Source organism: Streptomyces sp. NPDC048483 (assembly GCF_040651455.1).
GTDB lineage: Bacteria > Actinomycetota > Actinomycetes > Streptomycetales > Streptomycetaceae > Streptomyces.
The window spans coordinates 1-52,885 of sequence record NZ_JBEZJZ010000056.1 but is presented as its reverse complement, the minus strand read 5'-3'; the positions used below and the strand labels follow the sequence as shown (position 1 = coordinate 52,885).

Below are 52,885 nucleotides of genomic sequence, written 5' to 3'. Positions count from 1 at the left end.
TGGTGTTGTTGGGTGCGGTGACGGCCCTGCACGGCTTCGCCGCTACGGTCCGTCCCCTCCCGTGGGTGGGTGGTGGGGCCGGTGGGGGTGGGCGTGGTGTGTCCTGTGCCCCATGACTGGGTCCACTTCCTGCACCCGACCACGCACGTACACCCCCACTGTTCTCCACCACCCCCAACGGGGAGGTGCCGGGCCGCAGGACGGAGTCCGGAGGCTCGGTGCCGCAGCCGAACAGCCCCGCGCAGCGGCACCGCCCGCCGCTGGGGGTACCTCCCACGCCCTTTAGGCAGTGGGGGAGCAACGGCGGGAAAGCCAAACGTCGGCCCAGGCAAAGCGCAGCGAACGGGCAACGGCGAACAACCCCCACGGCGGGAAAGCCGACAACGTGGGGCGCAGGCCAAGCGGCAGCGGTTAGGCCTCGTCCTCCGGAGGCCGCCCGTCCTCCGGCCGGTCCGCGGGGTCGGCGGGGCCCTGGCCCGGAGGATTCGGGCCAGGGCCCGCGTCGTCGGCGGGCCTCGGCTCGCGGGGTTCCTTGGGCATCGGCCGTGGCGGCCGCGTACGCCCGCTGGTGGTGTCGCGCAGATAGGACCCGTCGCGGCCGTCCGCGACCCCGCCCTCGGCGGCCAGGCCCGGTCCGGCATGCGGATCGCGGCGGCGCAGATAGCGTTCGAATTCGCGGGCGATGGCCTCCCCCGACGCCTCCGGCAGCTCGGCGGTGTCCCGGGCCTCCTCCAGCGACTGGACGTACTCGGCGACCTCGCTGTCCTCGGCCGCCAGCTGGTCCACGCCCAGCTGCCAGGCGCGCGCGTCCTCGCTCAGCTCGCCGAGCGGGATGCTGATGCCGAGGAGGTCCTCCAGGCGGTTGAGCAGCGCCAGGCTGGCCTTGGGGTTGGGCGGCTGGGAGACGTAGTGCGGCACCGCCGCCCACAGGCTCACCGCCGGGACGCCGGCGTGGGTGCAGGCCTCCTGGAGGATGCCGACGATGCCGGTGGGGCCCTCGTAGCGGGACTCCTCCAGGTCGAGGCGGGACGCCAGGTCGGCATCGGAGGTGACGCCGCTGACCGGTACCGGCCGGGTGTGCGGGGTGTCGCCGAGCAGCGCGCCCAGCACCACCAGCATCTCCACGCCCAACTCATGGGCGATGCCCAGGATTTCGTTGCAGAACGAGCGCCAGCGCATGCTGGGCTCGATGCCGCGGACCAGGACCAGGTCGCGTTGTCTTCCCTTGCCGCCCGCACCGCCGCCGACGCGGACCACGGAGAGCCGGGTCGTCGGCCAGGTGATCTTGCGCGTGCCGCCGTCCAGGAAGACGGTCGGGCGGTTCACCTGGAAGTCGTAGTAGTCCTCCGCGTCCAGCGCGGCGAAGACCTCGCCCTTCCATTCCCGGTCCAGGTGTGCGACCGCGGCGGAGGCGGCGTCGCCGGCGTCGTTCCAGCCTTCGAACGCGGCCACCATGACCGGGTCGATCAGCTCGGGCACCCCCTCGAGCTCGATCACCCAGCGCCTCCTTCCGACCGGTCCGGCCGCCCTGCGGCGGCCACCGGCAGCAGTTCCATTACGTGCGTTCCCAACACTACGGCGTCCGGGGCACCCGCCCGCAGCCCCTGTGCACGAACGGGTACCGATTCATCCGACGTGTTGCGGGGATGTTCGCCGTTGCCCGCTCAACTTCCGTACGGGGTCTGGACGCGGTCTCGGGCGTAGGTCTATACATCGGATGACCGGGAAAGGTCCGATGTTCCGTCCAATCTTCCTTCCGAGGGTCCGTCCGAGGTCCGGTCCGAGGTCCGGTCCGTTATGACGTCCGACGTTCTTCGGCGGAAACCCGGACTTCCGCGACATCCAGGGGGCGTGCGCATGGCCGCAGTCGACACCGTCACGGGGCTGGAGGTCCACGACGTCCGCTTTCCCACCTCGGAGCAGCTCGACGGCTCGGACGCCATGAACCCCGACCCCGACTACTCCGCCGCCTATGTCGTGCTGCACACCGACGGCGGGCCACCGGGGCACGGCCTCTGCTTCACCATCGGCCGCGGCAACGAGGTCATGGCGGCCGCCATCCGCGCGCTGGCGCCCTATCTCGTCGGCCGCCCGGCGCCCGCCACCGCCGCGGATCTCGCCGCCCTGCACCGCGACGTCACCCACGACTCCCAGCTGCGCTGGCTCGGCCCGGAGAAGGGCGTGATGCAGATGGCGGCGGGCGCGGTGGTCAACGCCGCATGGGATCTGGCGGCCGCCCGCGCGGGCCTGCCGGTCTGGGAGTTCCTCGCCGCGCTCAGCCCCGAGGAACTGGTCTCGCTCGTCGACTTCCGCTATCTGACCGACGCGCTGACGCCCGAGGAGGCGCTGGCCCTCCTGCGCGCCGCCGAGCCCGGCCGCGCCGCGCGCGCCGCCCGCCTCAAGGCCGAGGGCTACCCCGCGTACACCACCTCGCCCGGCTGGCTCGGCTACGACGACGGCAAGCTGGTGCGGCTCGCCAAGGAGGCGGTGGCGGACGGCTTCGGCCAGATCAAGCTCAAGGTGGGCGCCGACCTCGCCGACGACACCCGGCGGATGCGGCTGGCCAGAGAGGCCGTCGGCCCCGGCGTACGGATCGCGGTGGACGCCAACCAGCGCTGGGAGGTGGCCGAGGCGGTCCGCTGGATGACCGCGCTGGCGCCGTTCACCCCGCACTGGATCGAGGAGCCGACCAGCCCGGACGACGTGCTCGGGCATGCCGCGGTGCGCGCCGGGCAGCCCGTGAAGGTCGCCACGGGGGAGCATGTCGCCAACCGGGTCGTCTTCAAGCAGCTGTTGCAGGCCGGCGCCGTGGACTTCGTCCAGATCGACGCGGCCCGGGTGGCCGGGGTCAATGAGAACCTCGCCATCCTGCTGCTGGCCGCGAAGTACGGCGTACCGGTCTGCCCGCACGCCGGCGGCGTGGGGCTGTGCGAGCTGGTGCAGCATCTGGCGATGTTCGACTACGTGGCGGTGTCCGGGAGTTGGGACGACCGGGTCATCGAGTACGTCGACCATCTGCACGGCCACTTCACCGACCCGGCCGTCGTGGAGCACGGCCGCTACCGCGCCCCGTCAGCGCCCGGCTTCTCCGCCCGGATGAAGCCGGAATCCGTCGCCGCCCACCGCTTCCCCGACGGGCCGGTATGGCGCGCCCGTCATCCGCAACAGGAGCCGGAGGTATCCGTATGAGCGCAGGACCGCACCCCGCCGACTTCGCAGGAACGGCCGCCCTCGTCACCGGCGGCGGCTCCGGTATCGGCGCGGCCACCGCCGCCCTGCTCCTGGCGCGCGGCGCCCGGGTCGCCGTACTGGACCGCGACCCGTCCGGTGCGCCCGCCGGGACGGTCCCGGTGAAGGCCGATGTCACCTCCGGTGCCGCCGTACGGGCCGCCGTCGACGACGCCGTACGGGAGCTGGGCGGTGCCCTGCACACCCTCGTCGGCAATGCGGGCATCGGCGCCGTGGGCACCGTCGAGGACAACGACGACGCGGAGTGGGGCCGGGTCCTGGACGTGAACCTCCTGGGAATGGTGCGCACCGCCCGTGCCGCGCTGCCGTATCTGCGCCGCAGTGCCGCCGAGGCGCCGGGCCGGGTCTCCATCACCCACACCTGCTCCATCGCCGCCACCGCCGGCCTGCCGCAGCGCGCGCTCTACAGCGCCAGCAAGGGCGCGGTCCTCTCGCTGACCCTGGCGATGGCCGCCGACCACGTCCGCGAGGGCATCCGGGTCAACTGCGTCAACCCCGGCACCGCCGACACCCCGTGGATCGGCCGCCTCCTCGGCCGGGCGGACGACCCGGCCGCCGAACGCGCCGCCCTGAACGCCCGCCAGCCCATGGGCCGGCTGGTCACCGCCGGCGAAGTGGCCGCCGCCATCGCGTACTTGGCGTCCCCGGCCGCCTCCGCCGTCACCGGCACCGCACTCGCCGTCGACGGCGGCATGCAGGGCCTGCGCCTGCGCCCCGCCACCTGACCCGTACCGGCCCGCCACCTGACCCCGTACCCCCAGCCGCACACCACGCCCAGGGACCACCACACGACCGAGGGACCACCATGAGACTGCGTACGACCGGCGCGGCGGCCACTGCCGTGCTGCTCGCCACCGCCGCGCTCGCCGGCTGCAACCGCGGCAGCGACGCCGCGGGCGGCAAGGTCGGCATCGACATGCCCCGTACGGACACCGACTTCTGGAGCTCCTATCAGCAGTATCTCGAGAAGGGGCTGGAGAACGGCGGCCCGCCCGCCCTGCCGCTGTCCAACTCGCAGAACGACATCGCCAAGGCCGTCTCCCATGTGCAGGCGCTGACCGACCAGGGTGCCAAGGCGATCGTGATGGCCCCGCAGGACACCGGCGCCATCTCCGCCGAGCTGCAGCGCCTGGCGGAGAAGAAGATCCCGGTGGTGAGCGTGGACACCCGCCCCGACGAGGGCGAGGTCTACATGGTCGTACGGGCCGACAACCGCGCGTACGGCGAGAAGTCCTGCGAGTACCTGGGCAGGCAGCTGGGCGGTCGGGGCCGGGTCGCCGAGCTGCAGGGCGACCTCAGTTCCGTCAACGGGCGGGACCGCTCGCAGGCGTTCGCGTCCTGCATGAAGAAGAAGTTCCCGAAGATCACCGTCCATGAGCTGGCCACCGACTGGAAGGGCGAGGTCGCCTCCGCCAAGCTGCAGAGCCTGCTCGCCCAGCACAAGGACATCGACGGGATCTATCTGCAGGCCGGGGGTGCGTTCCTGCAGCCGGTGCTGGCCCTTCTGGAGCAGAAGAAGCTCCTCAGGCCCGCCGGCGGCGACGGCCACATCGCCATCATCTCCAACGACGGCATACCGGACGAGCTCGAAGCGATCCGCGCCGGGAAGATCGATGCCACCCTCTCCCAGCCCGCCGACCTCTACGCCAAGTACGCGCTGTACTACGCCAGGGCGGCCCTGGAGGGGAAGACCTTCAAGCCGGGGCCGACCGGCCACGGTTCCACCATCGTGAAGATCAAGAACGGTCTGGAGGACCAGCTGCCGGCGCCCCTGGTCACCAAGGCCACCGTCGACGACCCGAAGCTGTGGGCCAACCAGCTCGGGAAGAAGAAGTAGCCGTGGCCGCGACGACGACCGGGCAGCCCGCGGTCCGTGCCGAGGGGATCGTCAAGCGCTACGGGCCGACCGTCGCCCTCGACGGGGCCCGGCTGACCGTACGGCCGGGGGAGTCGCACGCCCTCGTCGGCCGCAACGGCGCGGGCAAGTCCACCCTGGTGTCCGTGCTGACCGGGATGACGCGGCCGGACGCCGGCGAGGTCCGCTTCGGCGGCGGGCCCGCGCCCGGCTGGGACGACACCGCCGCCTGGCAGCGCAAGGTCGCCTGCGTCTACCAGAAGTCGATGACGGTGCCGGAGCTGACCGTCGCGGAGAACCTCTACCTCAACCGCTTCACGGGCGGGCGTACCATCCGCTGGCGGGCGCTGCGCGAGCGGGCCCGCGCGCTGCTCGCCGAATACGGCGTCGAGGTCGATCCGGCCGCCCGGATCAGGGAACTGGGCGTGGAGCAGCGGCAGTTCGTCGAAATCGCCCGTGCGCTCTCCTTCGGCGCCCGGCTGATCGTCCTCGACGAGCCCACCGCCCGGCTGGACGCGGCCGGTATCGACCGGCTCTTCACCAAGCTGCGCTCCCTGCGCGCCCAGGGGGTGGCCTTCCTGTTCATCTCGCACCACCTCCAGGAGGTCTACGAGCTGTGCGACACCGTCACCGTGTTCCGGGACGCCCGCCATGTGCTGACCGCCCCGGTCGCCGGGCTGGGCAAGGAGGAGCTGGTCGCGGCGATGACGGGTGAGGAGGCGGGGGCGGCGCGGCGGGTGCGGACGGCGGCGCGTGTGGCGGGGGAGCCGGTGCTGTGCACCGAAAGGCTGGCGCTCAAGGGCGAGTTCGTGCCGCTGGACCTGACCGTCCGGGCCGGTGAGGTGGTGGGCCTGGCGGGCGCCACGGCCAGCGGCAGCGCCGCGATCGGCGCGACGCTGGCGGGGCTGCGGGCCCCGGACGGCGGCCGGATCGCGGTGCGCGGGCGGCCGGTCCGTACGGGCAGCGTGCCGCATGCGATCGCCGCGGGCATCGGCTACGTACCGCAGGACCGGCACCGTGAGGGCCTCGTGATGGGCCGCAGTGTCGCCGAGAACGCCACGCTGACCGTCGCGGACCAGCTGGGGCCGCTGGGGACCGTACTGCCCTCCAGGACCCGCAGGTTCGCCGCCCGCATGATCGCGTCGCTGGACATCAGGACGACCGGACCGGGCCAGCCGGTGTCCGGGCTCTCCGGCGGCAATCAGCAGAAGGTTGTCGTCGCCCGTGCGCTGGCCCGCGAGCCGAGCGTGCTGGTCGCCGTCCGGCCCACCAATGGCGTGGACGTCAGGTCCAAGGACGCGCTGCTCGGCGTCGTACGGGAGGTCGCGGACGGCGGCAGTGGCGCGGTGATCGTCTCCGACGAGCTGGACGATCTCCGCGCCTGCGACCGGGTGCTGGCGGTCTTCCACGGCCGGGTGATCGCCGAATTCGGCAGCGGCTGGAGCGATCACGAGCTGGTGGCGGCGATGGAGGGCATGACGGGCGGCGGAGGCCGGGACGCCTCGCCGGGCGCACGGGACGCCCCGACGGGAACACAGGACGCGGAGCCGTGCACCAAGGACACGGAGCCGGGCACACGGGACACCGAAGGGACCGCGCCATGACCGGGACCGCATCGCCGCCGGCCGCCGACGCGGTGGAGAAGGCATCCGTACGGGGGAGCCGGCCCCGTATCGACGTCGCCCGCCGGCGGGACTTCTCGCTGGTCCCGGTGATCTTCGTCCTGGGCGTCATCGGCTTCATCGTCTCGCCCGCCTTCCTCACCCAGGACAACCTCATCGGCGTCGTCCAGCAGTCCACGGAACTGGGCCTGCTGGTGCTCGGCGAGGCACTCATCCTGATCAGCGGGCGGATGGACCTGTCGCTGGAGTCGACCATCGGCCTGGCGCCGGTGCTCGCCCTGTGGCTGGTGATGCCCGCGCACGGTGCCCGCTTCGCCGGTCTGGAACTCTTCCCCGCCTGGACGGCGGTCCCGCTCTGCCTGGCCGTCGGCGCGGCGGTCGGCGCCACCAACGGCTTCCTCATCCTCAAGCTGCGCGTCAACGGCTTCATCGCCACCCTCGGCATGCTCACCATGCTCCGCGGTCTCCAAGTGGGCATCTCCGAGGGCCGCTCCCTCGGCAACGTCCCCGAGTCCTTCGCCTATCTGGGCAAGGCCGACTGGCTCGGCATCCCGGCCGCCGTCTGGATCTGCCCGGCCCTCTTCGCGCTCGGCGGCGCGGTCCTGGGCTACCTCCGGCACGGCCGGGCGCTGTACGCGATCGGCGGCAACCCGGAGGCGGCCCGCGCGGCCGGCGTACGGGTGGACCGGATCACCTGGACCGTGCTGGCCGTCGGCGGGGTGCTCGCCGCCTTCGCCGGGATCCTCTACACCGGCCACTACGGTGCGGTCTCCGCCTCCCAGGGCAACGGCTGGATCTTCCAGGTCTTCGCCGCCGCGGTGATCGGCGGCATCAGCCTCAAGGGCGGCCGCGGCACCCTCTTCGGCGCGTTCACCGGCGTACTGACCCTCCAGCTCGTCATCAACGTGATGACGCTGGGCGGGGTGCCGCCGCTGTGGACGCAGTTCCTCAACGGCATGATCATCATCATCGCGCTGGTCATCTCCCGCTTCACCAGCGGCGAGAAACAGGACTGAGGGCCCGCCCCATGTCGTATCCCCCTTGCAGGCCGAGGGAGTTGGGGTCCACGGGCGTGAACGTCCCGCCCCTCGGTCTCGGCTGCGCGCCGCTCGGCAACCTCTACCGCGCCGTCCCGGAGGAGTGCGCGCAGGACGTCGTCCGCACCGCCCTCGCCACCGGGGCCGCGTACTTCGACACCGCCCCGCACTACGGCCTCGGTCTGTCGGAGGAACGCCTCGGCCGGGCGCTGCGCGGCCGCGACCGCGCCGGCTACACCCTGTCCACCAAGGTGGGCCGCCGGCTGCGGCCGCTCGCGCCGGGGGAGGAGGCGGCCGGTGAGGGCTTCGTCGAGACCCCCGCACGGGCCCGCGTAAGGGACTTCACCCGCGACGGCATCCGCGCCACCCTCGATGCGTCCTTGGAGCGGCTCGGCGTGGACGCCGTCGACATCGTCTATCTGCACGACGCCGAGGACCATCTGCGCGAGGTGTACGAGACCGGCTTCCCGGCCCTCGCCGAGCTGCGCGACCAGAAGGCCGTCCGCGCCATCGGCTTCGGCATGAACCACAGTGACGTACTGGCCCGTCTGGTGGCCGACCTCGAGGTGGATGTCGTCCTGTGTGCCGGCCGCTGGACGCTCCTGGAGCACACCGCCCTCGGCGACCTGCTGCCGGTGTGCGAGCGCCGCGGCACCTCCGTGGTCGTCGGCGGCGTCTACAACTCCGGGCTGCTGGCCGACCCGTCGCCCGGCGCGCCGTACAACTACGCGCCCGCGCCCGCCGCGCTGCTCGGCCGGGCGCGTCAACTCGCCGCCGTGTGCGACCGGTTCGGGGTTTCCCTCAAGGCCGCCGCGCTGCGCTTCCCCTTCGGGCACCGGGCCGTCGCCTCGGCCGTCGTCGGCGCCGCCACACCGGACGAGATGGCCGAGAACGCCCGGCTGTTCACCCAGGACATCCCGGACGAGCTGTGGCATACGCTCGTCGCCCGCGGCCTGCTCGACCCCGATCTGCCGCTGCCCCTGAACGACTGAGCCCGACCCGGGAGCGCGCCCCTGATGCGTATCGATGCCCATCACCACCTGTGGGACCTGACCCGCCGCCACCAGCCGTGGATGGACGGGCCCTGGGCCGACCCGATCCGCCGCGGCTACGCGCTGCCCGACCTCACGCCGCATCTGGCCGCGCACCGGGTCGACGGCACCGTCCTCGTCCAGTCCTCGTCCTCGTACGAGGAGACCGCCGAACTGCTCGCCGTCGCGGCGGGGGAGGGGCCGGTCGCCGGTGTCGTCGGCTGGGCCGGCCTCACCGACCCGGCGCTCGCCGAGGCCCTCGCGGCGCTGCCCGCCGGCCTGGTCGGCATCCGCCATCAGGTCCAGGACGAGCCGGACCCCGACTGGCTCACCCGCCCGGAGGTCCTGCGCGGCCTGGGCGTGCTCGCCGATGCCGGCCTGGTCTACGACCTCCTGGTCACCCCGCGCGAACTCCCCGCCGCCCGCGCCGCCGTGCGCGCCCTCCCGGGCCTGTCCTTCGTCCTGGACCACGCCGGCAAACCCGCGGTGGCGCGGCGCGACTGGCAGCCCTGGGCGGACGCTCTCACCTCCCTCGCCGAGCTGCCCAACGTCACCTGCAAGCTGTCGGGGCTGGTCACCGAGGCCGACTGGGACGCCTGGCGGCCGCAGCAGATCCTGCCCTATGCCCGGCATGTGCTGGATGCCTTCGGTCCCGACCGGGTGATGTTCGGCTCCGACTGGCCGGTGTGCACCCTCGCCGCCGACTACGACGACGTCCTCGCCCTGGCGGAGTCGGCCACCGGCCGGCTCACGGAGGCCGAGCGGGCGGCGGTGTTCGGGGGGACGGCGGGGCGGGTTTACGGGATCAAGGGCCAGGGGGGCGGAGGCTAGGGGGCCGGGCGTGCAGGGTGGGGCGCTGCTGGGTCCGGGGTCCGGGGGCCGGGGTCCGGGTTCCGGAGGCCGGATGACTGCGGGTCGTGCCGGAGGGGCGGCTTCCCGTCCGGATTCCGCCAGCTTCGGCCGGCGCACCGTCGGACGATGGAGGCGCACCGCTGCCTGCAAGGCGGTGCGGTCCACGGGACGGACCTCCTCCGTGCGGTCCACGGGACGACCTCCTAGGTACGAGGTGATGACGATGGCGACAGCGGTGACGGCTTCCGGTGCGCGGCCGCTCGGCGGCAAGGTGGCACTGGTGACCGGCGGCAGCCGGGGGATCGGGGCGGAGATCGCGGCGCGGCTGGCCGCCGAGGGGGCCGCGGTGGTGCTGACGTACCGCAGCCGCAAGGACCTCGCGGAGCAGGTGGTCGAGCGGATCGCGGAGGCGGGCGGGCGGGCCTGGGGGGTACGGGCGGACAGTGCGGACCCGGAGGCGGTCTGGGCCGCGGTCGCGGGGGTCGCCGACCGGCTGGGCAGGCTCGACATCCTGGTGAACAACGCCGGCATCAATGTGGTCGGGCCGTTCGAGGGGATCTCCGTGGAGGATGTCGACCGGGTGCTGCGGACCAATGTCCGGGGGCCGTTCCTCGTGACGCAGGCCGCGGCCCCGCATCTGAGCGAGGGCGGGCGGATCATCTCCATCGGCAGCTGTCTGGCCGAGCGGGTCGTCCTCCCCGGCAGCACCCTCTACGCCACCAGCAAGGCCGCGCTCATCGGCCTGACCAGGACGCTGGCCAGGGAACTGGGGCCGCGCGGCATCACTGCCAACCTGGTGCAGCCCGGTCCGATCGACACCGACATGAACCCGGCCGACGGCGACGGCGCACCGGCACAGGCCGGACTGACCTCCCTCGGCTCCTACGGGCAGGCCTGCGACGTCGCGGCGACCGTGGCCCACCTGGCCGGGGAGGGCGGACGGTTCATCACCGGCGCCACCATCACGGTGGACGGGGGATTCGCGGCCTGAAGCGGCCGGGCGGCAGGGTGCGGTAGGGCAGCAGGGCAGCAGGGAGGGTACAGGGCCGCGGTCCGGCGTCACAGCGATGCGCGCAGCCACTGCTCCACGCTCGCGATGTGCACCGTCGCCCATGCCCGCGCCGCCTCGGCGTCACGGTCGCGCAGGGCGCCGAGGATCGCGCGGTGCTCGGTGAGGGTACGGGCCACCGCGTCCTTCTGCGTCAGCCCGCGCCAGACCCGGGCCCGGGTGGTCGGCCCGGACAGCCCCTCCAGCAGGGAGCAGAGCACGGAGTTGCCGGAGGCGGCGACGATGTTGCGATGGAACTCCAGGTCGCAGGCGACCAGGTCCTCGACGGACGGCTCCGGGCCCAGCGCATTCAACTGGCCCTCCAGGTCGTCCAGTTCCGCCGCGGTCATCCGGCCGGCCGCCATCGCCGTCGCGGCCGGCTCCAGGATCCGGCGTACGGCCAGGAATTCCAGCACCGTGTCGTCGCGGTGGAAGTCCACCACGAAACTCATGGCCTCCAGCAGGAGTTGCGGATCGAGGCTGGTGACGTAGGTGCCGTCGCCCTGGCGGACGTCCAGGATCCGGATGAGGGAGAGCGCGCGCACCGCCTCGCGCAGCGAGTTGCGGGACAGACCGAGCTCGGCCGCCAGCTCGCTCTCCTTCGGCAGCCGGTCGCCCGGCCGCAGCGCGCCGGAGACGATCATTCCCTTGATCTTCTCGATGGCCTCGTCGGTGACCGCCATGGCCGCCCTCCCCGCAGACATCCGATGTCTGGGCCATTATGACCTGCCGCGGGCTCCCCAGCCGGTCCCGTACGCCGACCAGTCCTCCTCCGTGGCCGCGAAGTCGACATACAGTGCCGTTCCGAACCGCTGCCGGCCCCGGTCCTCGCGGGTCAGCCCCAGTCGTATACCCCGCACCGCGGCCCGTACGGTCTCCGCCGAGGCGTGGTGGCCCATGTCGTCGGTGTGGAAGAACGGCAGCCCCATCAGCAGATCGGTGTCCTTGGGCGTCGCCTCCAGCGCCAGCCGGGTCTGCCGCGCCACGTAGCCGCCGTAGAGGCTCTCGGCCGGCAGCGCGGTGTCGTACGACATCAGCGCGATCTGGTCGACGCGGCGCGCCACCTGGCCGAAGAACCGCTGGGATATCCACTTGCGGTGGCCCGTCAGGGCGTTGCTGACCGTGTGCAGATGGGGCAGCGGGTCTATCTGGTGGACGGCGACGGACAGGACACCGCCCCGCGCGCGCACGGCAGGGCCGAGCCGGTCCAGCAGCCGCAGATAGTCGGGGTTGTCGGAGTGCAGTGGTTCCACGTCCAGATGGACTCCGGCGAAACCGTCTGCGAGCACCTGCCGGGCGCTCGCCACGATCGCCTTACGGGCCGCGGCGTCCGCCAGCCGCAGCCCGCCATGCTCGCCCGGCTCGTACACCAGCCGGTCGCCGAGCCATGCATGCACCCTGACCTTCGGCAGCTCGCGGTGCACCCCGGCGATCAGCCGGCCGGCGCGTGGGTAGGCCCTGCGGGCCGGCGGCAGGGTGCCGTCGTGCTCCAACGGCCCGGCGTGGACGTACAGATCGCGGATGCCGGTGCCCTCGAGGCGGCGCCGCAGTGCCGCCAGGTCGGAGGCGTCCCGCCGCCCGTCCACCCACGCATGCCCGAGCCAGAGCGCATCGCGCCCGCGGGTGGTGGCATCGGGCGCGGCCGTCCCCGCGTACCCGACCCGCAGCGCCGTCGCCCCGACCGTCACCGGCAGGACGACCAGTACGGCCACCAGCCAGGCCGCCCACTTCGCCACCCGCCGAAGCCTTCGCCGATCCATTGCAGACCCCCGTGTCCCCTGTTGTCCCCCGCTGAGGTGTCTCTTCGTCCTCCGCTGAGGCGTCTCGGTGAACATCATCGCAGCCGTCACTGACAGTGACCATCCCGGTCGTCCGGCCTGTGGACAACCGCGAGCGGAGACGACGCGGAGACGACGGGCGGATACGACGGGCGGACACGAGGAGCAGACGCGACGATGGGGCGGCCCCGAGGCCCGCCCCATGCCTGACGCATCGTCAGTCCGTCAGCATGTCCTTCACCTTGGCCCGGACGTCCTCCGTGTCCAGTCCGCGGATCATCAGCGTGGTCCGGCGGCGCAGCACATCGTCGACCGTCTCGGCCCACTCGTGGTCGCGGGCGTAGGCGACCTGCGCCCAGATCTCCGGCGCGTCCGGGTGGATGCGCTCGGCCAGCGCCGGGTTGTCGTTGGCCAGCCGGGCGATGTCGAAGGACAGCGAGCCGTAGTGGGTGGCCAGGTGGCGGGCGGTCTCCGGGGCCATCCGCGGGCCGGGGGTGCCGCCGTCGACCAGCAGCCGGTGGGCGACCGCGTTGGGGTTGGCGATACCGGGCAGCGGGAGCTTCTTCGGCAGCTGGGAGATGGGCTCCATGTCCTCGCCCAGCGGCTGGCCGGGCAGCGCGGCGAGCTTGTTCATCACCGTACGGCCGATGTGGCGGAAGGTCGTCCACTTGCCGCCGGCGACCGACAGCATGCCGCCGCTGCCCTCGGTGACGACCGTCTCGCGCTTGGCCTTGGAGGTGTCGCCGGGGCCGCCGGGCAGCACCCGCAGACCCGCGAAGGAGTACGTGATCAGGTCGCGGGAGAGCTGCTGGTCGCGGATGGAGAAGGCGGCCTCGTCCAGGATCTGGGCGGTGTCCTTCTCGTTGACCGCGACATCCGCCGGGTCGCCCTCGAACTCCTCGTCCGTGGTGCCCAGCAGCAGCATGTCCTCCCAGGGGAGGGCGAAGGTGATGCGGTACTTGTCGATCGGCGTGGCCAGCGCGGCCTTCCAGGGGGCGGTCCGCTTGAGGACCAGGTGGGCGCCCTTGGACAGACGGATGGAGGGGGCCGCCTTCGGGTCCTCCATCTTGCGCAGGTGGTCGACCCAGGGGCCGGTGGCGTTGAGGACCAGGCGGGCGCTGACGCCGAACTCCTGGCCGTCCATACGGTCCTTGAGCTCGGCGCCGGTGACCCGGCCCTGGGTGAAGCGCAGTCCGGTGACCTCGGCGTGGTTGAGGACCGTGGCGCCGGCCGCGACCGCCGCACGGACGGTCATCAGGGCCATCCGGGAGTCGTTCATCTGGTCGTCGCCGTACACGGCCACGGCCTTGAGGTTGTCCGTCCGCAGCTCGGGCACGTCGCGCGCGGCCTTGGACGGGCTTATGACATGGCCGACGCCGTCGCCGAACGCGGACAGCGCGGAGTAGGCGAAGACGCCCGCGCCGAGCTTGGCCGCGCCGTGCGGGCCGCCCTTGTAGACGGGCAGGTAGAAGGTGAGGGGGTTGGCGAGGTGCGGTGCCACCTGGCGCGACACCGCACGTCGCTCGAAGTGGTTCTCCGCCACCAGCTTGACCGCGCCGGTCTGCAGGTAGCGCAGACCGCCGTGCAGCAGCTTGGAGGAGGCGGAGGAGGTGGCGCCGGCGAAGTCACCGGCGTCCACCAGGGCCACCCGCAGTCCGGCCTGCGCGGCGTGCCAGGCGGTGGAGATGCCCAGGATGCCGCCGCCGATCACCAGGAGGTCGTACGTCGCCTTGGAAAGCTGCTCCCGGGTCTCGGCACGGCTCGCGGTGGAACCGCTGGCCGGGTGCGTCCCGAGGGCCGGGACGCTCTGCAGGGTGCTCATGATGTGCTCCTCGTCAGCTCTCGTCGTCGTCGAGCCAGCCCATGGTCCGCTCGACGGCCTTGAGCCAGCTCTTGTATTCGCGGTCACGGGTGGCCGCATCCATCCGGGGGGTCCATTCGGCGGCCCGGCGCCAGTTGGCGCGCAGTTCGTCGGTGCTGGACCAGAAGCCGACGGCCAGTCCGGCCGCATAGGCAGCGCCGAGGCAGGTGGTCTCGGCGACCATCGGGCGCACCACGGGGGCGTCCAGGAAGTCCGAGATGGTCTGCATCAGCAGGTTGTTGGAGGTCATGCCGCCGTCGACCTTGAGTGCGGTCAGCTCGACGCCGGAGTCCTTGGTCATGGCGTCGGTGATCTCACGGGTCTGCCAGGCGGTGGCCTCGAGTACGGCGCGGGCGATGTGCGCCTTGGTGACGTAACGGGTCAGGCCCGCGATCACACCGCGCGCGTCCGAGCGCCAGTACGGGGCGAACAGGCCGGAGAAGGCCGGCACGAAGTAGGCGCCGCCGTTGTCCTCGACCGTGCTGGCCAGGGTCTCGATCTCGGCCGCGGAGTTGATGAGCCCCATCTGGTCGCGCATCCACTGGACGAGCGAGCCGGTGACGGCGATGGAGCCTTCCAGGGCGTAGACCGGCTGCTGGTCGCCGATGCGGTAGCCGACGGTGGTCAGCAGCCCGTTGTAGGAGTTGACCGGCTCATGGCCGGTGTTCATCAGCATGAAGGTGCCGGTGCCGTACGTGGACTTGGCCTCGCCCTGCGCAAAGCAGGTCTGGCCGAAGAGCGCGGCCTGCTGGTCGCCGAGCGCGGAGGCGACCGGGACCCCGGCGAGGACGCCGACGGCGCTGGTGCCGTAGACCTCGGCGGACGACCTGATCTCCGGCAGCACCGCGGCCGGGATGTCCATCGACGTGAGGATCTTGTCGTCCCACTCGAGGTTGTGCAGGTTCATCAGCATGGTGCGCGAGGCGTTGGTGACGTCGGTGACGTGGTGGCCGCCGTCGACGCCGCCGGTGAGGTTCCAGATGACCCAGGAGTCCATCGTGCCGAAGAGGATCTCGCCGCGCTCGGCGCGCTCGCGCAGGCCCTCGACGTTGTCGAGCAGCCAGCGGATCTTCGGGCCCGCGAAGTAGGAGGCCAGCGGCAGGCCCGTCTCGCGGCGGAAGCGGTCCTGGCCGACGTTGCGGCCGAGCTCCTTGCAGAGCGCGTCGGTACGGGTGTCCTGCCAGACGATGGCGTTGTGGACGGGCTCACCGGTGTTCTTGTCCCAGAGCACGGTGGTCTCGCGCTGGTTGGTGATGCCGATGGCCTTGACGTCCTTGGCGGTGATGCCCGCCTTCTCGACGGCGCCGTCGACGACCTGCTGGACGTTGGTCCAGATCTCGGTCGCGTTGTGCTCGACCCAGCCCGGCTTCGGGAAGATCTGCTCGTGCTCCTTCTGGTCGACCGAGACGATCCGGCCGTCCTTGTCGAAGACGATGCAGCGGCTCGAGGTCGTGCCCTGGTCGATGGCCGCGATGAACGGGCCGTGGCCGTGCGAGGAGGTGCTGGGGGTGTCGCTCATGGTGTGCTCCAAGAAGTCTGTGCGGGCTCAGTCGGGGCGGTCAGGCGGCTCAGGCGAATGCCACCTGGTAGATGCCACCGGCGATGGCTCCGCCGATGAGCGGGCCGACGACCGGGATCCATGCGTAGCCCCAGTCTGAACCGCCCTTGTTGGGCAGCGGCAGCAGCGCATGCACAATGCGCGGGCCGAGGTCGCGGACCGGGTTGATGGCGTATCCGGTCGGTCCGCCGAGCGACAGACCGATGCCGACGACCATCAGCGCGACCAGCATCGTGCCGATCGTGCCGACGCCCTTTCCGTTGTCACTCAGGCCGAGGGTGAGGATCCCGAGCACGAGCACGATGGTGGCGATGATCTCGGTGGCCAGGTTCTGCACCGTGTGCCGGATCTCCGGGCCGGTGGAGAAGATGCCGAGCACCGGGCCCGCCTTGGGAGCGGCCTTGGGGTCGACCAGGCCCTCCTCGCTGGTGTGATCGGCCAGCACCTGCTTGTCGGTCAGATGTGCCTGGAACTGTCCGTAGTACGTGATCCAGACCAGCACCGCGCCGATCATGGCGCCGAGCATTTCACCGGCGAAGTACACCGGAACCTGATTCCACTCGATGCCGCCCTTGATGGCGAGACCGATGGTCACAGCGGGGTTGAGGTGCGCGCCGGACTTGGCGGCGATGTAGGCACCTGTGAGGACGGCGAAGCCCCACCCGAAGGCGATGGCGACCCATCCGGCGTTGAATGCCTTGGAGCGCTTGAACGTCACGGCGGCACAGACGCCGCCACCCATCAAGAGCAGTACAGCGGTACCGATGGTTTCGCTGAGGAAGATGTCGGAGCTGGACACCGGCGACTCCTTTGTCCTTCGTCCAGGGGAAGGCGAACCCCGGGTCCCTCCGGTGGTCCGCACCCTCCGAGAGGGCGGTGGTCGGCCGGCGGCAGTGCCCACCATAGCGAATATTGTCGTTAGGTGTTCGACAATGCCGACCGACGAACGGCAGTTTTGTTCACCATAAGAACCTCGTCAAGGGTTCCGTGGCGAAAAACTTAGGTGAACAAATCGGCGAAATACGGTCAGAACCGGCCTGCGCCAAGATCCCTTGACACGGCACGTGCGCAATCCCTCACCGCAGCGATGATTTCCGGCCGCAGTTCACCCTCCCGGCAGACCCGCTCCACGGCTCCTGTGACACCCACCGCACCCACCGGCATCCGCCGCCGGTCATGGATCGGCGCGGCCACCGAGGCGACGCCGTCCCAGGTCTCCTCCACGTCCGCGGCCCAGCCCCGCGCCCGGGCCAGGTCCAGCAGCTTCTCGAAGTCGTCCAGGTCGGTCACGGTGCGCGGCGTGAGCGCCTGCCGCTCCGCCTCGGCCACCTCGCTGTGCGCGACCGGGTCGTAGGCCGAGAGCACCTTGCCCAGCGCCGTGCAGTGCAGCGGCTGCATCGCCCCGACCTCGAGGACCTGGCGGCTGTCGTCGGGCCGGAAGACGTGGTGCACGATCAGGACACCCTGCTGGTGCAGCACGCCCAGATAGACGCTCTCCCCGCTGGAGCGGGCCAGGTCGTCGGTCCATACGAGAGCGCGGGCCCGCAGCTCGTGCACGTCCAGATAGCTGTTGCCCAGGCGCAGCAGCTCCGCGCCCAGCTGGTAGCGGCCGGATGCCAGGTCCTGCTCGACGAAGCCCTCCTGCTGCAGTGTGCGCAGGATCCCGTGGGCGGTGCCCTTGGCCAGCCCCAGGGAGGAGGAGATGTCGGAGAGTCCCAGCCGCCGTTCCCCTCCTGCGAGCAGCCGCAGCATCGCGGCTGCTCGCTCCAGCGACTGGATCGTGCGTGCCATCGGGCAACCTCCGAAGTATGCGGTTCGACAATGCCAAACGATATCGGTCCATGCCGACTCTTGGCAGTCAACAGGGTCTATCAACGATCATGGATAGTCCATGGACCCCCCACCCGGCCCCGCTGTCCACGGCGTGGAATGGGGAACCCCTGTACGGGACCGACAGCTACGCTGGCCGGGTGCGCCCTCTGCCGGAGGGTGCAAAGCCGACAGCCGTCGCAACCAGGGAGCATCTCCATGGCCTCGTACACGCCATCGTCCACCAGCACATCCCGAGTCGAATCACTGCGTGAGGCACTGGCCTCGCGGGTGGTGGTAGCCGACGGTGCGATGGGCACGATGCTGCAGGCGCAGGATCCGACGCTGGAGGACTTCGAGCAGCTCGAGGGCTGCAACGAGATCCTCAACCTCACCCGGCCGGACATCGTCCGCTCGGTCCACGAGGAGTACTTCGCCGTCGGCGTCGACTGCGTCGAGACCAACACCTTCGGCGCGAACTTCGCGGCGCTCGCCGAGTACGACATCCCCGAGCGGGTCTTCGAGCTGTCCGAGTCGGGCGCGCGCATCGCCCGCGAGGTCGCCGACGAGTTCACCGAGAAGACCGGCCAGCAGCGCTACGTCCTCGGCTCCATGGGCCCCGGCACCAAGCTGCCGACCCTGGGCCACGCCCCCTACGTCACCCTGCGCGACGCCTACCAGCAGAACGCCGAGGGCATGATCGCCGGCGGCGCCGACGCGCTGCTGGTGGAGACCACCCAGGACCTGCTGCAGACCAAGGCCTCGATCCTGGGCGCCCGCCGCGCCCTGGAGGCCACCGGCACCAAGCTGCCGATCATCTGCTCCGTCACCGTCGAGACCACCGGCACCATGCTGCTGGGCTCCGAGATCGGCGCCGCCCTCACGGCCCTGGAGCCGCTGGGCATCGACATGATCGGCCTGAACTGCGCCACCGGCCCCGCCGAGATGAGCGAGCACCTGCGCTACCTCGCCCGGCACTCCCGCGTCCCGCTCTCGTGCATGCCGAACGCCGGCCTGCCGGTCCTGGGCAAGAACGGCGCCCACTACCCGCTGTCCGCCACCGAGCTGGCCGACGCCCAGGAGACGTTCGTCGCCGAATACGGGCTGTCCCTGGTCGGCGGCTGCTGCGGTACGACGCCCGAGCACCTGCGGCAGGTCGTCGAGCGGGTCCGTGGCGTGGCCCCCACCGCCCGTGAGCCGCGCCCCGAGCCCGGCGCCGCCTCGCTCTACCAGACCGTGCCCTTCCGCCAGGACACCTCGTACATGGCGATCGGCGAACGCACCAACGCCAACGGCTCGAAGAAGTTCCGCGAGGCCATGCTGGAGGCCCGCTGGGACGACTGTGTGGAGATGGCCCGCGACCAGATCCGCGAGGGCGCCCACATGCTCGACCTGTGCGTCGACTACGTCGGCCGCGACGGCGTCGCCGACATGGAGGAGCTGGCCGGGCGCTTCGCCACCGCCTCCACCCTGCCCATCGTCCTGGACTCCACCGAGGTCCCGGTGATCCAGGCGGGGCTGGAGAAGCTCGGCGGCCGCGCCGTGATCAACTCCGTCAACTACGAGGACGGCGACGGCCCCGAGTCCCGCTTCGCGAAGGTCACCCAGCTCGCCCAGGAGCACGGCGCGGCGCTGATCGCGCTGACCATCGACGAGGAGGGCCAGGCCCGCACCGTCGAGCACAAGGTCGCCATCGCCGAGCGCCTCATCGCCGACCTCACCGGCAACTGGGGCATCCACGAGTCGGACATCCTCATCGACTGCCTGACCTTCACCATCTGTACCGGTCAGGAGGAGTCCCGCAAGGACGGCATCGCCACCATCGAGGCGATCCGCGAGCTGAAGAAGCGGCACCCCGAGGTACAGACCACCCTCGGTCTGTCGAACATCTCCTTCGGCCTCAACCCGGCCGCCCGCGTCGTCCTCAACTCCGTCTTCCTGGACGAGTGCGTCAAGGCCGGCCTGGACTCGGCGATCGTCCACGCGTCCAAGATCCTGCCGATCGCGCGCCTGGAGGAGGAGCAGGTCAAGGCCGCCCTCGACCTGGTCTACGACCGCCGCGCCGAAGGCTATGACCCCCTCCAGAAGCTCATGGAGCTCTTCGAGGGCGTCAACATGAAGTCCATGAAGGCCGGCAAGGCCGAGGAACTGCTCGCCCTGCCGCTGGAGGAGCGCCTCCAGCGCCGCATCATCGACGGCGAGAAGAACGGCCTGGAGCAGGACCTGGACACGGCGCTCGCCCAGCGCCCGGCCCTGGAGATCGTCAACGACATCCTCCTGGAGGGCATGAAGGTCGTCGGCGAGCTCTTCGGCTCCGGCCAGATGCAGCTGCCGTTCGTCCTCCAGTCCGCCGAGGTCATGAAGACCGCGGTGGCCTACCTGGAGCCGCACATGGAGAAGTCGGACGCGGAGGGCAAGGGCACCATCGTGCTCGCCACCGTCCGCGGCGACGTCCACGACATCGGCAAGAACCTCGTCGACATCATCCTGTCCAACAACGGCTACAACGTCGTCAACCTCGGTATCAAGCAGCCGGTCTCGGCGATCCTGGAAGCCGCCGAGGAACACCGCGCCGACGTCATCGGCATGTCCGGGCTCCTGGTCAAGTCCACCGTGATCATGAAGGAGAACCTGGAGGAGCTCAACCAGCGCAAGATGGCCGCGGACTTCCCCGTCATCCTCGGCGGCGCGGCCCTCACCCGCGCCTATGTCGAGCAGGACCTCCACGAGATCTACGAGGGCGAAGTCCGCTACGCCCGCGACGCGTTCGAGGGACTGCGCCTGATGGACGCCCTGATCGCCGTCAAGCGCGGGGTGCCCGGCGCCGTCCTGCCCGAGCTCAAGCAGCGCCGGGTGGCCAAGAAGGACACGGCGGTCCTGGAGGTCGAGGAGCCCGAGGGTTCCGTACGCTCCGACGTCGCCGTCGACAACCCCGTCCCCACCCCGCCGTTCTGGGGCACCCGCGTCGTCAAGGGCATCCAGCTCGCCGACTACGCGTCCTGGCTGGACGAGGGCGCGCTCTTCAAGGGCCAGTGGGGCCTCAAGCAGGCCCGTACGGGCGAGGGCCCCACCTATGAGGAGCTGGTGGAGACCGAGGGCCGCCCGCGGCTGCGCGGCTGGCTGGACAAGCTGCAGACCGAGAACCTCCTCGAAGCCGCCGTCGTCCACGGCTACTTCCCCTGCCACTCCAAGGGCGACGACCTCATCCTCCTGAACGAGGACGGCACCGAGCGCACCCGCTTCACCTTCCCGCGCCAGCGCCGCGGCCGCCGCCTGTGCCTGGCGGACTTCTTCCGCCCGGAGGAGTCCGGCGAGCGCGACGTCGTCGGCCTCCAGGTCGTCACCGTCGGCTCGAAGATCGGCGCCGCCACGGCCGAGCTGTTCGAGGCCAACGCCTACCGCGACTACCTCGAACTGCACGGTCTGTCCGTCCAGTTGGCCGAGGCACTGGCCGAGTACTGGCACGCCCGGGTGCGCGGCGAGCTCGGCTTCGCGGGCGAGGACCCGGCCGACGTCGAGGACATGTTCGCGCTCAAGTACCGCGGCGCGCGCTTCTCGCTCGGCTACGGCGCCTGCCCCGACCTGGAGGACCGCGCCAAGATCGCGGACCTGCTGCAGCCGGAGCGGATCGGCGTCGAGCTCTCCGAGGAGTTCCAGCTGCACCCCGAGCAGTCCACGGACGCCATCGTCATCCACCACCCGGAGGCGAAGTACTTCAACGCGCGGTAGCGGGACAACGCCGGGCAGTGCCGGGTCCCGGACGATTTTCGTCCGCTTGACCGCGCGTATCGGGCCGTACCGTCGTACACTGGTCGGTCCGGTAGTGGCCGGTCGCAACCCCCTCCGGGGGCGGCGACCGGCCCTTTCGTCCCTTCGGGGACATCCCCACGGAGGTGGATGGATGACCAGCAGCATCCCCGCAGTCGGCACCCGCACGGCCGAGCCCGCCACCCTCCAGGCCGTCTTCCTCGACCTGGACGGCACCCTCGTCGACACCGAGGGGTTCTGGTGGGAGGCCGAGGCCGAGGTCTTCGCCGAACTGGGCCACATCCTGGACGACGGCCACCGTGAGGTCGTCGTCGGCGGCCCGATGACCCGCAGCGCCGGCTATCTCATCCAGGCGACCGGCGCCGAGATCGGCCTCGCCGAGCTCAGCGGGCTGCTGAACGCCCGCTTTGCCGCCCGGATCAGCCGCGGGGTGCCGCTGATGCCGGGTGCCCGGCGGCTGCTGGCCGAACTGAGGGCCCACGGGGTGCCGACCGCCCTGGTCACCGCCTCGCACCGCGCCATCATCGACCTGATGCTGCACTGGCTCGGCCGGGAGAACTTCGACCTGACGCTGGCCGGCGACGAGCTGGAGCGCACCAAGCCGCACCCGGACCCCTATCTGACGGCCGCCGCCCGGCTGGGCGTGGACCCGGGGTGCTGTGCCGTCGTCGAGGACACCCTGACGGGGGTGACGGCGGGCGAGGCCGCGGGCTGCCGGGTGGTCGCGGTGCCGTCGGTGATCCCGATCCCGCCATCGAAGGGCCGTACCGTCGTGGGCTCGCTGAAAGAAGTCGATCTCGCTTTTCTCCGCGCGCTCATCACGGAAAGCCGCTGAATCGTGCACCGAGCGTGTCCCCGGCGCGCCCGGGTCCGTCCGCACGGAAAACACCGGGAACTCTGGGGAGCGGGGCGCTCATTTTCCGTAACGAATGCACTGGCGGAATTCCTTTGGTGCGAGCGTTCCTGGAATGCGTGACGTTTCTCACGTGCCGTGCCGTCGACAGAGGGGTCGACAGGTGTTCCAGGGGGTGCCCTTGAGGGTTTCTACGGGGGTAAGTGTCCGGATTGGTGGAGCAACGTGCGAATCGTTCCGCCGTCCGGATATCGGTCACGCCGTTACCGTTATCCCGTCGCCATATTGATTCAACTCCGTTGTGTCCCGGACCGGCTGACCGTTCCTACTAATGTCGACGCGAGCACTTCTCTGCGCTGATAAGGAACCTGCCGACGATGAACCGCAAGACCTTGGTGCTGCCGGTCCTGGCCGGTCTGCTCGCCCCCGTACTCGCTGCCTGCGGCGGCGCGGACGGCGCGGGCGAAGGCGGCGACCCCATCGTCGTCGGGGTCGCCTCGCAGATCGAGGCCACCAAGGCGGCGCCCGCTCCCCTCGACCCGGCACAGGCCTACGACGTCGACGGCTGGAACATCCTGCGCAGCACCCTCCAGACGCTGCTGCGGCAGCCCCGGACGGGCACGGCGCCGGTGCCCGAGGCGGCCGAGTCGTGCGGGTTCCGGGACACGCAGAACGAGCAGTACCGCTGCACCCTGCGCAAGGGGCTGACGTTCTCCAACGGCCACGCCCTGACGTCGCAGGACGTGAAGTTCTCCTTCGACCGGATGCGGAAGATCGACAACACCAGCGGGCCGGTGTCGCTGCTCTACGGCATCGACAAGGTCGAGACGCCCAGCGACAACGAGATCGTCTTCCACCTCAACAAGCCCGACGCAACCTTCCCGCAAAAGCTGGCGACACCCGCCGCGGCGATCGTCGATCCCGACGTGTACTCCGAGAACCACCTCTACAAGGGCTTCGACCTGATCGGCTCCGGCCCGTACACCCTCAAGGCCGAACACACCTCGAACCGCATCACCAAGGCCGTCTTCACCAAGAACCCCGAGTACAAGGGCGGGATCAAGGTCGAGAACGACAAGGTCGAGATGCGCTTCTTCGGCGACTCCGCGGCCATGGAGGCGGCGCTGCGCAAGGGCGATGTCGATGTGATGAACCGCGGCCTGGGACCGGACCAGATCAGGGGCCTGGAGAACGCCCGCGACCAGCACATCGCGCTCGAGCCGATGCCGGGCCAGGAGATCCGCTACCTCGCCTTCAACACCAAGGACCCCAAGGTCTCCGACAAGGCCGTGCGGCAGGCGATGGCGCAGATCGTCAACCGCTCGCAGCTGGTGCGCGAGGTCTACGCCTACACGGGTGACCCGCTCTACTCGCTGGTCCCCACCGGCCTGACCGGCCACACCAACTCGTTCTTCAACAAGTACGGGAACCCCAGCGTCGCCGCCGCCCGCAAGACCTTGCAGCAGGCGAACATCACCACCCCGGTGAAGTTCACCCTCACCTACACCACGCAGCACTACGGCTCCAGCACCGCCAAGGAGTTCCGTACGCTGCAGAAGCAGCTCAACGCCAGCAAGCTCTTCCGCGTCGACATCAAGGGCGTCGACAGCTGGCAGCAGTTCCGCGCCAACGCCCGGGCCGGGAAGTACACCGCCTACGGGATGGGCTGGTTCGCCGACCTCCCGGACGCGGACAACTACATCGCCCCGTTCATCGGCAAGGGCAACTTCCTCAACACCCCCTACCGCAACTCCCGGATCGAGTCGCAGCTGATCCCCACCACCCGCCAGCAGACCGACCGCAACGCCGCCGCGGCCGGCTTCAAGCAGGCGCAGGACATCCTGGCCGACGACGTCCCGATCCTCCCGCTGTGGCAGGGCAAGCAGTACGTCGCCGCCCGCGACGACATCACCGGCCTGGGCTGGGCCCTCAACTCCGCCTCGGCACTGCAGATCTGGGAGCTGGGCCGCGGCGTCGCCGACTGACCCCGGCAGCCGCCCGTACGACCACCTGAGCAGCCACGGCAGGCCCGCGGCTGCCGCACCATGCACCCGCGAACCGCATCACAGCGAACCGCACCACCGCACCACCGCGACACCGAACGTGAGGAACCCCCTAGTGAGGCAGCGTGACCAGAGGCTGGCCGCCCCGATCGGAGCGGGGCTGGCAACAGCCCTTCTCGCGCTCGCGGGATGCAGCTCCGACGACTCGGGCGGGGCGGGCCAGGGCGAGCCAGTCGTCATGGGCATGAACGAAAAGTTCGTCGCCACCGACCCCGCCGCCGGCTACGACCCCGGGTCCTGGCTGCTGTTCAACAACGTCTTCCAGTCCCTGCTGAGCTTCCCCAAGGGCGGCACCACGCCCCAACCGGAAGCCGCCGAGAGCTGCACCTTCACCGACACCCGCAGCAAGGTCTACCGCTGCACCCTCAAGGACGGCCTCACCTTCAGCAACGGCCACGCGCTGACCTCGAAGGACGTCAAGTTCTCCTTTGACCGTGTGCGGCGCATCGACGACAAGAACGGCCCTGCGGTGATGTTCACCGCCCTCGACAAGGTCGACACGCCCGACGACAAAACCGTCGTCTTCCGTCTGAAGACGCCCGACGCCACCTTCCCCATGAAGATCGCCTCGGGCGCCGGCTCCATCGTCGACCACGCCGCCTACCCCGCCGACCGCCTGCGCACCGACAACAAGGCCGTCGGCTCCGGCGTCTACACCCTCGACGAGTACGGGCCCAAGAAGGCCGTCTTCGGAGTCAACCCCGGCTACAAGGGCCCCGCCAAGGTCAACAACTCCGGGATGACCGTGAAGTTCTACGGCACCCCCGAGCGGCTGAAGCAGGCGGTCAGCAGCGGCTCCGTGGATCTGGCCTACCGCGGACTGTCCCTGCAGGACCTCTCCGCCCTCACCAAGGCCTCGCTCCACGAACAGCGCGGCACCAAGGTGATAGAGGGCGACAGCGCCGAGGTCATGCACCTGGTGTTCAACCTCAAGGACCCCGTCGCGGGCAAGCCCGGTGTCCGTAAGGCGATCGCCTACCTCCTGGACCGCTCCACCCTCGTCCGCGACGTCTACCGGCACACCGCCGAACCGCTGTACTCCGTCGTTCCCGCGGGCATCACGGGCCACAACACCGCCTTCTTCAACGCCTACGGCGACCGCCCGCAACCCGACAAGGCGGCCGACGCCCTGCGCGACGCCGGCGTGCGCGGCAAGGTCCCGCTCACCCTGTGGGCCACCCCCGACCGCTTCGGCCCCGGCACCGTCCCCGCCGTCAAGGAAATCGCCCAACAGCTCAACGCCGGCGGCCTGTTCGACGCCAAGGTGCGCAGCGTGCCCACCGAGGAGTACGAGAAGGGCATGGCCTCCGGCCGGTTCGGCGTCTACGTCAAGGGCTGGATCCCCGACTACCCGGACCCGGACAACTTCACCGCGCCGTTCTTCGGCAAGAACAGCGTGCTGTCCAACCACTACGACTCGCCGCAGATCGCCGGCAAGCTGCTGCCCAGGACCGCCGACCAGCCCGACCGCGGCGCCACCAAGGACGACTTCCGCAAGCTGCAGGACATCGTCGCCCGCGATGTGCCGGTCATCCCGCTGTGGCAGGGCAAGCAGTACGCCGTCGCCCGCGACGGCATCTCCGGCCTGGAGTGGACGCTGGACTCCTCGACGGTCTTCCGCTTCTGGGAGATCAGCAAGGCGGCCGACGACTGATCCGGCCCGTGCGCAGACACGGATGAGGGCGGGGCCGGTCCGACCGGCCCCGCCCTCCTCGTCCGTGCCCCGCCCGCTACTGCGCGCCGGGGCGCACCAGCCCGCTCTCGTACGCGTACACCGCCGCCTGCACCCGGTCACGCAGGCGCAGCTTCGTCAGCACATGGCCCACATGCGTCTTGACGGTCGTCTCGCTGACGAACAGGTCCGCGGCGATCTCGGCGTTCGACAGCCCGCGCGCCACCAGCTTCAGCACCTCCACCTCGCGCTCGGTGAGGGTGTGCAGGGTGTCCGGCAGCGGCTCCTCGCCCGACGGCAGATGGCCGGCGTACTTGTCCAGCAGCCGGCGCGTGATGCTGGGCGCCAGCATCGCCTCGCCCGCGGCCACCACCCGGATCGCCTGCACCAGCTCATTGGCCGGCGCGTCCTTGAGCAGAAAGCCACTGGCCCCGGCCCGCAGCGCCTCGACGACATATTCGTCCAGGTCGAAGGTGGTCAGCACCAGCACCTTGGCCGGGCCGTCCTTCGCCGGGCCGGTGATCTGCCGGGTCGCCTCGACGCCGTCCATCCGGGGCATCCGGATGTCCATCAGCACCACATCGGGCTGCAGGGCACGCACCTGGTCCAGCGCCTGCAGACCGTCACCGGCCTCACCGACGACCGCCAGATCCTGCTCGGCCTCCAGGATCATGCGGAATCCCGTGCGCAGCAGGGGCTGGTCGTCGACCAGCAGGACGCGGATGGCCACGAGCTCTCCTTTGTTAGATCTGCTCCATTCTGCCCTGCGGCACCCCGCCGCCGTCCGCCGGGCGCACCTGCAGCGGATACACCGGGGGAGTGCCGCCGAATTCCGGGCAGTGCGCCTGGTGGTCGCACCAGCCGCACAGCTTCGTCGGCCGCGGCCGCCAGTCGCCGGTGTCCGTCGCCAGCTGGATCGCCTCCCACAGCGCCAGCAACTTCCGCTCCACGCCCCGCAGATCGGCCTCGCTCGGGTCGTACGTGACCACATCGCCGCTGCCCAGATACACCAGCTGCAGCCGCCGCGGGACCGTACCGCTGCGCCGCCACATCACCAGCGCATAGAACTTCATCTGGAACAGCGCACCCTCGGCGAACTGCGGCCGCGGCGCCTTGCCCGTCTTGTAGTCGACGATCCGCACCTCGCCCGTCGGCGCGATGTCGACCCGGTCGATGAACCCCCGCAGCTGCAGCCCGGAATCCAGCACCGTCTCCACATACAGCTCGCGCTCGGCCGGCTCCAGCCGCGTCGGGTCCTCCAGCGAGAACCACCGCTCCACCAGGGCCTCGGCATCCGCCAGCCACGCCGCCAGCCGCTCACCGTCCGCATCGTCCGCGAACAGCTCCGCCAGCTCCGGCCGCTTGGCCAGCAGGTTCTCCCACTCGCCCGGCACCATCGCCCGCGCGCCCGGCGCCGTACGCTCCGCTGCCGGCGCGTCGAAGAGCCGCTCCAGCACCGCATGGACCACCGTGCCCCGGGTCGCCGCCGCGCTCGGCTTCTCCGGCAGCTTGTCGATCACCCGGAAGCGGTACAGCAGCGGACACTGCATGAAATCGCTCGCCCGCGACGGCGACAGCGCAACCGGGCGAGCGGCCGCTGCCGCCTGCGGCCCCACCTGCCGGGCTTCTGGCCCGCCCGCGGTCTGCTGCGCGCCCTGCCCGCCCTGCCCGCCCTGCGTGGCCGCCTCGGCCCTCTCGGTGCTCGTTCCCATGCCACAAGACCCTACGGCCCGCCACTGACAACCGCGTACCGCCCGCGGCAGGCAGGGCCCCCGCGGGGGATACGGCCCGAACGCTCCGCATACCATCGACGCCAGACCCCTTTGCCCTGCATGATCGGGAGATCACGCCACGCAGGCGCGAAGGCCGCATTCGACGAGGGGACGCCGTGGACGACAGCGGGAAGCCGCAGGACCCCCAGGAGTCCGTGCAGCACCGGCCGCCCGAGCCGCCCAAGGACACCGAGCCGCCCAGGACCGAGCCGCCCAAGGGCGCCAAGGAGCCCAGGCCCCCGGAGAAGAAAAAAGGCGGCGGCATCCTCATGGGCCGCCCCTTCGGCGTACCGGTCTATGTCGCCCCCAGCTGGTTCGTGGTCGCCGCCCTGATCACCTGGGTCTTCGGCGGCCAGCTCGAGCGCGTACTGCCCGAGCTCGGCACCGCCCGCTACCTCGTCTCCCTCTTCTTCGCCGTGGCCTTCTACGCCTCGGTGCTCGTCCACGAGCTCGCCCACACCGTCGCCGCGCTCCGCTTCAAGCTCCCCGTACGCCGCATCCAGCTCCAGTTCTTCGGCGGTGTCTCGGAGATCGAGAAGGAGAGCGAGACCCCCGGCCGGGAATTCGTCCTCGCCTTCGTCGGGCCGCTGCTCTCCCTCGTCCTGGCCGGCGTCTTCTACGTGGGCATGCAGCTGGTCGCACCCGCCACCGTCCCCGGTGTCCTGCTGGCCGGCCTGATGATCTCCAACCTCATCGTCGCGGTCTTCAACCTGCTGCCCGGCCTCCCCCTGGACGGCGGCCGGATGCTCCGCGCCGTCGTCTGGAAGATCACCGGCAAGCCCATGACCGGCACCATCGCCGCCGCCTGGGTCGGCCGCGCACTCGCCGTCACCGTCCTCATCGGCCTCCCGCTGCTCACCCACACCGGCGCCCTGGGCACCGCCCCCGCCGAGCTCGGCGGCGCCGACTCGCTCACCGACGCCCTGCTTGCCGCGATCCTGGCCGCCATCATCTGGACCGGCGCCGGCAACAGCCTGCGCATGGCCCGGCTGCGCGAACGCCTCCCCGATCTCACCGCCCGCACGCTGACCCGCCGCGCCGTCCCGGTGGAGACCGACACCCCGCTGTCCGAGGCGCTGCGCCGCGCCAACGACGCCGGTGCCCGTGCCCTCGTCGTCGTCGACCGCAAGGGCAGCCCCACCGCCCTGGTCCGCGAGGCCGCCATCGTCGGCGTCCCCGACCACCGCCGCCCCTGGGTCCCCGTGGGCACCCTCGCCCAGGACCTCAAGGACGGCATGCGCGTCTCCGCCGAACTCGCCGGCGAGGACCTCCTGGAATACCTCCGCGCCACCCCCGCCACCGAGTACCTGGTCGTCGAGGAGACCGGCGAGATCTACGGCGTGCTGTCCACGGCCGACGTGGAACGGGCCTTCGTCGCCGCCATGGCCCGACGGTCCTGAGGGCGCGGGCTTCCCCTGGAGGCGGCGGGCGGGCTACCCGCGGGCTTCGCGCCCCGCACCCCTGGGTAGCCCCCAGCCGGGGGGACCGCCGCGTTCGAACGGCCCGTTGGCGCCCGGCCACCCCCGAGCCCGGCCCGCCGTGCCACCCCGCCCCCGCCGCCCACTGGTCCGTCCCGCCCCGTTCGGCCGGTAGGCTGGTCACATGTCCGAACCGACCGGTGCCGCCCGCCGTCGCGGGCCCTTCAAGGTCGGGGACCAGGTCCAGCTCACCGACCCCAAGGGACGCCACTACACCTTCACGCTCGAAGAGGGAAAAAGCTTCCACACCCACAAGGGAGCCTTCCCCCACGACGAGCTGATCGGTGCTCCCGAGGGCAGTGTTGTCCGTACCACCGGGAACGTCGCCTACCTCGCGCTGCGCCCGCTGCTCCCCGACTACGTCCTGTCCATGCCCCGCGGCGCCGCCGTGGTCTACCCCAAGGACGCGGGGCAGATCCTGGCGATGGCCGACATCTTCCCCGGCGCCCGCGTCGTCGAGGCGGGGGTGGGATCCGGCTCGCTCAGCAGCTTCCTGCTGCGCGCCATCGGCGACCACGGCATGCTGCACTCCTACGAGCGCCGCGCCGACTTCGCCGAGATTGCCACGCAGAACGTCGAGCGCTACTTCGGCGGCCCGCACCCCGCCTGGACGCTCACCGTCGGTGACCTCCAGGACAACCTCTCCGACACCGAGGTCGACCGCGTCATCCTCGACATGCTCGCCCCCTGGGAGTGCCTGGAGGCCGTCTCCAAGGCCCTGGTCCCCGGCGGCATCCTCTGCGCCTACGTCGCCACGACCACGCAGCTGGCCCGCACCGTCGAGTCGATCCGCGAACACGGCACCTTCAACGAGCCGTCGGCCTGGGAAACCATGGTCCGCACCTGGCACGTCGAGGGCCTCGCCGTCCGCCCCGACCACCGCATGATCGGCCACACCGGCTTCCTGCTCACCGCCCGCCGCCTCGCCGACGGCGTCGAGCCCCCGCTGCGCCGCCGCCGCCCCGCCAAGGGCGCGTACGGCGAGGACTACACCGGGCCCGGCAAGAAGGCCCAGGGCGCGGCCTCCGACGGCGGCGACGCCACCGAAGGCGCCACGGACCGCTGACCGTCCGGAACCGGCCACCGAACCACCGGGCGCCGCCGACGAGTTCCCCCCAGGGGGACCGCCGGCGGCGCCTTTTCGTACCGCTCGTCCTGATCTTCGCCCGGCACTTCGTTCACGTCTTCGCCCACTGCGTGATCGGAGCGTAAAACTCCGCTCCCGCTGGTTCCGCGCCGCCGCCCGCTGTGGAACGATGCTGGGCACTCCCACCGCCACAGCTCTTCACAGGAGTTACCCCGCGTGCAGCCCTTGGCAGGCCAGGACCTTCTGCATACCCAGCCCCACCCCATGCACTGGCTCGCCACGGCCACCGCAGTCTCGGCGGTCGTCGCGGTCGCGTCCTTCATCCAGCCTCCCGACGCCACGGCCACCTCCGCCCATGACGCGAGGACCGGCCGGCACACCACGGCCGCCCCCGACCCGGCCAAGGCCACCTTTCCCGTCAATTGCGGACCCAACCGCCTCGACGTCGTGAAAAGGACCTCCGGCGACCTCGACGGCGACGGCACCACCGAGACCGTCGCCGTGGTCCGCTGCCACTCCGAGACCGGCACCCCGCCCAGCGGCGTCTTCGTCCTCGCCCAGCCGGCCGACCCCAAGGCCGCGCCGCGCGTCGTGGCGACCCTTCTCGCGCCCTCCCGGAAGCTCAGCGTCCAGGACTTCGCCCTGCAGCGCGGCAAGGTCTCCGCGACGCTCCTGGGCTACTCCACGCTCGACGTCCCGCACTGCTGCCCCGACGTCCACAAGAGCGCCAAGTGGCAATGGCGGGACGGGAAGTTCATCCAGAGCGAATTGCCCGCCGATGCGAGCACCGAGGGTGCCTGATTCGTCACGCGGAGTGCGCGTAAATGGGGCATCTCCTACGCTCCGCCTACGCCCTGTCCGTGCGGTGTCTACGCCGCGTTACGGCTGGTCGGCATCCGGCCCGTACACCTCGACCAGGTCCGCGACCCGGCGTACATGAATGCAGTCCCCCGGGCATTCCTTGGCCGAGTCCCGGACATCGTTGAGCAGCGGCAGCGGGACGGGCGTTGTGGCCCCCTTGTCCTGCAGCAGCTCGTCTTCCGCGCTCTTGACATAGGCCAGGCCGTCGATATCGAGCTCGAAGACCTCCGGGGCGTACTGCACGCAGATCCCGTCGCCGGTGCACAGGTCCTGGTCGATCCAGACTTCAAGCTCTGGAGTGGCTTCTTCCTGCGCGGTCATCTCGCCTGCCGTTCCTGCGTACGTGAACCGTTTTTGTCTAAGTGGCGCCAGCCCTGACGGGTGTTGACCGACTCGACGATACAACCGCTCGCTTTCCGATGTTGTTGGGTGGGTATTCCCTTGGCGTGAGGACGTGCGCAAGGGTGAAGATCGGACACACCCCGACAGTCTTTTCGATCTAGGGGTTTCAACCTGCACCGGCCCAGGTAGGGTCAGGAAGCGTCCAGCTCCTTGGAGGAGGTGAGGACCGTGGCAGCCCACGACGACGACATCAACCGCGGCATCCGGCCGGGGCGAGGGTCTGAAGATCCAGCCGGCCAGGTTGCCTATCTTGAGCAGGAGATCGCCGTCCTGCGACGCAAGCTCGCCGACTCTCCGCGGCACACGAGGATTCTCGAAGAGCGGATCGTCGAGCTGCAGACCAACCTGGCCGGCGTTTCCGCCCAGAACGAGCGACTCGCCAATACTCTCCGCGAGGCCCGCGACCAGATCGTCGCGCTCAAGGAGGAGGTCGACCGGCTTGCACAGCCCCCGGCCGGCTTCGGTGTCTTCCTGCAGACGAACGAGGACGGCACGGCCGACATTTTCACCGGAGGCAGAAAACTCCGGGTCAATGTCAGCCCCAGCGTGGAGCTCGAGGACCTCCGGCGCGGCCAGGAGGTCATGCTCAACGAAGCGCTCAATGTGGTCGAGGCCATGGAGTACGAGAGCGCCGGCGACATCGTCACCCTCAAGGAAATCCTTGAGGACGGCGAGCGTGCGCTGGTCATCGGGCACACCGACGAGGAGCGGGTGGTGCGGCTCGCCGAGCCCCTGCTGGACATCACCATCCGCGCCGGCGACGCCCTGCTGCTCGAACCCCGCTCCGGCTACGTCTACGAAGTCATCCCGAAGAGCGAGGTCGAGGAGCTCGTCCTCGAAGAGGTCCCGGACATCGACTACACCAAGATCGGCGGTCTGGGCGGCCAGATCGAACTGATCCGGGACGCGGTCGAACTTCCGTACCTCTACCCCGACCTCTTCAAGGAGCACGAACTGCGCCCGCCCAAGGGTGTCTTGCTCTACGGCCCGCCCGGCTGCGGCAAGACACTCATCGCCAAGGCGGTCGCGAACTCCCTTGCCAAAAAGGTCGCCGAGGTGACCGGGCAGCCCGCGGGGAAGAGCTTCTTCCTCAACATCAAGGGTCCCGAGCTGCTCAACAAATACGTCGGAGAGACGGAGCGGCACATCCGGCTGGTCTTCCAGCGGGCCAGGGAAAAGGCCAGCGAGGGCACGCCCGTCATCGTCTTCTTCGACGAGATGGACTCCCTCTTCCGTACCCGGGGATCCGGCGTCAGCTCGGACGTGGAGAACACCATCGTCCCGCAGCTGCTCTCCGAGATCGACGGCGTCGAGGGCCTCGAGAACGTCATCGTGATCGGCGCCTCCAACCGCGAGGACATGATCGACCCGGCGATCCTGCGCCCCGGCCGCCTCGATGTGAAGATCAAGATCGAGCGTCCGGACGCGGAGGCCGCCAAGGACATCTTCTCGAAGTACCTCACGGACAGGCTTCCGCTGCACGCCGATGATCTCTCCGAGCACGGCGATTCCCGTAAGGCCGCAGTCAGCGCGATGATCCAGTCGGTCGTCGAGCAGATGTATGCGGAATCCGAGGAAAATCGCTTCCTCGAGGTCACCTATGCCAATGGTGACAAGGAAGTCCTTTACTTCAAGGACTTCAACTCCGGAGCGATGATCGAAAACATCGTCGGACGTGCAAAGAAGATGGCCATCAAGGCCTTCCTCGAGCACAATCAAAAGGGCCTGCGGGTCTCCCATCTCCTCCAGGCCTGCGTGGACGAGTTCAAGGAGAACGAGGACCTGCCCAACACCACCAACCCGGACGACTGGGCCCGGATCTCCGGCAAGAAGGGCGAGCGGATCGTATACATCCGTACGCTGGTCACCGGAAAGCAGGGCGCCGACACCGGCCGCTCCATCGACACGGTGGCGAATACCGGCCAATACCTGTAACACCGCACTCCGGCTGCGGATGTCCTGCACGGGGCGTCCGCAGCCGGACGCTTTTCCGGGGCCGCACGGGCCGGCCCCGTCAAGAGCGCGAGGGACCAGGGAAAACCGGACTGGAGCAATGACTGTAATGATCTCCCCAGCGCCGCAAAGGCGTTCTAGGCTCTTCGGTACCGCCGCGTCACGCTGTGCGGGAGCGGAGAACGCACACGGACCGGAAGCGCAGCGGTACTTGAGCGCCGCCCCCATCCAGGGGTGCCGCCGGGCAAGGAGGGCCGCATGACCGTACGGCGAGTAATGGGGATCGAGACGGAGTACGGGATCTCCGTCCCCGGCCACCCGAATGCCAATGCCATGCTCACCTCGTCCCAGGTGGTCAACGCCTACGCGGCCGCGATGCACCAGGAACGACGTGCCCGCTGGGATTTCGAGGAGGAGAACCCGCTGCGGGACGCCCGCGGCTTCGACCTCGCCCGCGAGGCCGCCGACTCCAGCCAGCTCACCGACGAGGACATCGGCCTGGCCAATGTGATCCTCACCAACGGGGCCCGGCTCTACGTCGACCACGCACACCCCGAATACAGCGCCCCCGAGGTCACCAATCCGCGCGATGCCGTCCTGTGGGACAAGGCCGGCGAACGGATCATGGCCGAGGCCGCCGAGCGGGCCGCCCAGGTCCCCGGCGCCCAGCCCATCCACCTCTACAAGAACAACACCGACAACAAGGGCGCCTCCTACGGCACGCACGAGAACTACCTGATGAAGCGGGAGACCCCCTTCTCGGACATCGTGCGCCATCTGACCCCGTTCTTCGTCTCCCGCCAGGTCGTCACCGGCGCCGGCCGGGTCGGCATCGGGCAGGACGGCCATGAGCACGGCTTCCAGCTCAGCCAGCGCGCCGACTACTTCGAGGTGGAGGTGGGCCTGGAGACGACGCTGAAGCGGCCCATCATCAACACCCGCGACGAGCCGCACGCGGACGCCGAGAAATACCGCCGACTGCACGTGATCATCGGTGACGCGAACCTCTCCGAGATCTCGACGTACCTCAAGCTCGGCACCACCTCGCTGGTCCTGTCCATGATCGAGGACGGCTTCATCGCCGTCGATCTGGCCGTCGACCAGCCCGTACGCACCCTCCATCACGTCTCCCACGACCCCGGCCTGCGGCACCTGATCACGCTCCGCAGCGGCCGCACGCTCACCGCCGTACAGCTCCAGATGGAGTATTTCGAGCTGGCCCGCAAATACGTCGAGGACCGTTACGGCGCCGATGCGGACGAGCAGACCAAGGACGTGCTGACCAGGTGGGAGGACGTGCTCGGGCGGCTGGAGAGCGACCCGATGAGCCTGTCGGGCGAGCTGGACTGGGTCGCCAAGCGCGAGCTGATGGAGGGCTACCGCCGCCGTGACGGCCTCGGCTGGGACGCGGCGCGGCTGCACCTCATCGACCTCCAGTACGCAGACGTACGCGCCGACAAGGGCCTGTACAACCGTCTGGCGGCCCGCGGCAAGATGCAGCGGCTGCTGGACGAGGCCGACGTTCAGCGGGCCCGGCTGAAGCCTCCAGAGGACACCAGGGCCTACTTCCGCGGCCGCTGCCTGGAGCAGTACGCCGACGATGTCGCGGCCGCCTCGTGGGATTCGGTCATCTTCGATCTTCCGGGTCGTGACTCTCTGCAACGGGTCCCCACGCTGGAGCCGCTGCGCGGGACCCGTAAGCACGTCAAGGAACTCCTGGACCGCTGCCGTACGGCGGAGGAGCTGGTGCGGACGCTTTCCGGGCGCTGACGTGCGGCGGTCCTGGGCGGACGGATGGCGGATTCATGGCGATCGGGGCCCGATCCGCGGCTGAAACGGCCGTGGTGCGGGAATGATCCTGGGGACTCCCGGACGTTGCACCAAGTGCAGGGCCGATGTCGGACCCTGCTTGTAGGGTCGGATCTTGAAGGTCACATCGAGCGGGCGAACCGAGCGGGGTGAGGGATATGGCGACCAAGGACAGCGGCGGCGGGCAGCAGAAGGCCACGCGTTCCACCGAAGAGGTCGAGGAGCAGGCGCAGGACGCGCAGGCGTCGGAGGACCTCAAGGAACGCCAGGAGAAATTGTCGGACGACGTGGATTCGGTGCTGGACGAAATCGACGATGTCCTCGAGGAAAACGCGGAGGACTTTGTTCGGTCGTTTGTCCAGAAGGGTGGAGAGTAGTCCGTAAATGTCCGTATTATAGCGAGCGGAGAAATGCTCGCTATGCGGCCGGACATTGATATCGGACCCCTTCGCCGGCGGTAAATCCATGGGCGACGGGTTGCGGGCGTACTGCCGGGAGTGCTCTGCGGAGTGCTCCCGGCGGCGCCGGGCAGAACGGGCGCGGCCCGAATTGCTCGAGCTCCGATCGCCATGCATGTGGATCACGACCACCGGACGGGTAAGGTCCGAGGCGTACTGTGCTTCAACTGCAACTCGGGACTCGGTCTGTTGAGGGATGACCCCCAAGCCGCGCGCCGAGCCATCGCATATCCGGAAGGAAACGTGTGGAAGCCAATAACCGAAGCACCGGGCGACTGCCAGCAGCCTTCCTGACGCCCGGGTCGTCCTCGTTCATGGACTTTCTCGGTGCGCACTCACCGGATCTGCTGCCGGGCAACCGCCCGTTGCCGCCTGTGCAGGGGGCCATCGAGGCGCCGCACGGGACGACCATCGTGGCGGCGTCGTTCCCCGGCGGTGTGGTGCTCGCCGGTGACCGTCGGGCGACGATGGGCAATGTCATCGCGCAGCGCGACATCGAGAAGGTCTTCCCGGCCGACGAGTACTCCGCGGTCGGCATCGCCGGCACGGCGGGGCTCGCCGTCGAGATGGTCAAGCTGTTCCAGCTGGAGCTCGAGCACTTCGAGAAGGTGGAAGGCGCCCAACTCTCCCTGGAGGGCAAGGCGAACCGCCTCTCCACGATGATCCGTGGCAATCTCGGGATGGCCATGCAGGGCCTGGCCATCGTGCCGCTGTTCGCCGGCTGGGACGTGGACCGCCAGAAGGGCCGGATCTTCTCGTACGACGTCACCGGCGGGCGCTCCGAGGAGCACGGCTTCGCGTCGACGGGATCCGGTTCCGTCTTCGCCCGCGGTGCTCTCAAGAAGCTCTACCGCGACGACCTCACGGAGAATCAGGCCGCCACGGCCGTCGTCCAGGCGCTCTACGACGCGGCGGACGACGACTCGGCGACGGGCGGGCCCGATCTGGCCCGGCGGATCTACCCGATCGTGACGGTGATCACCGAGGACGGCTTCCGGAAGCTGACCGAGGCCGAGGTGTCGGAGATCGCCCGTGCCATTCATGAGCGCCGCCTCGAGCAGCCCGACGGCCCGCGTGCCGCGCTGCTCTGACGGGACGGGTGATCCGTAATGCCTTCGCCAGTGAGAGAGCCTTTGACAGAAAGGGACGGATAGCCGGTGTCGACGCCGTTCTATGTCTCACCCCAGCAGGCCATGGCCGATCGCGCCGAGTACGCCCGCAAGGGCATCGCGCGCGGCCGCAGTGTCGTGGTGCTGCAGTACACCGACGGCGTGGTCTTCGTCGCCGAGAATCCTTCCCGCGCCCTGCACAAGGTCAGCGAGATCTATGACCGCATCGCTTTTGCGGCGGTCGGCAAGTACAACGAGTTCGAGAATCTGCGGATCGGCGGTGTGCGCTACGCCGATCTGCGGGGTTACACCTACGACCGCGCGGATGTGACGGCCCGGGGGCTGGCGAACGTCTATGCCCAGACGCTCGGCACGATCTTCTCCAGCGCCGCGGAGAAGCCCTACGAGGTCGAATTGATCGTCGCCGAGGTGGGCAACGCCCCGGAGGACGATCAGATCTACCGGCTGCCGCACGACGGCTCCATCGTGGACGAGCACGGCTCGGTCGCGGTCGGCGGCAATGCGGACCAGATCAGCAACTATCTCGACCAGCGTCACCGCGAGGGGATGACGCTGGGCGAGGCGCTGAAGCTGGCCGTGGAGTCGCTGTCGAGGGACACGAACGGCGGTGAGCGGACGCTGACCGCGGAGCATCTCGAGGTGGCGACGCTGGACCGTACGCGGCCGCAGCAGCGCAAGTTCAAGCGGATCCTGGGGCGTCAGCTGTCCCGGCTGCTGGACGAGCACGGGCCGGGCGACGGCGGCAAGGCCGCGGACGGCGACGCGGATGCGGAGGGCGACACGGCCACGGACGCCGGGGCCACCGAGGCCTCGGGTGCTTCGGATACCAAGTCCGCCAAGTCCGCTAAGAAGGATTCCGGTTCGGGGTCTTCGGGGAGCTCAAAGACCTCGGACGGCTCTGAGGGGTCGTCCGACTCCTAGCAACAGGCAGCGTCCTTGCGCGCCCCGGTGGGTCATCGCCCTCCGGGGCGCGCTGTTGTCAGGGGCGGGCGGCGGGCGGGGCCGTCGAGCCGCGGGTGATCAGTTCCACCGGGAGGGCGGGGGCCGCGGCGTCGCCGCCGTCGAGGACGGCCATCAGGGCCCGCATCCCGGCTTCGCCGAATTCCTCGGCGGGCAGCCGTACGGTCGTCAGCTCCGGTTCGACGGCCACCGCGAGAGCCAGATCGTCGAAGCCGGTGACGGAGATGTCTTCGGGGATCCGCAGGCCCAGGCGCCGTACGGCCTTGCAGGCGCCGGCGGCGATGATGTCGTCGTCGCAGAGCAGGGCGGTGGGGCGGGGGCCGGGGGCGGTGAGTGCGGCGTGCGCGGCGTGCAGGCCGGCGTCGACGGCGAGGGCGGACGGCTCGCGGCGCAGCAGCGTGCCGGGGACGCCGGCCAGCGCTTCGGTGACGGCGCGGGCGCGGAGGGCAAAGGTCCAGGAGTCCACGTCGGCCGCGAGGTGGGTGATGCGGCGGTGGCCGAGCGCGGTCAGATGGGCCGCCAACTGCCGTACGCCGTCGGCGATATCGAGATTGACGGTGGCGGTGGCGCGGTCGTCGCCGGGGTCGCTGTCGAGCATGACGAGCGGCAGGCCGGCGTCCCGTAGGGCGGTCAGCGCTTCGGCGGCCATGGAGGAGGCGATGACGCCGTCCAGGGTGGCCGCGGCGGAGTCGAAGGGGTCGCGGGCCGGGCCGATGCCGTCGGGGGAGGGGTAGAGCACGACGCCGAAGCCGTGGTCGGCGGCGGCGCGGGCGGCTCCGGTGTAGACCCGGGCGAAGAACTCGGTGGTCAGGGCGGGGACGACGAGGAGCGCGGTGCGGGTGCGGCCCATGCGCAGGCTGCGCGCGGCGAGGTTGGGTCGGTAGCCGAGGTCGCGGGCGGCGGTGCGGACCGCTTCGGCCTTGGCGGGGGAGACCCGGCCGCGCCATTTGTCGCCGAGGACCAGGGAGACGGCGGCCTGGGAGACACCGGCGGCCCGTGCGACGTCCCGGCTGGTGGTGCGGGCCGCGGTGGCCGGACGTCCCGGAGGCGTCGTGGTCTCGTGGCTGGTCACCTGGTGTGTCACTCCTTGTGTGCGGCCGCTGCGGGCTGGACCCGCAGCTGCTGCCATGATACGTATAACGGCGCGCGTTATACGTAACACGTCCGGCCGGGGCCGGCCGTGACAACGGAGAAAAGGGGCGGGGATGGCCACCGGATATGCGGAGCTGCTCAGAACCCGGCACGCGGCCCGGCTGCTGATGGGGACGCTGGTCGGCCGGCTGCCGAACGCCACCGCCTCGCTGGCCGTCGTGCTGTTCGTACGGGCCGAGGGCGGCAGCTACGTGCTCGCCGGTGCCCTCGCCGCGGTCTACGCCATCTGCATGGCGATCGGCCAGCCGCTGCTCGGCCGCGCCGTGGACCTCTATGGCCAGCCACGGGTGATGCTGCCCGCCGCGGTGCTCTCCGCCCTCGGGATGGCGCTGCTCGCCGCCGTCGGCCTGGAACCCCTGTGGCTCGCGATTGCCGCCGCGGCGATCGCCGGCTTCTTCACCCCGCCCCTGGAGGGCGGCCTGCGCGCCCTGTGGCCGGGGGTTCTCCAGCGATCGGACCAGGTGCATGCGGCGTATGCGCTCGACGCGGTGGCGCAGGAAGTCATGTTCGCGGTGGGGCCGTTGCTGGTGACGCTGGGCGTGGCGGCCTGGTCGGCGGGGGCCGCGCTGCTGGTCATCAATGCGGTCGGGGTGCTCGGCGCGCTCTCCGTCGTCGTCTCGAAGCCGTCCCGGCAGTGGCGCAGCGGGCCGCGCGAGGCGCACTGGCTGGGCGCGCTGCGCTCGGCCGGGCTGCTCGTACTGATCGGTGCGTTCTTCTTCGTCGGGCTGGCGCTCGGGTCGATCGAGGTTGCGGCGGTGGCGTATGCGGACCAGCGCGGCGGGGGCATGGTCTCCAGCTATCTGCTCTCCGCGCTCGGCTCCGGGGCGTTGGTCGGCGGCCTCGTCTACGGGGCCCGCGAGTGGCCAGGGCGGCCGGAGGGCCGGCTGCGGCTGCTCATCGCGCTGCTGGCGCTGGGGTATCTGCCGCTGGTGCTGGTTCCCGGGGTCGCCGCGATGACGGCGCTGACCGGGGTCGCGGGGTTGTTTCTGGCGCCCGCGCTGGCCTGCGCGTTCGTGGTGGTGGACCGGCATGCGCCCAAGGGCACGGTGACGGAGGCGTTTTCGTGGCTGGTGACGACGTTCGGCGTCGGAGCGGCGGCGGGTGCCTCGGCGGCGGGCCCGGCGGTGGAGGGCGGCGGTGCGGTGGCGGGATTCTCGGTGGCCGCTGCCGCGGGAATCGCGGCGCTGCTGGTCCTTTTGTCGACGAAGCGATTTCTGAGGGATCCGGTGCAGCGTACGGCGGGTGCGGCCCCGGCGGAAAATGATCGGAACGGGGCCGTCGAACCCGGTTTCAGAGCAGGCCATCAGGCGTAATGTTCAGTCATGGACCGCCGCATTTTCGGGCTGGAGAACGAGTACGGCGTCACGTGCACGTTCAGGGGACAGCGCCGACTGTCGCCTGACGAAGTGGCGCGGTACCTCTTCCGCCGTGTTGTGTCATGGGGCCGCAGCAGCAATGTCTTCCTGCGGAACGGCGCCCGCCTGTACCTGGACGTGGGATCGCATCCGGAATACGCAACTCCCGAGTGCGACAACGTGACCGAGCTGGTCACCCACGACAAGGCCGGTGAGCGCATTCTCGAAGGCCTGCTCGTCGATGCCGAACGCCGTCTGCACGAGGAGGGAATCGCAGGCGACGTCTATCTCTTCAAGAACAACACCGATTCGGCGGGAAACTCCTACGGCTGCCACGAGAACTATCTCGTCGCCCGTCATGGTGAGTTCTCCCGGCTCGCGGACATCCTCATTCCGTTCCTCGTCACCCGTCAGCTGCTGTGCGGCGCGGGCAAGGTGCTGCAGACGCCGCGCGGTGCCGTCTACTGCGTCAGCCAGCGCGCGGAGCACATCTGGGAGGGCGTCTCCTCGGCGACGACCCGCTCCCGGCCGATCATCAACACCCGCGACGAGCCGCATGCGGACGCCGAGCGCTACCGCCGGCTGCATGTCATCGTCGGCGACTCCAACATGTCCGAGACGACCATGCTGCTCAAGGTCGGGGCCACCGATCTCGTGCTGCGCATGATCGAGGCGGGCACCGTCATGCGCGATCTGACGCTGGAGAACCCGATCCGCGCCATCCGCGAGGTCAGCCACGACATCACCGGCCAGCGCAAGGTACGGCTCGCCAGCGGCCGGGAGGCCTCGGCTCTCGAGGTGCAGCAGGAGTACTACGAAAAGGCCGTCGACTTCTGCGAGCGCCGCGGAATCCGTACGGGCACCGTCGAGCAGGTTCTGGAGTTGTGGGGCCGTACCCTCGAGTCCATCCGGGACCAGGAACTGGACCGTATTGCGACCGAGATCGACTGGGTGATGAAACATCAGCTCATCGAGCGGTATCGCACAAAGAACAACATCACCATGTCCCACCCGAGGGTGGCGCAGATAGACCTCGCGTATCACGACATCCACCGCCGCCGGGGGCTTTACTACCTCCTGGAGCGAAAGGGACAAGCGGCGCGGATCTGCAACGACTTGAAGATCTTCGAGGGCAAGTCGGTGCCACCGCAGACCACGCGTGCCAGGCTGCGCGGCGATTTCATTCGCCGGGCCCAGGAACAGCGCCGCGATTTCACGGTCGACTGGGTGCATCTCAAACTCAATGACCAGGCGCAGCGCACGGTTCTGTGCAAGGACCCGTTCCGTTCGGTGGACGACAGAGTGGAGAAGCTGATCGCCGGCATGTGAGCGGATTCAGGGGCGCATACCGCTTCCGGTATCGGGGCGGATTCCCTGGGCAACGCACGGAGGGAATCCGGCCCGTACGGGTGGCGGCGTCCCCGGCATGTGGTGCAGGCCGGTTGGAACAGTGGCGGGCTCCGTGTGACACGGACCCCGCCACTGTCGCGTGGCGTGGTTAGAGTGGCTCTGTCCATTCACTTGATCGCAGCCCGTTTTGAGGGATATACGTGCGCCGACGCCGAATCGCAGCCCTGATCGCCGTGCCCCTGCTTCTTGTTTCCGCAGCGGCCTGCGGCGATGAAGACTCCTCCAAGGCCGGCTCCGTGCCGACGGTGAGCGGGAAGGCCGATGCCAAGCCCAAGGTCGACAAGGGTGAGGGCGACCCGCCCAAGAAGCTTCAGGTCAAGGTCCTCAAGAAGGGCGACGGGCCGGCGGTGAAGAAGGGCGAGGCCCTCAACGCCAACTACCTCGGGCAGACCTGGGAGGGCAAGGGCTTCGACAACAGCTGGGACCGCGGCGTGCCGGCCACCTTCGAGATCGGCAGCGGCAAGGTCATCAAGGGCTGGGACGAGGGCCTGGTGGGCCAGAAGCTCGGCAGCCGCGTCGAGTTGGTCATCCCGCCGGACAAGGGCTACGGCGCGCAGGCGAAGGAAGGCATTCCGGCCAACTCCACCCTGGTCTTCGTCGTCGATCTCAAGAAGATCATGCCGACCGAGATCGAGGGCAAGCCGGTCGCGCAGGACAACACCGATCTCCCCAAGGTCGGGACCGATATCGACGGCAAGGCGCCGAAGATCACCCTGCCCAAGGGCAAGGAAGCGCCGAAGGACCTCGAGAGCGCGACGATCATCGAGGGCAAGGGCGCGAAGATCGGTGAGAAGAGCATCGTGCGTGCCAACTTCGAGGCGGTCACCTGGAAGGACGGCAAGGTGATCGCCGACACCTGGGCACCGGGGCAGCAAGGGGCGCAGGATGTGCCGGTCACACAGTTCCCGGGCTGGAAGGACGGCCTCAAGGGCAAGAAGGCCGGCAGCCGGGTGCTGATCGTAGTCCCCAAGGACAAGCTGAACGCTGAGCAGCAGAAGGCCATCGGCTCCGATCTGGTGTTTTCCGTGGACGTCCTCAGCGTCAGCTGACGCCGATCTGCGAGACTGACGCCGTAATCGTAAAGATTCGTAAGTAGGAGCACATTCGTGAGCATCGACAAGCCCGAGATCGACTTTCCGGAGGGTCCGGCTCCCAGCGAGCTCGAGATCGTGGACCTGTGGGAGGGCGATGGGGCGGTCGCCAAGGCCGGGGACTTCGTGAAGGTCCACTACGTCGGCGTCTCCTTCAGCTCCGGCGAGGAGTTCGACGCGAGCTGGAACCGCGGCACCCCGCTGGCGTTCCAGCTGGGCGCCGGCCAGGTCATCGCCGGCTGGGACCAGGGCGTGCAGGGCATGAAGGTCGGCGGCCGCCGTCGGCTGACCATCCCCGCGCACCTCGCGTACGGCGACCGTGGCGCCGGCGGCAAGATCAAGCCGGGCGAGGCGCTGATCTTCGTCTGCGACCTGGTCTCCGTCTGAGACCTTCCTTCCGCGTTGGCGTCGACGCACCCGTAGGGCCCCTGCCGCGACGGCAGGGGCCCTCGGCTTTGCCCGGAGCACCCCGAGCGGTACGGTCAGCGCTCGGGAGTTCCACGAGAAAGGGCGTCGATGGCCATTGCCAAGGCCGAGCGGCTGATGAATCTGGCGCTGTGCCTGCTGGGGACGCGACGCCCGCTGACCAAGCGTGAGCTCAGGTCGTCGATCGAGGCCTATATCGAGGCGGGCAGCGACGACTCCTTCAACCGCATGTTCGAGCGGGACAAGGACGATCTGCGCGAGCTCGGCCTGGTCATCGCGACGGTGGACGCCATCGACGGCGAGGTCGGCTATCTCGCCCGCCGCGACAGCAACCGCCTCCCCCCGATCACCCTGGACGCCGAGGAGGCCGCCGCCCTCGGGCTCGCCGCCAAGATCTGGCAGCAGGCCCGGCTCGCCGGTGCGGCCAGCGGTGCGCTGCAGAAGCTGCGGGCGGCCGGCATGCCGCTGGCCGCGGACGACGAGGACTACGACGAGCGGCAGCCGCACAGCGCCCTCGAGCCCCGTATCCCGGCCCATGAAGCCGCCTTCGAACCGCTGATGCTGGCCTGCCGCGACCGCCGCCCGGTGGTCTTCGACTACCGCAAGGGCAACGCCGCCCGCCCCGAGCGGCGGCAGGTCGAACCCTGGATTCTGGAGTGCTGGCGCGGCCACTGGTACGTCGCCGGCTGGGACCGCGACCGGCAGGCCGAGCGGGTCTTCCGGCTCTCCCGGATCACCGGCAAGGTCCGCTCCCGGCAAGGGGCGTTCACCGCGCCGGTGCCCGACCACGTCACCGTACGGGAGACCGTCGAGAGCTGGGCCGGCGAGACCGCCACCGGCACCGCCCGGATCAAACTCCGCGCCGACCACGGCTATCCGCTGCGCGCCCGCGCGCTCACCGTACGGGACCTGGGCGACGGCTGGGACGAGCTGGAGATCCCCAGCGGGCACGGACTCGACGCCTGGCTGGTGGAGTTCGGGCCCGATGTGGTGGTGCTGGAACCGGCCGAACTGCGCGCCGATGTCATCGACCGGCTGCGCGCCGTGGCCAAGGGCTGAGAGGGATACGTACACCCATGGCGACGAACGCGATCGACCAGACCCGCCGGATGCTGTCCCTGGTGACCTATCTGCGCGAGCGGCCCGGCGCCCGCGTCGGCGATGTCGCCCGCGCCTTCGGCATCTCCGAGGACGAGCTGATCGCCGACCTCGACGTACTGCCGATGTGCGGCACGAGCTTCCGCGGCGGCGACCTCCTGGACATCGACACCGACGGCGACCGCATCTGGTGGCACAACCCCGACGATGTGGCCGAGCCGCTGCGGCTGGCCGCCGACGAGGCGACCGCCCTGCTGGTCGCCGCCCGCGCGGTCGCCACCCTGCCCGGACTGCGCGAGGGCGACCGGCAGGCGCTGCTGCGCGCCACCGCCAAGCTGGAGGCGGCGGCCGGCGAGGCGGCCGGCGCCAGCTCCCGGCTCTCGGTGACCTTCGAGTCCGAGGGCGGGGTCTTCGCCGATGTGGACCGCGCCATCGCCGAGCGGCGCCGGCTGTGGCTGCGCTACTACTCGCCGGCCCGCGACGAGCTGACCGAGCGCGAGGTCGACCCGATCCGGCTCTTCGCCGTCGGCCACACCTATGTAGAGGCATGGTGCCGGCTCTCCGAGGCGCGGCGGACCTTCCGGCTCGACCGGGTCGCCGAGATCAAGCTGCTGGACGCGCCCGCCGACCCGCCGCCCATCGAGCTGCGCGATCTGTCCGAGGGGCTGGTCCAGCCCGCGGCCGAGGACCCCGAGGTGTCCGTCGAGGTCGGGCCCGGCGGCCGCTGGGTCGCCGAGTACTACCCGCACGACAGCGCCGAGGAGCTGCCCGACGGCGGACTGCGCATCACCCTGCGCACCCCCGACCCGGCATCCCTGCGCCGCCTCGCCCTGCGGCTGGGCCGGGACGGGCGGATCGTGGCGCCGCAGGCGCTCGCCGACAGCGCGCAGCGGGCGGCGGCCGCGGCGCTCGCGGCGTACGGCGAGTGAGCGCGCAACCGCGGACACCGTAAAGAGGAGGCAGCGAAGGATGACGACCACGATGGCGGACCCCACCGCTCCGGTGCTCTTCAAGGCGGCCTGCCCGCACTGCCGGGGCCGCTTCGAACTGGCCTCGGACGCCTTCCGGCTGGCCATCGGCGCCAGCCGCCGCACCACCTTCTACTCCTTCACCTGCCCCGAATGCGGCCGCGCGGCGCGCAGGCCGGCCGGCGAGCGGATCGTGGAGCTGCTCACCGGCGGCGGGGTGCGCACCCTGCGGCTGCACACCGGCTGACCGATAGGCTCGCCCCATGCTCTGGCCCATGATCGCTGTTGCCCTCGGCTTCCTCGGGATCGCCGTGCTCGGCGTCCTCGCCATCCGCGTCTTCGTCGAGGTACGGCGGCTGGCCCGGCAGGTCGGCGCGGCCTCGGCGCGGATCCAGCGGGCCGCCGAGGATCTGGAGCGGGCGGCCACGCCGCTTGCCGCATCGCTGGACCTGACGAAGAAGTGACGTCCGGCGCACGGGCCTGACCTGCCCTTCCCCATGGGCGGTACGCTGTTGCGCAGGGCCGATGTTCGAGGCGCGGCCCCGCAACCGGGAGTGCGCACAGGGGTTGCCCCCAATTCACCCGTGAGCGCTACGATCGCTGCAAGAACGGCGGGCGGACGGAGTGTCCGGCCAAGTCAGCTAGTTCCATCCCCAGCCGCCTCGGTGAGAAGGTAAAGACTTATGTTCGGTGGCAAGATCGGCACCATGGAGCTCGTCCTCATCGTTGTCGTCCTTCTTCTTCTGTTCGGTGCGAAGAAGCTGCCCGACATGGCCCGCTCCCTGGGCAAGTCCGCCCGGATCCTCAAGAGCGAGGCCAAGGCGATGAAGTCCGAGGCCACCCAGAAGCAGGAAGCGCCCGCCGACCCGCCGGCGGACGAGCCGCAGGGCGAGCGCAAGACCATCAAGGCCGCTCCGGGGGATGTGACCAGCGCGCGTCCGGTCGCCGATCCCGAGCACACCGCGCAGCGCTGACCCCGAGGGCTTGACCGCGGCGGCGGCCGGGCCGCCGCCTGTGGCATGAGATGAGGACGAGGGTTGCGCAAGTCTGCCCCTGAAAAGCGAGCCAAGGAGAAGGACCCCGAGGGGCGTATGCCGCTCGTGGAGCATCTGCGTGAGCTGCGCAACCGGCTGGCCAAGGGCGTTCTGGCGATCGTCATCGCGACGGTCGTGGCGGCGTTCTTCTACGAAGCGATCATCAACTTCCTGACCAAGCCGGTGCTGGAGTCGGTCGGCTGCCATTCGCTCTTCACCGATGTCGCGAAGCTGGGCAAGGACGACCGGTGCGCCAGCATCGTGATGCTGGATCTGCTCGGGCCGTTCACCCTGGCGCTGAAGGTGTCCCTGATGGCGGGCGTCGTGCTGGCCTCGCCGGTCTGGCTCTACCAGCTGTGGGCCTTCCTCGCGCCCGGTCTGCACCGGCACGAGAAGAAGTACACGATGAGCTTCGTCGCCTCCGGATTCCCGCTGTTCGCGGCCGGCGCCTACTTCGCGTACTGGACGCTGCCGACCACGGCGAAGGTGCTCATCAGCTTCACGCCGGAGAGTGTCGGCAACCTCGTCCCGCTGGACACGCTGCTCGACCTGATCACCCGCATGGTGCTCGTCTTCGGGCTGTCCTTCGAGCTGCCACTGCTGCTGGTCATGCTCAACTTCGCCGGCATCATCACCGGCAAGCGGATGCTGGGCTGGTGGCGCGCGATGGTCATGGCCATCACGGTCTTCTCCGCCATCGCCACACCCAGCACGGACCCGCTCACCATGATCGCGCTGGCCATGCCCATCGCCCTGCTCTACTTCGTCGCGGTCGGCATCGCGCTCTCCAACGACCTGCGCCGCAGGCGCCGGGAAGACTCCGGGCCCGACGACGACGAGGCCTCCGAGCTGGATCTGACGCCCGAGGACATCGGCGAGCTGGAGCCGGTGGCCGCGCCGCCCGCGCTCGGTGACGGTACGGACACCGATCGCGCCGGACGCGGGCGCGGCGGCTACGACGACGTCACCTGAGGACGCCGGACACGCGTACGCGGACGAGAAGAAGGAGGCGGGGAGCCCTGGAGCTCCCCGCCTCCTTCTCGTGGGATCAGCGCTTCGGCTCGCGGCGGCGGCAGGAGCCCGGAGAAAAGATCCGGTCGTTGTCAGAGGCGGCCGGTAGGCTCGTAAGCACGATGACCGAGGACATGTCCCCTGCTGAGCGCTATGCCGCCGCCAAGCTCCGGGCGGCCGAGCAGGCCACCGCACTCGCCCCTTTCCGAGAGATGTACGACTTCGATCTGGACGCCTTCCAGCTCGAGGCGTGCAAGGCCCTGGAGGCCGGCAAGGGAGTGCTGGTCGCGGCCCCCACCGGATCCGGCAAGACGATCGTCGGCGAATTCGCCGTCCACCTGGCCCTGGAGCAGGGCCGTAAATGCTTCTACACCACCCCGATCAAGGCGCTGTCCAACCAGAAGTACCAGGACCTGGTCAAGCGGTACGGGGCCGACAAGGTCGGCCTGCTGACCGGCGACAACAGCGTCAACTCCGAGGCGCCGGTGATCGTGATGACCACCGAAGTGCTGCGGAACATGCTCTATTCCGGCTCGCGGTCCCTGATAGGCCTCGGCTATGTGGTCATGGACGAGGTGCACTATCTCTCCGACCGCTTCAGGGGTGCCGTCTGGGAAGAGGTGATCATCCACCTCCCCGAGTCGGTGACACTGGTGTCACTGTCGGCCACGGTCTCCAATGCCGAGGAGTTCGGAGACTGGCTGGACACCGTCCGTGGCGACACCGCGGTGATCGTCGCCGAGCACCGTCCGGTGCCGCTGTGGCAGCACGTACTGGCGGGCCGGCGGATGTACGACCTGTTCGAGGAGCGGGACGGGCAGGGCGGCGGCCGCCGCGAGGTGAACCCCGACCTGGAGCGGCTGGCGCGGATGGAGAACAGCCGCCCGACGTTCGGCCGGGACAAGCGGCGCGGCCGGAACATGCGCGAGGCGGACCGCGAGCGCGAGCGGCGCCAGCGGGCCCGGATCTGGACGCCCAGCCGGCCCGAGGTGATCGACCGCCTCGACAACGAAGGCCTGCTGCCCGCGATCACCTTCATCTTCAGCCGCGCCGGCTGCGAGGGCGCCGTCCAGCAGTGCCTGGCGTCGGGCCTGCGGCTCAACGACCAGGACGGCCGCGAGCGGGTCCGGCGGATAGTCGAGGCGCGCACGGCCGGCATCCCGGACGACGACCTGCATGTGCTGGGCTACTTCGAGTGGCTGGAAGGCCTGGAGCGGGGCATTGCCGCGCACCACGCCGGCATGCTGCCGACGTTCAAGGAGGTCGTCGAGGAGCTGTTCGTCCAGGGGCTGGTCAAGGCCGTCTTCGCCACCGAGACGCTGGCCCTGGGCATCAACATGCCCGCCCGGTCGGTGGTGTTGGAAAAGCTGGTGAAGTGGAACGGCGAGCAGCACGCCGACATCACTCCCGGCGAGTACACCCAGCTGACGGGGCGGGCCGGACGCCGCGGCATCGACATCGAGGGCCATGCGGTCGTCCTGTGGCAGCGCGGGATGAACCCGGGCGCGCTGGCGGGTCTCGCCGGGACGCGGACGTATCCGCTGCGGTCCTCCTTCAAGCCGTCGTACAACATGGCGGTCAACCTCGTCTCGCAGTTCGGCCGGCACCGTTCGCGGGAGCTGCTGGAGATGTCCTTCGCGCAGTTCCAGGCCGACAAGTCGGTCGTCGGGATTTCCCGGCAGGTGCAGAAGAACGAGGAAGGGCTGTCGGGTTACCGCGGCTCGATGACCTGTCATCTCGGGGACTTCGAGGAGTACTCCCGGCTGCGGCGGGAGCTGAAGGACCGTGAGACAGACCTCGCCAAGCAGGGCGCGGCGCAGCGGCGGGTGGCGGCCGCGGCGGCGCTGGAGAAGCTCAAGCCCGGCGATGTCATCCATGTGCCGACCGGCAAGTACGCGGGCCTGGCGCTGGTCCTCGACCCCGGCATGCCCTCGGGGCGTACGGACCGCTCCCGCGGCTTCGATGCGCAGGACGGCCCGCGGCCGCTGGTGCTGACCGCCGAGCGGCAGGTCAAGCGGCTGGCGTCGATCGACTTCCCGGTGCCGGTCGCGGCGCTGGACCGGATGCGGATCCCCAAGTCCTTCAACGCCCGCAGCCCGCAGTCGCGCCGCGATCTGGCGTCCGCGCTGCGCACCAAGGCCGGTCATCTCGTACCGTCCCGGCACCGCAAGCCGCGCTCGGAGGCTGCCGACGACCGCGAGATCACCCGGCTGCGTACGGAGATCCGCGCGCACCCCTGCCATGGCTGCGCCGAGCGCGAGGACCACGCCCGCTGGGCCGAGCGCTATCACCGGCTGCTGCGGGACACCCGTCAGCTGGAGCGCCGTATCGAAGGCCGGACGAACACCATCGCGCGCACCTTCGACCGGATCTGCGCGCTGCTGAGCGAGCTGGACTACCTCGAGGGCGACACCGTCACCGAAGAGGGGCGGCGGCTGGCCCGGCTCTACGGCGAGCTGGATCTGCTGGCCAGCGAGTGCCTGCGGGACGGCGTCTGGGAGGGGCTGGGTCCCGCGGAGCTGGCGGCCTGTGCCTCGGCGCTGGTGTTCGAGGCGCGGCAGGCGGACGACGCGGTGGCGCCCAAGCTGCCGTCCGGCAAGGCCCGGGACGCGCTGGGGGAGATGGTCCGGATCTGGGGGCGGCTGGACGCCCTCGAGGAGGACCACAAGATCAATCAGGCGGAGGGCGTCGGCCAGCGCGAGCCGGACCTCGGCTTCGCCTGGGCGGCGTACCGCTGGGCCTCCGGCTTCGGCCTGGACGAGGTGCTCCGCGAGGCACAGATGCCGGCCGGCGACTTTGTGCGCTGGTGCAAGCAGCTGATCGACGTCCTCGGCCAGATAGCGGCCGCAGCCCCGGCCGGGAGCTCGGTGGCGAGGACGGCTCGTAAGGCGGTGGACGGCGTGCTGCGGGGCGTGGTGGCGTATTCGTCGGTCGGGTGAGCCGATGACGGCTGAGCCGGCGACGGCGCCCGTTCCCCGCTCCGGGGGGCGGGCGCCGTCGCTACGGGGAATCCCTCGCAGTTCGCTGGCTTCAGCCCGGGCGTATGGTCTCTCGCCTGCGTCTCAGGTGGGTATAGAGAGTCGCGTGGTGACGGCATTTCGTCACGAAAGCGCGTGCGCGGGTAACAGAAAGCCGAATTCTGTCACTTGCGATCTCCGTGTAGTTCGCCTGTGGGAACGACCGTACGGTCGTGGTGTGCAGCTGTGGTTCATCACCGAGGCGAAGAAGACGCCGGAGCGGGCCTGGCTGGGTGAGGTATCCGCGGTGGTGTTGCAGCAGGCCCTTCGCGATCTGGATGCCGCGTACGCCAACTTCTTCGCGGGCCCCAAAGGAACTGGTCAGGGCACGAAGATGGGCGCGCCGCGCCGTGCCGTCCACGGTGACGGTGACGGTGATCAAGGATGCAACCCGACTCAAGGCGCACTGTAACCACGGACGCCAGGGAGAGAATCCCTCGCATCAATTGCGGGGGAGGAGGCCAAGGAGAAGTCAGCGGCAAGAGAGGTACGCGCCGTCAACCAATTCTTCCGGCGGGGGAGTCGGCGGCGCCGGCGGCCCGGTTCAGCTTCCGGACCGCACCAACTCCCCGGCCAGTGCCGTGAGTTCGGGCACGCGCAGCACCGTGTCGCCGAACCCCGGCAGCGGTACGTGCAGCGGCCGCACCCACGCCTCAGGGATCGCCGGCGCCCCGTGGACCGCTCCCGCCAGCCCGCCGGTGACCGCCGCGACCGTGTCCGTGTCGCCGCCGAGGTCGATCGCGGCGCACACCGCAGCGGCGTACGAGCCGGTGGTGCGCAGCGCCCAGAGCGCGGAGCCCAGGCAGGGCCAGACCGCGCCGTTGAACTCGGTGGCCAGGCCGGGGTGCCAGTCGGGTGCGAGGACGACGGCCCAGCGGTCGCGGTGGGCGGCGGTGACGGCCGCGAGGGCGTCCGGTACGGCGGCGAGCGGATCACCGCCGTCGAGGGCGGTGCGGACCAACTCGTGGAAGAGGGCGGTGCCTTCCCAGGCCGCGGGGTCGCCGTGGGTGAGCGCGGTCAGCCGGCGCGCGGCGTCCATCGTCGCCGTACGGCCGCGCCCCGCGAAGTACACGGCCGAGGGTGCGGCCCGCATCAGCCCGCCATTGCCGGCTGCCCGCCCGTTGACCTCGAAGTGCGCGGCGGCCGCACGGTCCCAGGGGAGACCGCTGCCCAGGACGTCCTCGGTCTGCAGGCCGATGTCCTTGGGGTCGGCCGCGGCCCAGCGCTGGAAGCGGCGGAAGAGATCCGGGAGGTCGAGGCCGTCGCGTTCGAGGAGCGACCGGGCGGTGAGCACTGCCATCTGGGTGTCGTCGGTCGCCTCGCCGCGGTCCCAGCCGCCGCCCGCCCGGGGCTCGCCGATGCCGTCGGGGAAGCGGGCGGTGTACGCACCGGGTTCGCCGAACTCGAAGGGTGCGCCGAGCGCGTCGCCGACGGCGGAGCCGAGTACGGCGCCAATCGCGCGCTGGGTGCGGTCCGTGTGCATGGGGCTGTGGCCCTCCGACTGGCTGGCTGGATAGCCAGACTATCTATCATGGCCGGTGAATCGGCGAGGAAAGGGCGGCGGATGCGCATCGGGGAATTGAGCCGGGAGACGGGCGTGGCGGTCCCGACGATCAAGTACTACGTGCGTGAGGGGCTGCTCCCCGCGGGCCGGCTGACCAGCCCCAATCAGGCCCGCTACGACGACATCCATGTGCGCCGGCTGCGGCTGATCCGCGGGCTGATGGATGTCGGCGGGCTGTCGGTCTCCGTCGTACGGGAGGTGCTGGCCGCCGTCGACTCGCCCGAGGAGTCGGTGCACAAGGTGCTGGGCGCGGCGCAGGAGGCCATCAGTCCCCCGTCGGCCGGTGAGCCGGCGGGGCTGGACGAGGCGCGGCGCACGGTCGCGGAGTTCGTACGGCGCCGGGGCTGGCAGGTCGATCCGGGCCATGTCTCCGCCGAGGCGCTGGCGGTCGCGCTGGCCACCTTCCGGGAGATCGGGCACGGCACGTTCGAGGAGGTGCTGGACGACTACGCTGCCGCGTGCGAGCGGATCGCCGCCGCGGACCTGGCGTTCGTGGGGCGCAATGCGGAGGTCGACACCCTGGTGGAGAGCGCGGTGGTGGGGACCGTACTGGGGGATGCGGTGCTCAGCGCGATGCGGCGGCTGGCGCATGTGGACGGCTCGGCGCGGCGGTACGAGGCCGAGCGGTAGGACGAGGCGCGCCGTCGGCCCTGGGGGAGGGGGCGAACAGATCCCCTGGACGAGTCTTTCCGATGGTGTTCAGTGGTCCCTACCTTGTTGATCGGGATGAGCGAGCCATTCGTAGGGTTGGCTCACCCAGGGGTGTCGGGTGTGGCTTTCAGTGGTCTGCCGT

Annotated in this window: 45 protein-coding genes and 1 pseudogene; 34 read left to right on the top strand and 12 right to left on the bottom strand. The window is 70.2% G+C overall.

The features are described from left to right. Positions 1–411: 411 nt before the first annotated feature. The gene (locus tag AB0D04_RS25560) at positions 412–1,497 is read right to left on the bottom strand and encodes a PAC2 family protein (RefSeq protein ID WP_362707528.1); all 1,086 of its coding nucleotides are present in this window, start codon (positions 1,495–1,497) and stop codon (positions 412–414) included. Between the two features lie 360 nt (positions 1,498–1,857). Between AB0D04_RS25560 and AB0D04_RS25555 the strand changes: the two genes are divergently transcribed. The 8 genes from AB0D04_RS25555 to AB0D04_RS25520 all read left to right on the top strand — a co-directional run bounded on the left by AB0D04_RS25555 (position 1,858) and on the right by AB0D04_RS25520 (position 10,637). Continuing rightward, on the top strand, positions 1,858–3,189 hold the full coding sequence (locus AB0D04_RS25555) for an enolase C-terminal domain-like protein (protein ID WP_362707525.1): 1,332 nt from the start codon (positions 1,858–1,860) through the stop codon (positions 3,187–3,189). Next, the gene (locus tag AB0D04_RS25550) at positions 3,186–3,974 is read left to right on the top strand and encodes an SDR family oxidoreductase (protein WP_362707522.1); all 789 of its coding nucleotides are present in this window, start codon (positions 3,186–3,188) and stop codon (positions 3,972–3,974) included. The genes AB0D04_RS25555 and AB0D04_RS25550 overlap by 4 nt, the downstream gene beginning before the upstream one ends. A gap of 80 nt (positions 3,975–4,054) precedes the next feature. Then, on the top strand, positions 4,055–5,086 hold the full coding sequence (locus AB0D04_RS25545; protein ID WP_362707519.1) for a sugar ABC transporter substrate-binding protein: 1,032 nt from the start codon (positions 4,055–4,057) through the stop codon (positions 5,084–5,086). A 2-nt stretch (positions 5,087–5,088) separates the two neighbouring features. Continuing rightward, entirely contained in the window at positions 5,089–6,708 is a 1,620-nt protein-coding gene (locus tag AB0D04_RS25540; protein WP_362707516.1) for a sugar ABC transporter ATP-binding protein, read from the top strand. Further along, on the top strand, positions 6,705–7,742 hold the full coding sequence (locus AB0D04_RS25535) for an ABC transporter permease (protein ID WP_362707513.1): 1,038 nt from the start codon (positions 6,705–6,707) through the stop codon (positions 7,740–7,742). The genes AB0D04_RS25540 and AB0D04_RS25535 overlap by 4 nt, the downstream gene beginning before the upstream one ends. A gap of 11 nt (positions 7,743–7,753) precedes the next feature. After that, complete coding sequence (locus AB0D04_RS25530; RefSeq protein WP_362707510.1) at positions 7,754–8,755, top strand: aldo/keto reductase; 1,002 nt, start codon at positions 7,754–7,756, stop codon at positions 8,753–8,755. 24 nt (positions 8,756–8,779) lie between these two features. Beyond that, entirely contained in the window at positions 8,780–9,625 is an 846-nt protein-coding gene (locus AB0D04_RS25525; RefSeq protein ID WP_362707507.1) for an amidohydrolase family protein, read from the top strand. 238 nt (positions 9,626–9,863) lie between these two features. Next, on the top strand, positions 9,864–10,637 hold the full coding sequence (locus AB0D04_RS25520; protein ID WP_362707505.1) for an SDR family oxidoreductase: 774 nt from the start codon (positions 9,864–9,866) through the stop codon (positions 10,635–10,637). 68 nt (positions 10,638–10,705) lie between these two features. On the opposite strand, the gene AB0D04_RS25515 is transcribed toward AB0D04_RS25520, so the two are convergent. The 6 genes from AB0D04_RS25515 to AB0D04_RS25490 all read right to left on the bottom strand — a co-directional run bounded on the left by AB0D04_RS25515 (position 10,706) and on the right by AB0D04_RS25490 (position 17,682). Continuing rightward, entirely contained in the window at positions 10,706–11,377 is a 672-nt protein-coding gene (locus tag AB0D04_RS25515) for a FadR/GntR family transcriptional regulator (protein ID WP_362707502.1), read from the bottom strand. Between the two features lie 36 nt (positions 11,378–11,413). After that, a complete protein-coding gene (locus AB0D04_RS25510) occupies positions 11,414–12,430 on the bottom strand; it encodes a hypothetical protein (RefSeq protein ID WP_362707499.1) in 1,017 nt (338 codons plus the stop codon). Positions 12,431–12,689: 259 nt separating this feature from the next. Then, entirely contained in the window at positions 12,690–14,294 is a 1,605-nt protein-coding gene (locus tag AB0D04_RS25505) for a glycerol-3-phosphate dehydrogenase/oxidase (protein WP_362707496.1), read from the bottom strand. 13 nt (positions 14,295–14,307) lie between these two features. Next, positions 14,308–15,852, bottom strand: coding sequence for a glycerol kinase GlpK (gene glpK / locus AB0D04_RS25500; RefSeq protein ID WP_362707493.1), 1,545 nt, complete (start codon positions 15,850–15,852; stop codon positions 14,308–14,310). A 49-nt stretch (positions 15,853–15,901) separates the two neighbouring features. Further along, complete coding sequence (locus AB0D04_RS25495; protein ID WP_362707490.1) at positions 15,902–16,690, bottom strand: MIP/aquaporin family protein; 789 nt, start codon at positions 16,688–16,690, stop codon at positions 15,902–15,904. Between the two features lie 227 nt (positions 16,691–16,917). After that, entirely contained in the window at positions 16,918–17,682 is a 765-nt protein-coding gene (locus AB0D04_RS25490; RefSeq protein WP_362707489.1) for an IclR family transcriptional regulator, read from the bottom strand. A gap of 237 nt (positions 17,683–17,919) precedes the next feature. On the opposite strand from AB0D04_RS25490, the gene metH reads away from it, so the two are divergent. From metH to AB0D04_RS25470, 4 genes are all read left to right on the top strand, one after another. Beyond that, positions 17,920–21,429, top strand: a complete 3,510-nt coding sequence (gene metH, locus AB0D04_RS25485; RefSeq protein WP_362707486.1) for a methionine synthase — start codon at positions 17,920–17,922, stop codon at positions 21,427–21,429. Positions 21,430–21,601: 172 nt separating this feature from the next. Next, positions 21,602–22,303 (top strand): HAD family phosphatase, encoded by a 702-nt coding sequence (locus AB0D04_RS25480; RefSeq protein WP_362707484.1) that lies wholly within the window; start codon positions 21,602–21,604, stop codon positions 22,301–22,303. 395 nt (positions 22,304–22,698) lie between these two features. Next, complete coding sequence (locus AB0D04_RS25475; protein WP_362707481.1) at positions 22,699–24,306, top strand: ABC transporter substrate-binding protein; 1,608 nt, start codon at positions 22,699–22,701, stop codon at positions 24,304–24,306. A 133-nt stretch (positions 24,307–24,439) separates the two neighbouring features. Further along, positions 24,440–26,038 carry an ABC transporter substrate-binding protein gene (locus AB0D04_RS25470; RefSeq protein WP_362707479.1) on the top strand — a complete coding sequence of 533 codons (1,599 nt, stop codon included), beginning with the start codon at positions 24,440–24,442 and terminating at the stop codon, positions 26,036–26,038. 76 nt (positions 26,039–26,114) lie between these two features. Here AB0D04_RS25470 and AB0D04_RS25465 read toward each other — a convergent pair whose 3' ends face one another. Both AB0D04_RS25465 and AB0D04_RS25460 read right to left on the bottom strand, forming a co-directional pair. Next, positions 26,115–26,786, bottom strand: a complete 672-nt coding sequence (locus AB0D04_RS25465; RefSeq protein ID WP_362707477.1) for a response regulator transcription factor — start codon at positions 26,784–26,786, stop codon at positions 26,115–26,117. A gap of 13 nt (positions 26,787–26,799) precedes the next feature. Further along, positions 26,800–27,768 (bottom strand): RecB family exonuclease, encoded by a 969-nt coding sequence (locus AB0D04_RS25460; protein ID WP_362707474.1) that lies wholly within the window; start codon positions 27,766–27,768, stop codon positions 26,800–26,802. A gap of 176 nt (positions 27,769–27,944) precedes the next feature. On the opposite strand from AB0D04_RS25460, the gene AB0D04_RS25455 reads away from it, so the two are divergent. The 3 genes from AB0D04_RS25455 to AB0D04_RS25445 all read left to right on the top strand — a co-directional run bounded on the left by AB0D04_RS25455 (position 27,945) and on the right by AB0D04_RS25445 (position 31,194). Continuing rightward, on the top strand, positions 27,945–29,228 hold the full coding sequence (locus AB0D04_RS25455; RefSeq protein ID WP_362707471.1) for a site-2 protease family protein: 1,284 nt from the start codon (positions 27,945–27,947) through the stop codon (positions 29,226–29,228). Positions 29,229–29,430: 202 nt separating this feature from the next. After that, the gene (locus tag AB0D04_RS25450; RefSeq protein ID WP_362707469.1) at positions 29,431–30,372 is read left to right on the top strand and encodes a tRNA (adenine-N1)-methyltransferase; all 942 of its coding nucleotides are present in this window, start codon (positions 29,431–29,433) and stop codon (positions 30,370–30,372) included. Positions 30,373–30,609: 237 nt separating this feature from the next. Then, positions 30,610–31,194, top strand: coding sequence for a hypothetical protein (locus AB0D04_RS25445; protein ID WP_362707467.1), 585 nt, complete (start codon positions 30,610–30,612; stop codon positions 31,192–31,194). A gap of 78 nt (positions 31,195–31,272) precedes the next feature. Here the strand turns inward: AB0D04_RS25445 and AB0D04_RS25440 are convergent, their stop codons facing one another. Further along, positions 31,273–31,575 carry a ferredoxin gene (locus tag AB0D04_RS25440; protein ID WP_362707466.1) on the bottom strand — a complete coding sequence of 101 codons (303 nt, stop codon included), beginning with the start codon at positions 31,573–31,575 and terminating at the stop codon, positions 31,273–31,275. 249 nt (positions 31,576–31,824) lie between these two features. Between AB0D04_RS25440 and arc the strand changes: the two genes are divergently transcribed. The 6 genes from arc to prcA all read left to right on the top strand — a co-directional run bounded on the left by arc (position 31,825) and on the right by prcA (position 37,927). Next, positions 31,825–33,591 (top strand): proteasome ATPase, encoded by a 1,767-nt coding sequence (gene arc, locus AB0D04_RS25435; RefSeq protein ID WP_362707464.1) that lies wholly within the window; start codon positions 31,825–31,827, stop codon positions 33,589–33,591. Positions 33,592–33,867: 276 nt separating this feature from the next. Then, positions 33,868–35,379 carry a depupylase/deamidase Dop gene (dop, locus tag AB0D04_RS25430; RefSeq protein ID WP_362707461.1) on the top strand — a complete coding sequence of 504 codons (1,512 nt, stop codon included), beginning with the start codon at positions 33,868–33,870 and terminating at the stop codon, positions 35,377–35,379. 197 nt (positions 35,380–35,576) lie between these two features. Beyond that, positions 35,577–35,795: a ubiquitin-like protein Pup gene (locus tag AB0D04_RS25425; RefSeq protein WP_362707459.1), complete on the top strand. Its 219-nt coding sequence runs from the start codon at positions 35,577–35,579 to the stop codon at positions 35,793–35,795. Positions 35,796–35,987: 192 nt separating this feature from the next. Beyond that, the gene (locus AB0D04_RS25420; RefSeq protein WP_362707456.1) at positions 35,988–36,170 is read left to right on the top strand and encodes an endonuclease domain-containing protein; all 183 of its coding nucleotides are present in this window, start codon (positions 35,988–35,990) and stop codon (positions 36,168–36,170) included. Beyond that, the gene (gene prcB / locus AB0D04_RS25415) at positions 36,122–36,967 is read left to right on the top strand and encodes a proteasome subunit beta (protein WP_362707453.1); all 846 of its coding nucleotides are present in this window, start codon (positions 36,122–36,124) and stop codon (positions 36,965–36,967) included. Before AB0D04_RS25420 ends, prcB begins: the two co-directional genes overlap by 49 nt. Positions 36,968–37,033: 66 nt before the next feature. Beyond that, entirely contained in the window at positions 37,034–37,927 is an 894-nt protein-coding gene (gene prcA / locus AB0D04_RS25410; protein ID WP_362707451.1) for a proteasome subunit alpha, read from the top strand. A 58-nt stretch (positions 37,928–37,985) separates the two neighbouring features. On the opposite strand, the gene AB0D04_RS25405 is transcribed toward prcA, so the two are convergent. Next, positions 37,986–39,038: a LacI family DNA-binding transcriptional regulator gene (locus tag AB0D04_RS25405; protein WP_362707449.1), complete on the bottom strand. Its 1,053-nt coding sequence runs from the start codon at positions 39,036–39,038 to the stop codon at positions 37,986–37,988. Between the two features lie 133 nt (positions 39,039–39,171). On the opposite strand from AB0D04_RS25405, the gene AB0D04_RS25400 reads away from it, so the two are divergent. The 12 genes and pseudogenes from AB0D04_RS25400 to AB0D04_RS25345 all read left to right on the top strand — a co-directional run. Continuing rightward, complete coding sequence (locus AB0D04_RS25400; RefSeq protein ID WP_362707446.1) at positions 39,172–40,431, top strand: MFS transporter; 1,260 nt, start codon at positions 39,172–39,174, stop codon at positions 40,429–40,431. 9 nt (positions 40,432–40,440) lie between these two features. Further along, positions 40,441–41,802, top strand: a complete 1,362-nt coding sequence (gene pafA, locus AB0D04_RS25395; RefSeq protein WP_362707443.1) for a Pup--protein ligase — start codon at positions 40,441–40,443, stop codon at positions 41,800–41,802. 221 nt (positions 41,803–42,023) lie between these two features. Continuing rightward, entirely contained in the window at positions 42,024–42,932 is a 909-nt protein-coding gene (locus AB0D04_RS25390) for an FKBP-type peptidyl-prolyl cis-trans isomerase (protein WP_362707440.1), read from the top strand. Between the two features lie 57 nt (positions 42,933–42,989). Next, on the top strand, positions 42,990–43,361 hold the full coding sequence (locus tag AB0D04_RS25385; protein WP_362707437.1) for an FKBP-type peptidyl-prolyl cis-trans isomerase: 372 nt from the start codon (positions 42,990–42,992) through the stop codon (positions 43,359–43,361). A gap of 129 nt (positions 43,362–43,490) precedes the next feature. Continuing rightward, entirely contained in the window at positions 43,491–44,459 is a 969-nt protein-coding gene (locus AB0D04_RS25380) for a WYL domain-containing protein (RefSeq protein ID WP_362707434.1), read from the top strand. Between the two features lie 17 nt (positions 44,460–44,476). Continuing rightward, on the top strand, positions 44,477–45,427 hold the full coding sequence (locus AB0D04_RS25375; protein WP_362707432.1) for a WYL domain-containing protein: 951 nt from the start codon (positions 44,477–44,479) through the stop codon (positions 45,425–45,427). A 40-nt stretch (positions 45,428–45,467) separates the two neighbouring features. Continuing rightward, positions 45,468–45,713, top strand: a complete 246-nt coding sequence (locus tag AB0D04_RS25370) for a hypothetical protein (RefSeq protein ID WP_362707430.1) — start codon at positions 45,468–45,470, stop codon at positions 45,711–45,713. A 16-nt stretch (positions 45,714–45,729) separates the two neighbouring features. Continuing rightward, positions 45,730–45,930 (top strand): hypothetical protein, encoded by a 201-nt coding sequence (locus AB0D04_RS25365; RefSeq protein WP_362707427.1) that lies wholly within the window; start codon positions 45,730–45,732, stop codon positions 45,928–45,930. Positions 45,931–46,149: 219 nt separating this feature from the next. Further along, entirely contained in the window at positions 46,150–46,440 is a 291-nt protein-coding gene (gene tatA, locus AB0D04_RS25360) for a Sec-independent protein translocase subunit TatA (RefSeq protein WP_362707425.1), read from the top strand. Positions 46,441–46,503: 63 nt separating this feature from the next. After that, positions 46,504–47,472 carry a twin-arginine translocase subunit TatC gene (tatC, locus tag AB0D04_RS25355; protein ID WP_362707422.1) on the top strand — a complete coding sequence of 323 codons (969 nt, stop codon included), beginning with the start codon at positions 46,504–46,506 and terminating at the stop codon, positions 47,470–47,472. A gap of 161 nt (positions 47,473–47,633) precedes the next feature. Further along, the gene (locus AB0D04_RS25350; RefSeq protein WP_362707419.1) at positions 47,634–50,450 is read left to right on the top strand and encodes a DEAD/DEAH box helicase; all 2,817 of its coding nucleotides are present in this window, start codon (positions 47,634–47,636) and stop codon (positions 50,448–50,450) included. 271 nt (positions 50,451–50,721) lie between these two features. After that, positions 50,722–50,877: pseudogene (locus AB0D04_RS25345) on the top strand (RNA-guided endonuclease TnpB family protein); the annotation flags it as partial. A gap of 195 nt (positions 50,878–51,072) precedes the next feature. On the opposite strand, the gene AB0D04_RS25340 reads toward AB0D04_RS25345, so the two are convergent. Further along, positions 51,073–52,011 (bottom strand): ADP-ribosylglycohydrolase family protein, encoded by a 939-nt coding sequence (locus tag AB0D04_RS25340; protein ID WP_362707416.1) that lies wholly within the window; start codon positions 52,009–52,011, stop codon positions 51,073–51,075. Positions 52,012–52,059: 48 nt separating this feature from the next. On the opposite strand from AB0D04_RS25340, the gene AB0D04_RS25335 reads away from it, so the two are divergent. Next, entirely contained in the window at positions 52,060–52,722 is a 663-nt protein-coding gene (locus AB0D04_RS25335) for a MerR family transcriptional regulator (RefSeq protein ID WP_362707413.1), read from the top strand. Positions 52,723–52,885 lie beyond the last annotated feature (163 nt).

Excerpts from the sequence above, each read along its gene's own strand:
- AB0D04_RS25440 (WP_362707466.1), bottom strand. The coding sequence starts at position 31,575 with ATGACCGCGCAGGAAGAAGCCACTCCAGAGCTTGAAGTCTGGATCGAC.
- AB0D04_RS25335 (WP_362707413.1), top strand. The coding sequence starts at position 52,060 with ATGGCCGGTGAATCGGCGAGGAAAGGGCGGCGGATGCGCATCGGGGAA.
- dop (WP_362707461.1), top strand. The coding sequence starts at position 33,868 with ATGACCGTACGGCGAGTAATGGGGATCGAGACGGAGTACGGGATCTCC.
- AB0D04_RS25400 (WP_362707446.1), top strand. The coding sequence starts at position 39,172 with ATGGCCACCGGATATGCGGAGCTGCTCAGAACCCGGCACGCGGCCCGG.
- AB0D04_RS25545 (WP_362707519.1), top strand. The coding sequence starts at position 4,055 with ATGAGACTGCGTACGACCGGCGCGGCGGCCACTGCCGTGCTGCTCGCC.
- glpK (WP_362707493.1), bottom strand. The coding sequence starts at position 15,852 with ATGAGCGACACCCCCAGCACCTCCTCGCACGGCCACGGCCCGTTCATC.
- AB0D04_RS25555 (WP_362707525.1), top strand. The coding sequence starts at position 1,858 with ATGGCCGCAGTCGACACCGTCACGGGGCTGGAGGTCCACGACGTCCGC.
- AB0D04_RS25370 (WP_362707430.1), top strand. The coding sequence starts at position 45,468 with ATGACGACCACGATGGCGGACCCCACCGCTCCGGTGCTCTTCAAGGCG.
- pafA (WP_362707443.1), top strand. The coding sequence starts at position 40,441 with ATGGACCGCCGCATTTTCGGGCTGGAGAACGAGTACGGCGTCACGTGC.
- metH (WP_362707486.1), top strand. The coding sequence starts at position 17,920 with ATGGCCTCGTACACGCCATCGTCCACCAGCACATCCCGAGTCGAATCA.
- tatA (WP_362707425.1), top strand. The coding sequence starts at position 46,150 with ATGTTCGGTGGCAAGATCGGCACCATGGAGCTCGTCCTCATCGTTGTC.
- AB0D04_RS25450 (WP_362707469.1), top strand. The coding sequence starts at position 29,431 with ATGTCCGAACCGACCGGTGCCGCCCGCCGTCGCGGGCCCTTCAAGGTC.
- AB0D04_RS25365 (WP_362707427.1), top strand. The coding sequence starts at position 45,730 with ATGCTCTGGCCCATGATCGCTGTTGCCCTCGGCTTCCTCGGGATCGCC.
- AB0D04_RS25550 (WP_362707522.1), top strand. The coding sequence starts at position 3,186 with ATGAGCGCAGGACCGCACCCCGCCGACTTCGCAGGAACGGCCGCCCTC.
- AB0D04_RS25475 (WP_362707481.1), top strand. The coding sequence starts at position 22,699 with ATGAACCGCAAGACCTTGGTGCTGCCGGTCCTGGCCGGTCTGCTCGCC.
- AB0D04_RS25380 (WP_362707434.1), top strand. The coding sequence starts at position 43,491 with ATGGCCATTGCCAAGGCCGAGCGGCTGATGAATCTGGCGCTGTGCCTG.
- AB0D04_RS25425 (WP_362707459.1), top strand. The coding sequence starts at position 35,577 with ATGGCGACCAAGGACAGCGGCGGCGGGCAGCAGAAGGCCACGCGTTCC.
- AB0D04_RS25350 (WP_362707419.1), top strand. The coding sequence starts at position 47,634 with ATGACCGAGGACATGTCCCCTGCTGAGCGCTATGCCGCCGCCAAGCTC.
- AB0D04_RS25530 (WP_362707510.1), top strand. The coding sequence starts at position 7,754 with ATGTCGTATCCCCCTTGCAGGCCGAGGGAGTTGGGGTCCACGGGCGTG.
- AB0D04_RS25340 (WP_362707416.1), bottom strand. The coding sequence starts at position 52,011 with ATGCACACGGACCGCACCCAGCGCGCGATTGGCGCCGTACTCGGCTCC.
- AB0D04_RS25520 (WP_362707505.1), top strand. The coding sequence starts at position 9,864 with ATGACGATGGCGACAGCGGTGACGGCTTCCGGTGCGCGGCCGCTCGGC.
- AB0D04_RS25490 (WP_362707489.1), bottom strand. The coding sequence starts at position 17,682 with ATGGCACGCACGATCCAGTCGCTGGAGCGAGCAGCCGCGATGCTGCGG.
- AB0D04_RS25525 (WP_362707507.1), top strand. The coding sequence starts at position 8,780 with ATGCGTATCGATGCCCATCACCACCTGTGGGACCTGACCCGCCGCCAC.
- AB0D04_RS25460 (WP_362707474.1), bottom strand. The coding sequence starts at position 27,768 with ATGGGAACGAGCACCGAGAGGGCCGAGGCGGCCACGCAGGGCGGGCAG.
- AB0D04_RS25375 (WP_362707432.1), top strand. The coding sequence starts at position 44,477 with ATGGCGACGAACGCGATCGACCAGACCCGCCGGATGCTGTCCCTGGTG.
- AB0D04_RS25480 (WP_362707484.1), top strand. The coding sequence starts at position 21,602 with ATGACCAGCAGCATCCCCGCAGTCGGCACCCGCACGGCCGAGCCCGCC.
- AB0D04_RS25505 (WP_362707496.1), bottom strand. The coding sequence starts at position 14,294 with ATGAGCACCCTGCAGAGCGTCCCGGCCCTCGGGACGCACCCGGCCAGC.
- AB0D04_RS25420 (WP_362707456.1), top strand. The coding sequence starts at position 35,988 with ATGCATGTGGATCACGACCACCGGACGGGTAAGGTCCGAGGCGTACTG.
- AB0D04_RS25515 (WP_362707502.1), bottom strand. The coding sequence starts at position 11,377 with ATGGCGGTCACCGACGAGGCCATCGAGAAGATCAAGGGAATGATCGTC.
- AB0D04_RS25535 (WP_362707513.1), top strand. The coding sequence starts at position 6,705 with ATGACCGGGACCGCATCGCCGCCGGCCGCCGACGCGGTGGAGAAGGCA.